Source organism: Ramlibacter sp. (assembly GCF_035655895.1).
Classification (GTDB): Bacteria; Pseudomonadota; Gammaproteobacteria; order Burkholderiales; family Burkholderiaceae_C; genus Ramlibacter.
Genome location: NZ_DASRTN010000006.1, coordinates 726,785 through 780,712, shown reverse-complemented (window position 1 = coordinate 780,712; position 53,928 = coordinate 726,785). Strand labels below are relative to the sequence as shown.

Sequence of the window (53,928 nt, the reverse complement as noted above, 5' to 3'; positions counted from 1 at the left end):
GTCGACACCACCGACGTCGGCAACGAGCGCAGGCAGGCGGCATCGACCGTTCCGCCAGGGCAGCTCACGCCGGCGGCCGCCAGCGCGTTGTCGACGATGGTCGTGCTGGCGGCCTCCAGCGCTGCCTGGGGCAGCTGGCGGTCGAACGCGTAGCCGCCGCTTTGCACGATCGCCTTGTGGAACAGGCCGGCCGACAGCGGAGAAGCCAGGTGCGTCATCACGCTGAAGCCACCGGCCGATTCGCCGAACAGGGTCACGTTGCGCGCGTCGCCCGCGAAGGCGGCGATGTTGGCCTTCACCCAGCGCAGCGCGGCCTGCTGGTCCAGGATGCCGTAGTTGCCCACGCTGCCCGGCGGCACGCCGCCAGCACCGGTGGCACGCAGCGCCGGATGGCCGAGAAAGCCCATCGCCCCGAGCCGGTAGGCGACGTTGACGACCACCACGCCCTTGGAGACGAGCGGCGAAGGGTCGGCATAGGTCGCCGTCCCGCCGGTGTTGAAGGCGCCGCCGTGGAACCAGACCATCACCGGGAAGGGACCGTGCCCCCCGGTCGGCGCGTGCACGTCGAGGTAGAGGCAGTCCTCCTGGCCGCCGGCGAGGCGGAACGGGCTGGCGCTGGTCTGCAGGCACGGTGCCGAGGAGGCCGTGTTGTCCAGCAGTCCGCGCCAGCGTGCCGGCTGGGCCGGCGGCGCCCAGCGCAGGTCACCCACGGGCGGTGCGGCGTAAGGAATGCCGAAGTAGCTGCGCATGCCCAGCCGGTCGACGCCGCGCACGGGCCCCTTGTCGGTCACCGCCACGACTGGCGCCCTCGCCCCGTGGCCGTTGCCCTGGTTGAGGTTGACGGCAGCGGGCAGGCTCTCGCCTTCGCTGCCGCCGCCACCGCCGCACGCCGCCACGACGGCCAGCGCCGCAGCGCCGGCCAGCACGCGCCCGAGGCGCGCGACCCATGCCGTTTGTGAACCCATGCTTTGTCTCCTGTTGGTGTGGATGCCCGAACGCATGATCGCCACGCGGGGCACCGCGTCTATCGCCATGGAGACAAGATGAGCTCGTGGCCGAGGGTGTGCGCAGACTCATCGGCGCGCGTTCGAACACGACAGCACGCGCCGGTCGGATGCGACAATTCCGCGACCATGACTGCCCCGCGCGACTCCTTTCCCGGCCTGGCCCTCCAGGGCTTCACGCCACCGCTGCACCTGCACGATTTCCGGCTCGTCGCCTTCGACATGGACTCCACGCTGATCAACATCGAGTGCGTGGACGAGATTGCCGACGCGGCCGGACGCAAGGAGGAGGTGGCGGCGATCACCGAGGCCGCGATGCGGGGCGAGATCACCGACTACAAGGAAAGCCTGCGCCGACGCGTGGCGCTGCTGCGCGGCGTGACGGTGGCCGACATGGAGCTGGTCTACACCACGCGCTTGCAGCTGAACCCGGGCGCAGAGCAGCTGGTCGCGGCCTGCAAGGCGGCCGGGCTGAAGACGCTGCTGGTCTCCGGTGGCTTCACCTTCTTCACCGACCGCATCCGCGACAAGCTGGGCATCGACTTCACCCGCTCCAACGTGCTGGAGATCGAGTCGGGCCCCAACTGCGGCCAGCTCACCGGTCGCATGGTCGACCAGCCCTGGGGCGACATCTGCGACGGTGCCGAGAAGCGCCGGATGCTGCTGGAGACCTGCGCATCGCTGGGCATCGACCCGAAGCAGGCCATTGCCGTGGGCGACGGCGCCAACGACCTGCCGATGATGGGCGTGGCCGGTCTCTCGGTGGCCTACCACGCCAAGCCGAAGGTGCGGGAGCAGGCGATGGTGGCGATCGACGAAGGCGGGCTCGACCGGCTGCTGGAAGTGGTGCGTCCCTAGGGCGCGGCGCCCGGCTCAGGCCGACACCTCGACCAGCGGCAGCCGCACCGTGAAGGTGGTGCCCTGCCCCAGCGCGCTGTCCACCGAGATGCGCCCGCCGTGGACCTGCACGGCGTTCTTCACGATGGCCAGCCCGAGCCCGGTGCCCTGGATGCTGCCGACGTTGCTGGCGCGATGGAACGACTCGAACAGGTGCGGGATCTCGTCGGGCGGAATCCCGATGCCCTGGTCGGCGACCTCGAACACCAGCTCGGCGTCCTCGGCCCGGACGTTGAAGCGGACCCGCCCGCCGCCGGGCGAGTACTTGATCGCGTTGAACAGCAGGTTGCCGAAGATGTGCCGCAGCAGCTTCTCGTCGCAGCGGCACGTGCCCACGCCGGGCGCGGCGCGCACGGCGATCTCGCAGTGCGTCTCCGGGTGCTGCGCCCAGACTTCCTCGACCAGCCGCCGGCACAGCACGGGCACGTTCACCTCGTGCGGCTCGAAGGCGAGCATCTGGGCGTCGGCCCGCCCCAGCAGCAGCACGCGGTCCATCATCCGCGTCATCCGCTGCACGCCCATGGCGATGCTGTCGAGCGTTTCGGCCCGGTCCTGCGGCGTGAGCCGGTCCCCGTGGTGGCGCAGCACCTCCTCGGCCGACAGGATGGCCGCCAGCGGGGTGCGGAACTCGTGGCTGGTCATGGCCACGAAACGGGCACGCAGCGCATTGAGCGCCTGCTGCTGCTCGAGGGCCTCGCGCATCTGCGCTTCCGACCGCTTGCGCTCGGTGATGTCCAGGAAGGTCCAGATCACGCCCGAGTCCGGGTCGTTGGCGCGCACGCAGCTGCCGCCCATCTCCACCCAGAACAGCTCGCCGTTGCGCCGCCGCAGCTGGCGCTCGCAGGTGTAGCCGTTGGTGGCGATCAGGGCCGCGCGGGCTTCCTCGCCGAAGCGCTCCCACTCCTGCTCGCTCGGATGGATGTAGATCGAGCTCTGGCCGATCAGGATCTGCTTGGGATAGCCCAGCATCTGCGCGAACTTCTCGTTCACCCACTCGTGGCGCCGGTACACCGACAGCACGATGCCGACCACCGCGTTGTTCAGGATCGCCTCACGCTCGGACATCGTCGCGCGCAGCTGCTGCTCCAGCTGCTTGCGGGGGCTGATGTTGCGCACCACCCAGACCGTGCCCTGGGCCAGGTCGTCGCCGCCCACCGCCTTGCCGGACAGCAGGATCCAGATCAGGGTCCCGTCGCGTCGGCGCACCTGCAGCTCGCGCTCGTACACCTCGCCGCGGCCGACCGTCCGGGCGACCTCGGCACCGACTTCCAGGTAGTGCTCCCGGGACAGGTAGAACGGCTCCAGCGTCGTGACCGGCTCGTCCACGCCCAGGATCTCCAGCATGGCCCGGTTCGCCCACTTCAGGCGGCCGGCGCCGGTGAGGAAGACGATGCCGACCAGCGAGTTCTCCAGGATGATCTCGCGCTCCTCGAGCACCTCCTTGAGCCGCTCCTGCGCCTGGCTGAGCGCGCCCACCATGGCGCGTTCGGCCGCGATGCGCGCCTGCGCCTGCTCCTTGAAGCGCCGCGCCACGTTGATGCGATCGCCCAGCGCGAACGACAGCAGCACCATCTCCAGCGCCGAGCCGATCAGCAACGCGTTCGCCGTCACGGCGTTGGACGGCAGGATGCCGATGTTGTGCAGCGACAGGATCGCCACGCCCAGCAGCAGCAGCGCCCAGGCGGTGAAGAAGTGGCTGGCGCCGGCGATCCCGCGGCGGATGCTCATCACGCCAACCACGGTCATGGTGATGACGCTGGCCGGCGCCAGGATGGTCACCATCCAGTTGGCGATCGTGTAGGGCAGCGCCAGCTCGGCGGCCAGCGCAAGCCCCCAGCCGGCCATCTGGGCGAGCAGGATCCGGTCGAGCGTGCGCATGCGCTGCGCGCTGGCCAGGAAGCTGCGCGCGAACAGCAGCCCGAAGATCGCCGTGACCGTCAGCCCCACGGGCGCCGACACGCCGTTCCACCAGGTCGACCGCGGCCAGAGGTACTGTGCCCCGAGCCCGCTGAGCGCCACTTGGCTCATCCCCATGGCCGCCACGAAAGCGACGTAGAAGACATAGCCCGGCTCGCGCAGCGACACGAACAGCAGCATGTTGTAGAGCATCAGCCCCAGCAGCAGGCCGAAGTAGAGGCTGAGCGCGGCATAGGCGGCCTGGTCGTGCCGCCACAGGGCGGTGGGCTGCCACAGGCGCGCCGGCACGGAAACCGTCCCCTCGGATTGCACCCGCAGGTAGAGCGTGGTGGTCTGTCCCGGTGCCAGCCGCAGGGGAAAGACATGGTTGCGGTGCGCGACCGCCCGGGAGGCGAACGAGCGGCTGTCGCCACCGGCGTGCTGCTGCCGGCGGCCGGTGGCATCGACGGCGATCACCTCGATGCGGTCGAGCGGCGGATAGGCAATCTCCAGCAGCCAGTCGGCCGGCGCGTCGCGCGCCGTGCGCAGGGTCACGCGCAACCAGTAGACCGAATGCGTCAGCCCGAAGTTGGGGCCCGGCCCGAGCGGACGCAGGGCATGGAAGCGCGCCTGGACTGCCGGGGCCAGCACGTCCTCGAAGGTGAGCCGGCCGTCCCGGTCCTCCAGCACGTCGAACGAGCGGCGCAGGTCCTGGCTGGCGTCGTGGCCGATCGCCAGGTCGCCGGCCAGGGTGCCGGCCGTGCCCAGGACCAGGAGCAGCCCCAGGAGCGCTTGCCAGAGACGGCGCATCACAGCCGCTCCAGCCGGCGGCGGCCGGCCTCGACGGCGAACTGCGCGAGGGTGGACACGCGGGCGTCCCGCCGCGTCGCGTCGTCCAGCACCCGCAGCGTCGCGGTGAGCCGCCCGGGGGTGTAGTCGGTCAGCCCGTAGCCGCGATGGGCGGCGTCCGCGAACAGGAAGTGCGGGTTCTCGGCCAGTCGCTGGGCCACGAACTCGACGCTGCGCGACTTCGAGGTGATGCTGGTGCCGCACAGCTCGACGCCGAGGCTCGCGCTGTCCGGCCGCGCGTAGTCGGCCTTGAGGTGCCCGACCCAGTTCTCGTGCACGTCGCCGGCAAGGAACACCGGGTTGGCGACCTGGTGCCGCTGCAGGGCATCCGTGATCCGGGTGCGGGCCGCGGGATAGCCATCCCAGCCGTCGTTCGACAGCAGTTCGCCGTTGCCGGGGCGCAGGTCGCGCCGGCCGAACAGCGTCTGCTGCCCGACGACGGTCCAGGTCGCGCCGCCCTGCTCCAGCCGGCGGTCCAGCCATTGCTCCTGGGCCGGGCCCAGCAGCGTGCGGCCCGGATCGTTCCAGGCCTGGCAGCGGGCCGGGTCGACCGGTCCGGACAGCTTGCGTCCCTGCACGCACGCCTGGGCGTCCCGGTACTGGCGGGTGTCCAGCAGCAGCACCTCGGCGAGCCGGCCGAACCGGTAGTGGGTGTACAGGCGCAGCTCGCCGCCCGGCTGGCGACCGGCCAGCGCCTGCGCGAAGGCGGCGGCCCGCACCGGCATGTGCTCGTAGAAGGCCTGGTAGGCCGCTGCGCGCCGGGCCGCGAAGTCGGCCACGCCGTTCATGCCCAGCGGGAAGGGATCGCCGGCGTGCGCACCCGCGTAGTCGTTCTGCACCTCGTGGTCGTCCCAGGTCACGAGCCAGGGGCAGCTGGCGTGCATCGCCTGCAGGTCCGGGTCGCTGCGGTGCAGCGCGTACCGCTCGCGGTATTCGGCCAGGTTGCGCACCCAGCCGAGCGTCGGGAAGCTGCGCACCGCCGCGGTCACGTTCGGGTACTCGTAGATGTAGTCGCCCAGGAAGGCGACGAAATCCGGCGCCTCCTCGCGCATGTGGCGCCAGGCTGCGTAGTGGCCGTGCTCCCAGCGCTGGCACGAGGCATGGGCCAGGCGCAGGCGCGCCGGTGCCGCATCCGGAGCCGGCAAGGTGCGCGTGCGTCCGGTGGCGCTCACGGCATCGCCGCTGGTGAACCGGTAGTGGTACCAGCGGTCCGGTGCCAGCCCCTCCACCTCGACGTGGACGCTGTGCGCCAGCGCAGGCAGCGCCTGCGTGTCGCCGCTTCGGATGATGTGTCGGAAGGCGTCGTCGTGCGCCAGTTCCCAGCGCACCGGGATCGGCGCGCCGCCGTCGTCGGGAAGCGCGCCGAGCAGGCGGGTCCAGAGCACCACCGACCCGGACGTCGGCGACCCGCTCGCCACGCCCAGTCCGAACGGCTGGGCGCGCCAACGCGGCTGGGCCGTCGCCCGCACGGGCAGCCCGGCAGCGCCGCCGGCCACGAGGGCCGCCAACGCGAGCAACTTTCTCCGGTCGGGGCGGGCGGGACCACTCATCGCGCGGCGACTATAGCAACTCATCCGCGTCGGGAGGTCGCCCCGCGGCACGCCACCCGCTTCGGCGCGAGCGCCCCTCGGGAACCGCGGAACCATGGTTCCAGGCAGCGCCGCCGTGGCAACCGTCGGAACCAGCCGACAGGCCGCGGTGCCCCCGGACGACCTGGCGCCGCTTGGCAACGGCTAAGGTGGAGGTTGACCAGGAACCACTCGCCATGCAACAAGCCGCCCCCCGCCACTTCTCCATGCTGCGCGGGTTCCACCTCGCGGACTTCTTCACCCTGGGCAATGCGGCCTGCGGCGTCGGCGCGGTGTTCCTGGCGATGATGTTCGTGGGCAGCGGCGACGTCGCCCACTTCTTCCTGTCGGCGGCGCTCGCGCCGGCGGCCTTCGCCTTCGACGTGCTGGACGGCCGCATCGCCCGCGCCCGCCACCAGCACTCGCCGCTGGGGCGCGAACTCGACTCGCTCTCGGACGTGATCTCCTTCGGCGTCGCACCGGCCGCCCTGGCATTCGCCGCCGGGCTGCAGGGCGGCTGGGATGCCGCCGCCCTGATCTACTTCGTCTGCTGCGGGGTGAGCCGGCTGGCCCGCTACAACGTCACTGCCGAATCGCTGGCCACCGATGCGGGCAAGGTGCGCTACTTCGAGGGCACGCCCATCCCGACCAGCGTGCTCCTCACCGGCGTGCTGGCCCTGGCGGCCTGGCAGGGTCGTCTGCACGACCAGCTCTGGGGCGGCGCGATGGAACTCGGCCCCTGGGAGTTCCACCCGCTGGCGCTGCTGTTCGTGCTGTCGGGCAGCCTGATGATCAGCAAGACCCTTCGCATCCCCAAGCTCTGAGCGCCGGGCGACCCTCCCGATGGACCGGCAGCCGGACAGCTGGCGCCTCTTCACCGCGTTCTGGCCGCCCGAGCCGGTGCGCCTGCGGCTGGTGGAGTCCGCCGCACGCTGGGCGTGGCCCGCCGGGGCGCGGCGCACGGCGCCGGAGCGCCTGCACGTGACGCTGCATTTCCTGGGCCATGTTCCGTCGGCCCGCGTCGACGACTTCCGAAGCGGCCTGGACGTGCCCTTCGAACCCTTCGTGCTCGACCTTGATGCCGGCCGTCCGCAGGTCTGGCCCGGCGGCATCGCGGTCCTCGAACTGGAAGCGCCGGCCGCACTGCAGCGCTTGCATGCGCGGCTGGCGCAGGCGCTGCAACGGCTGGGCCACCCGCTGGAGGCGCGCCGGTTCCGGCCGCACGTGACCTTCGCGCGCAAGGCCGGCGGCGCGCAGCCTCCTGCGCAGCCCGGGGGTGCGGGCGTGTGGGCCGTCGCGGGTGGCTGCGTCGAAGGTGGCTATGCCCTGGTACGCAGCATTCCGGGCGCCGGCTACGTGACCCTGCATCGCTGGAGCGCTGGCTGATCCATGGCGGCGCGATGCGCCATGTGCCTCTGCAGTTCCATGACGCGCCTGGCCCGTTGGAGCTATTGGGTGGCCCGAGGGGGCCATGCGGCTGGGAAAAAGTCGCACGGTGCCGCGCCTCCCGGGAACAATCGTCGAAGTACGAACAACACCCACCATGCAAGACCGTCTCTCCTGGGCCCAAGCCGCGTGTGCACGCGTGATGCGACCCTTGGTGCGGCTCGCTCTCGGCATGGGTCTCAAGCACCCCCATCTCGAAAGCATGCTGCGCGACCTCCTGCTGGAGGAGGCCACGCGGCTGTGGCAGCGGCAAGGTGTCGCCGCCCCGAACATCAGCCAGCTCGCCGTCACGACCGGCCTGAACCGCAAGGACGTCACCGCGCGCGTGCGGCGCCCGGCCGATCCGCTGCCCCACACCGAGCTGTCCGCGGCCGCCAAGACGTTCACCCGCTGGTTCCAGCTGGCCAGCCAGGATCCCGCCCTGCAACGCCTGCCGGTCGCCGCCAGCGAACAGGGCCTCTCGTTCGAGGACGTGGCCCGCGAGGCGAGCCGAGGCGACGTGCACCACCGGGCGGTGCTGGATGAACTGATGCGCCTGGGCATGGTGACCCGCGTCGACGCCGCCCAGGTCGAGCTCACGGCCGAGGGCTTCGTGCCCACCGCCGACCTGCAGACCACCCTCGCCTTCCTGGGCGACAACCTGCGCGACCATGCCGGCGCCGCCGTCTCGAACGCGCTGGGCGAAGGGCCGCTGATGCTGGAGCGCGCCGTGTTCGCCGAGGGTCTGTCCGAGGAGGATTGCGAAGCGCTCCACCGACTGATGCGCCAGCGCTGGACGGCGCTGCACCGCGAACTGGTGGGCGAGCTCACCGAATCCGTCACCCGCAGCGGCGGCCAGGGCCCCCGCCGGGTGCGGGTCGGGGTCTACGTGTTCCTGGGCGATCGCGAGGGAACGCAGGAGTGAAGCCGATCTCGCGGCGGCGCTGGCTGGCGCATGCATTGGGCACCGCCTTCGCGGTGCAGGGTTGCGGCGGTGGTGGCGGCACCGAGGTGGCCGGCGCCCCAGGCGTCGGCTCGGGCGGCACCGGCATCACCGGCGGCATCGGGTCCGGAGGCACCGGGATCGGCATGGGATCGATCAGCGGCTTCGGCAGCATCGTGGTGAGCGGCACGCGGTTCGACATCGAAGGCGCCGAGCTGCAGCTGGCGGATTCGCCGGTGCTGCGGCTGGGCATGACGGTGCGGGTGGACGGCGTCGTGCAGCCCGACCTGCTCGAAGGCACCGCGACCCGCGTGGTGTCCTCGGCCGACCTGCGCGGGCACGTCACCGGGCTCGACCGGGCCGCCGGCCGATTCCGCCTGTGGTCGGTGCAGGTGACGACGGACGCCTGGACCGCCTATGGTGGCGGCCTGGCGACACTCGCCGACCTGCACGACGGGGCCGAAGTGCTGGTGTACGGGTTGCCCGGGCCGCGCGCGCAACTGCACGCCACCCGCATCGAGCGGGTCGCCGGACAGGCGCCGGTGCTGACCGGCGCGATCGAATCGCTCGACCGCCGCAACCGCAGCTTCCGCATCGGCGCGCAGCAGGTCGGCTACCGCGGCGCCGCGCTCCTCGGCGGCCTGACCGAGGACGCTCTGGCCGAAGGACTGTCGGTCCGGGTGCGTGCCAGCGTGGCCGCCCCGGAACTGGCTGCCTTGTCGGTCGAGCCCGTGTCGACGCCGACGGCGCAGGAGGGCTCGCGCCTGAGCCTGGACGGGCTGATCAGCCTGCTCCCCTCCGCCGGCCTGGTACGCATCGACAACGTGCCCGCGGATCTGCGCAATGCGCGCCTCACGGGCGGTTCGCTGTCCGATCTGGTGGCCGGCAGCCGGGTCGAGGCCTCTGGCACCATCGCCGGCGGCGTCCTGGTGGTGTCCCGGCTGCGCCTGCGGCGCAACGACAGTGGCGGCACGCCAGGCACGCCAGGCACGCCAGGGACGCCAGGCACGACGCCGGACGAGGAGCCGGCCTACAGCGTGCGCGGCAACGTGGTGCGCTTCGTGTCGGTGGCCAGCTTCCGCGTGAACGGACAGGACATCGATGCCCGCGCGGCCAGCTTCGCCAACGGCGCTTCGGCCGACCTGAGGCAGGGACGTCGGGTGCTGGTGACCGGCGCCCGCGTCGACGACGACGTGCTGCGCGCCGACCGGGTGCAATTCCTGGATTGACGGACGGCGGGCGACGCGGGTCGGCTGCTCGCCGGCTCGGGCGGCTCAGGTGCCGGGGTCGTTCCGGCTCGGCACGAAGGCGGGCCGGGTGGGCTGGAATCCGGCATCCGCGTGGGGATTGCCGTCGCGGTTCAGGGCGGCGTCGCGGATGGCGAACAGGGCCTGCAGGTCCTTGGCGAGATCGTCCTCGACGGGTGGCAGGTCCGACACCGGACCTTCGTCGGGCACCGCACCGCTGGCAGCCATGGCGGCCTGCGCACGCGGGCGGCTCTCGTCCTGGCCGAAAGCCGGCAGCGAACCGCCGGTGCTGGCGGTGATGCCGGCGAACTGCCAGGAAATGCTGAGGAGCCAGTCCCAGGCGCGCGGCTCGAACTTCTCGATCTCGGCCATGAAGCTGCTCTGGAACGCCGGGATGTAGCCCAGCAGGTTGCCTTGCCCCTGCAGGACCACCAGCTGCACGTGCATGCCGCTGGTCCTCTTGCTCGTGATCACCGGCAGGATCCGGCAGTCGAGCCAGTCGGACGGCACGGCATGTCGGCGCATGGTCTCGCGCAGCACGACCTTCACCAGCTCGCGCCGGGTCGATTCGCGCTCCGCCTGCTCGAGGTCGGTGCTCTCCTCGAAGCGGGTGGCGGACAGCTCGGAATCCGTCCCGCCGCTGTCGGACGACCTGAAGATCTTGTTGAGCAGGCCCATGGGCGCATTATCACGCGCCGCCGGATGACGGGCCAGCTATTCCAGGAACGCGGTGCTCAGCCGGGCCGCCACCGTGAAACCGCCGGGGCAGGCAGCGCAGCGCACCACGGTCGCCTCGCAGCGCAGCGGGTAGTGGTGGCCATCCAGCAGGTATTCGACCGTCAGCTGGATGCGCTCGCCAGCCTCGTAGGAGCGCCGCGAGGTGAAGGACAGGCCGCTGACGCTGACGTCACGGGTCACGCCCGCGGCACCGTCCTCCAGCGACACGGGCATCTCCATCTCGAAGCGGTCGGCGCCGCGGCGCTCCTGCAGCCGCCCCAGCGGCACCACGACGCGTGGTTCATCGTCTGCCATCGTTCGCTCCCTGCGCCCCGTGGGACGCGGCTTTCAGCCCGTGCCGCCTTCCTGCGGCACCGACTCCTGGAAGAGCGGCTCGTCGAGCCGGACGGCGATGTTGAAGCGCTCGCCGTGGCGTTCGACCCGCACCACCTCCCCCGCGCATTCCAGCTGGAACGGCCGGCCCTCCGCTTCGTACTGCAAGCTCAAGGCCACGTGGCTGCCCAGCGGCGGCGCTTGCCCGGCCTCCAGCAGGACTCCCGTCGCACTGATGTCATGGCAGGCGCATTCCTCGCCTTCCATCGTGATCGGCAGCACCAGTCCGAACCGCTGGGCCGAACGTGGGTGTTGCTGCGTTTCCTGCATTCCTGTCTCCCGTCGCCGTACCCGGCGCTCGGAAGTCAGGTTACGGGTCCGTGCAAAGGAACGCTTGTAGGAACAGAGCGTAACAACCTGTCGGGATTCGCAACGTGCCGCGACAGGCAGCGTGGTTTGCGGCGTCAGCGCAACAAGTGGAAGTCCAGCAGCCGCGTGGCCATCACGGTTTCCATCAGGAAGCACAGCAGGGCCAGCAGGAAGCACAGCACGCCGAGCAGGAAGCAGCCCACCGCGACGACGTTGATCCGCACCGCCGTCGTCTGGCCCAGGAACAGCACGATGATGGTCAACCCGATCAGGAAGGCGCAGGTGGTGAGCAGCGCAATGCAGCCGTTGGCCAGCCGCCCGCGCTGCCGCAACTCGGCCAGTTCGCCGGTCGCGCGCGCCAGGAACGCGGGGTCGCTGCTCTCGCGCGCGCGGTCCTCCACCACCCGGGCCCGGTCGATGATGCGGGCAAGCCGGCCCGCCACGGCGCCGATCATCCCAGACACCGCCGTGAGCAGGAACACGGGCGCGACGGCCAGCTGGATCCCGTGCGTGATGGCACTGCTGTCGAGGGGAAGCGCCATGGTCAGGCGGGGCGGCGTGGAAGCAGCGGATAGGCCGGGTCGTTGTAGCCGGGCGTGGAGGGATGCCCCGGCGCCACCAGCGAATCGACCAGCGCCTCGTCCTGCGCATCGGGCGTGTAGGCCAGCGCAGGGGCATACGACTGCCACTGCTCCAGCGTCCTCGGCCCCGCGATGACGGCGCTCACGGCATGGTGGCCGAGCACCCAGGCGGTGGCGAACTGCGCCAGCGTCACGCCCCGCTGCTGCGCGTGCGCCTGCAGCTGCTGGGCGATGCGCAGCGACTCCTCGCGGAACTCGGTCTCGGCGATGCGCTTGTCCCCGCGCCCCGCGCGACTGTCCTGGGCGGGAGGCTGGCCGGGCGCGTACTTGCCGGTGAGCACGCCGCGCGCGACCGGGCTGTACGGCACGACGCCGATACCGTGGTGGACGCAGGCCGGCAGGATCTCGACCTCGGGCATGCGATTGAGCAGGTTGTAGTACGGCTGGCAGACCACCGGCGCGGCCACGCCGAGGCTGCGCGCCAGGTGCACCACTTCCGCGATGCGCCAGCCGCGGAAGTTGGACAGCCCCCAGGCGCGGATCTTGCCGTCGCGCATCAGGGCGTCGACTGCGCGGATCGGCTCTTCCAGGTCCATGCCGGGGTAGTCACGGTGCAGGTAGAGGATGTCGACGCGGTCGGTGCGCAGGCGGCGCAGGCTGGCCTCGACCTCCCGCAGCATCCAGCTGCGTGAATAGTGCGCCTCGTTGACGCCTTCGCCCATGCGATTGCCCAGCTTGGTGGCGAGGACCCAATGGTCGCGCTGGCCCTGCAGCAGGTCGCCCAGCATCGCCTCGGACGCCCCGCGGGTGTACACGTCGGCGGTGTCGATGAAGTTCACGCCCTGCTCGCGGGCATCGGCCAGGATGGCAGCGGCCTCGGGCGCCGCGGTCTGGTCGCCGAACATCATCGTGCCCAGGCAGAGGGCCGACACCTGGAGGTTGCTGCGGCCGAGTCGTCGGTAATGCATGGGCGCAGAGCTTACCCGCCTCGCCGGCGCGTCCGTGCGTCACCGCACCTGCGCCAGCATCTCCTGGAGCGCCGACTGCCCCGCCTCCAGTCGCCGGTCGGCGTCCTGCTGCAGCTCGCCCTGAGGCGACAGGTGGTCGACCATCTCGGGCAGGATCTCGGCGAAGCCATCGGCGACCTCGTCCTGGCCCACGCCCAGCTGGCCCGACAGGTGGGCGAGCTCGTCCGGCCCCAGCAGCTCGTGCACCGCCTGCGGAGGCAGCGGCTGGTTGGCACCGGTGCCCAGCCAGGATTGCGCCTGGGTGCCGTAGCCGCGCTGTCCAACGCGCTGCAGCACGCTGCCGACCCCACCATTGCGCTGCACCCATTGCAGAGCGAGCGGCAGCAGCAGCGCCAGCATCGCGCTGCGGCCGCCCAGCCCGCCCGGTCCGCCGCGCGGCACGCCAGTGGGATGGCCGGCCGGGGCACCACCACCGCCCAGCACGCCGCCGAGCAGCCCGCCCAATCCGCCCGCCTGGCCCCCGGCCCCACCGAGGCCACCGAGGCCACCGAGGCCACCGAGGCCACCGAGCCCGCCCAGGCCGCCGGCGCCGGGCATGCCGCCGCCGCCCGCGCCCCCGAGCACGCTGCCGAGAATCTGCCCCAGGATGGGATTGGCCATGGAAGTCTCCTTTGCAGTGAAACGTCCAAGGTAGCCCGCCCGCACGCTGCCGGACGTAGGCCGCGGGCGACGGCACCCGGCAGGCCAGGATGGCCAGCCGTTCAGGGCAGGTGGCCGCGCGCCCAGCGGACGATGTCGTCGGTCCGGGTCAGGGCGCCCGGCTGGCGTGCGATCTCGCGGCCACCCACGAACAGGGCCAGGGTCGGGATGCTGCGGATCTGCAGCCGGCCCGCGATCGCCTGCGCCTGTTCGGTGTCGAGCTTGGCCACCCGCAGGTGCGGCTCGAGGAGGCGAGCGGCCTGCTCGTAGGCCGGCGCCATCATCCGGCAGGGGGCCGCACCAGGGCGCCCAGAAATCCACCAGCAGCGGCAGTTCGCTGCGCGCGAGCTGCCGCCCGAACGACGCTTCGTCGAGCGCCGCGGGCCGCCCCTGGAACAGTGGCTGGTGGCAGCGCCCGCAGTCCGGTGCGCTGGCGAGCTGGTCCCCTCGCACGCGGTTGGTGGCTTGGCAGGAGGGGCAGACGACGTGGAGGGTGTCAGGCATGTCCGCAGTTGCGGGACCCGTGCCGTGAAATCAAGCCGCGTTGACGACCGCGGCGACGCGATCCACGGGCATCGCACGCCGGCTCGGCCGCAGTGACATTGGTTGCCAATGCTCACATGTTGCAGAGCCTCAGCTTTCCGTCAATGGCTCCCTCGGAGCAGGGCTGGACACATCTTGAAAACGGCAGAGTTTTCGGCGAGCCGTTTTCCTACATCGACATGCTCCAAACCGGCAAGCGGTTCAGGTTGGGACAACCGACCATCCGTTTCGACGTGTGACGACCCGCGTCATTCAACGCAACCTGGAGGCACCTGATGTTGAAGCAAATGAAGAAAACTGGAGTCCATCTCGCCGCGGCCCTCGTGGTCGCAGCTGGACTCGCTGCGTGCGGTGGTGGGGGCGGCGGCGATCCCATTGTCAGCACTCCCGGGCCGACGGCGCCGAGCGGCGGTGGCGGCGGTGGCGGTGGCGTCACGACGCCCGTGGGTCAGGTGTTCGAGGCACGCCTCGCACCGGCCGTGTGGCATTCGCTCTCCTCGAGCGACAACGGCCAGACGCTGGTGGCCGGCGAAGCGGCCACGGGCACCAGCACCGCGACCAGCTTCCTGCGCGTGTCCAAGGACGGCGGCGCGACCTGGACGGCCGGCACTGTCGGCGGCATCTGGATCGCGTCGGACGTGTCGGCGGACGGCAACCACATCGCAGCGGTGCGCTACGACGAAGGCGGCGGCATCTACGTTTCCCACGATGGCGGCACCACCTTCACGCCAGCGACCGGCACCCTGGGCGGCTTCAACCTTGGAGACGCACCTTTCGAAGGCATCACCATTTCCGCCGATGGCCAACGGATCGCAGCAACCATCCAAGGCGGCCCGATCGTTGTGAGCCAGAACGGCGGCACCACCTGGGCGCTGGGCGCTGGCGCACCGACGACCGCCGGCTGGCGCACCATCGACGCGTCCTCCGACGGTTCGGTGATGGTCGCGGTGGCGCAAGATCCCGACGCGTACATTTCCACCGACGGTGGAGCCACATGGGCTCCCCTGTCCGTGAATGTTGGCGGCGCAGCGGTTGGATCCCAAAATTGGTACCGCGTGAAGGTGTCCGGCGACGGCAACACGATCGCGATGGCGGGCAACCAGTTCGGTGGCGCGTCCGGCAACGGCCTGTACGTGTCCCGCGACCGCGGCGCGAGCTTCACCCAGGCGACGACCATCGCCGGCGACTACTCGGGCATCGGCATGTCCAACGACGGCTCGGTCATCGGCGTGACGATCTCCAACAGCAATGCCGCCCCGACCACCCCGGTCGGCCAGGTCCTGCTGTCCACCAACGGCGGCACGAGCTTCGCGCCCCTGGCGGTCAACACCACGGCCGGTGCCGCGACCGACACCGACTGGCGTGCCATCACTATCTCTGGCGATGCCACCAAGATCGTCGTCGCCGCGGGCCGCTTCCTGACCAACCTGGCCGGCCAGCTGTACGTCTCGACCGGCGCCCGTCCGTAACGAGCGACGCTGTCACATCCCTCAGGGGGGATCGAAGCCGGGCCGCAAGGCCCGGCTTTTTTTCGTTCGTGCGCCAGGGAATGCGGGCGGCAGATCGGCCGTTCGCGCCGCGGTCCGCTAGCCCTTTCGGGCTCGGCAGCGAACCGACACGGCAGCGCCCGGTGGGCTTACGCGCAAAGCAATGGATGACCCACGCGCGGCTCTGCAGGCGACTTCCAGAATGACCGCCGAACGTCACGTCAACGACACGGAGGTCACGGATGCTCAGGATGGACAAGGCCGGCGCCAGGCGCAGGCAGATCGCGGCAGCAGCGGCCATGGCGCTGCTGCTGGGCGCCTGCGGGGGCGGCGGCGGTGGGGGAACGGCAGCCGGTGCCGGGCCGGCAGCGGACCAGCGCGCGTCCGCCGATGCCGCGCCGCCCGGCGGCGGCGCGTCGGTCCCGGCCGGCAGCGCGCAGCAGGCGCTGCCCAACGGCACCTACACGGTCACTTCCGATGCCGCCGACACGGTGGTCATCACCCTGCCCCGCAACGAGGACCTGCGCGTGGGCGACCGGGTGCGCATCATCGGCCAGGGCGCCGCACCCTGGCAGCTGGCGCAGAACGAGCAGCAGCACGTGCGCACGGCCGGCATGCCGGGCAACGTGGTCCCGGGTGCGACCTGGACCGCGCGCACGCCCGACCCGCAGCAACCCGAGCAGCGCTGGTCCGGCACGGCGTCGTCGGCCAGCGGCAACCGGGTCGCCGCGATTGCCAACCCGGGCGGGCTCCATCTCTCCGACGATGGCGGCGCGACCTGGACGCGCACCAGCGCTCCCACGACCAGCTGGACCCAGGTGGTGATGTCGGCGGACGGCAGCCGGCTGGCCGCGGTGGGCGGCGGCGTGCTGCACCTGTCCTCGGACGGCGGGCAGACCTGGACGGTGCGCGGCGCCGGCCGCACCTGGCATGCAGTGCACATGTCCGACGATGGCCGCCGCCTGGTGGGCGTGGCCGTCGGCGCCGGACTGCAGGTCTCCACCGACGGCGGCGCGAGCTTCACGGCCGTGCCCGGCACCGCCGACGGCGACTGGCGCACCGTGGCCGGCTCCAGCGACGGCATGCGCCTGGTCGCGGTGGCGTCGTTCTACGGCGCCGATCCGGATGCACAAGGCGTGTACGTCTCCGACAACGGTGGCACCACCTGGACGCGCCGGCTGGTGGCAGGCAACTGGTCCTTTGCCGCTGCCAGCGCCGATGGCCTGCGCATGGCGGTGCTGGACAACGGCGCCTACCCGTTCGTCAGCGACGATGGCGGCGCCACCTGGACCCAGCGGTTCACCTACAGCGCCTGGAGCGGTGTTGCGGTCTCGCGCGACGGCAGCGTCGTCGCCCTGCAGGAGCCGCGCAACGATGTGTACAGCTACCGGGGCTACATCTTCCTCAGCACCACCGGGGGCCACGATCCCTGGGCCTGGACGGCCGCCGACCTCAACCTGACCTGGCGCGGCATCAGCCTGTCGGCCGACGGCAACCGGCTGGTGGCGGCCGACCACGGCACGCCCACCAGCAACGGCGGCCGCATCTACACGTCCGGCGGCAACCGCACGACGGTGGGTCCGCAAGGCTCGATCGGCGGCGGCGCCGGCCAGGCGATCGAAGTGACCTACCAGGGCGACGGCCGCTTCACCGTCAGCGACCACGCGGGCGGCGCCTTCCGCATCCGCTAGGCGCGGCGTCCGGCCCGGCCATCGGCCGGGCGGCGCTCACTGGAAGATCTTCAGGATCCGCCCGAGCACGTCGTTGACGATCTGCTCGATCGGGTCGGCTTCCCGGCGCGGCTTGGGTCGCGGCCGGGGAATGTCGAACTCGGCCTTCTCCTCGATCCAGCGGTTGCGCAGCGACTGCTGGAAGAAGTCGCCCACCATCGGCAGCGCGCTGCGGGCACCGGGCCCCCAGGCGTCGGGCATGGTGGTGCGCGGGTCGTTGAAGCCGACCCACGCACCGGCGACCAGCTGGGGATGCGCCAGGATGAACCAGCCGTCGGTGTTGTCCTGGGTGGTGCCGGTCTTGCCGGCGACGTCGGCCGTGATCCCGTAGCGGGTGCGGATGGCGGTCGCCGTGCCTTCGTCGACCACCCCCCGCATCACGTTCACCAGGGCCAGGGCCGCCGGCTTCGGCATGGCCTGCTCCGACCGTCCGGGCACGAACGCATCGAGCACCTTGCCGCTGCGGTCTTCGATGCGCAGCACCAGCAGCGGCTCCAGCCAGCGGCCGTTGTTGGCGATCGCGCCATAGGCGCCGACCATCTCCCGCAGGGTGACCGGGCTGGTGCCCAGCGCCAGCGAGGGCACCACGTCCAGCCGGCTGTCGCGCACGCCCATGGCCTGCGCCAGCTTGGCCACGCTGGCCGGACCCACCCGGTCCATCACCTGCGCCGTGATCGAGTTGCGCGACTGCACCAGGCCGTCTCGCAAGGTCATCGGGCGCCCGGTGGGCGGCGTGACGTCCTTGGGGCTCCAGACCTCGCCGCCCTTGCCCTGCAGGGTCACCGGCTGGTCGACGAAGGTGTCGGTCGGCCGCATGCCGGCCATGAACGCGGCGCCGTAGACGAACGGCTTGAAGGTCGAGCCCGGCTGCCGCCGGGCCTGGTTGACATGGTCGAACTGGTCCTTCTCGAAGTCGCTGCTGCCGACCCAGGCCAGCACGTGGCCGTTGCGCGGGTCGGTCGCCAGGAAGCCGGCCTGCACCAGCTGCCGCTCCTCGCCCGCCTTGCGGCGGCGATCGGCCAGCGGCTGCAGCTGGGCGAGTTGCCGTCCGACCGCCTGCACGGCCGCGCGCTGCAGGCGCGTGTTCAAGGTGCTGCGGACCACCAGCCCGTCGGCGTGGACGTCGTAGCCGTTGCGGTCGGCCCAGGCGATCAGCCACTTGCGCACGTGCTGCGCCACGTGGGGCGCCGGCCCGAGCGGCTCCTCCTGCCGCTCGAAGTCCACCCGCAGCGGCCGCTGGGCCAGCGCCTGCGCCCGCTCGGCGGGCAGCACGCCGCGCCGCGCCATCTGCGTGAGCACCACGTTGCGCCGCGCCCGCGCGCGCTCGGGATTGAGCACCGGGTTGTAGTAGCTGGTGCCCTTGAGCATGCCGATGAGCGTCGCGCTCTCGAGCACGTCGAGCTGGCTGGCGGACTTGTCGAAGTAGGTGCGCGCGGCCATCTCGATGCCGAACGCGTTGTAGAGGAACGGCACCGTGTTGAGATAGGTCTCGAGGATCTCGTCCTTGCTGTAGACGGCCTCGATCTTCAGCGCGGTGATCGCCTCCTTCACCTTGCGGTGCACGGTGGCCGAACGGCCGATCTCCTCGGGGTACAGGTTGCGTGCCAGCTGCTGGGTGAGCGTGGAGCCGCCCTGCCGCTGGCCACGCAGGGTGTGCCACACCGACGCGGCGGTGCGGTACAGGTCGATGCCGTGGTGCTGGTAGAAGCGGTGGTCCTCGGTGGCGATCAGCGCCTGGACCACCGCAGGCGACACCTTCGCCAGCGGCACCCATTGCCGGTGGACGCGCTGGTAGGTGGCCAGCACCACCCCGTCGGCCGACATCAGCACCGCCGGTGCCTCGACCTTGGCCTTGCGCAGGTTGGCGGTGCTCGGCGTGAAGGGCACCAGCACCAGCACATAGGCCAGCACCAGGCCGGGCGGCAGCAGCGCAGCCCGCCACGGATGGCGCCGGATGGCGTCGCGCACGCGGCGCCACTGGGTGGCGGCGGCCGACGCCGCCCTCTCGAAGAACGGATTCATGGACCCGGAACTGTAGGGCCGGGCGAGCCGCCCGTGGGGCAGTCGGCCCGCGCCTCGAACGCATCCGTGGGCCCGAGCGCGACGGCAAGCTTGTCAATACCGTCCGACACGGCCTCAGGCGTGCGAACTCCAGAATCGCCGCAGATCACAGGACGAACCCTCCATGCCCTTCCAAGACCCCCGCACCCGCCGCAGCGGCCCGAGCATCCTTTCCGCGGACAGCATCCCGGCTGGCCCGCTGCGCGACAGCTTCGAGTTCCTGCGCGGGTTCCTGCGGAACCCGGCCCAGGTCGGCTCCGTCGTCCCGAGCTCGCGCCGGCTCGAGCAGCGGCTGGTGCGCAGCGCGGGGATCGCGCAGGCCAGGACGGTGGTCGAACTCGGCCCCGGCACGGGTGGCACGACCGCCGCGTTCCTGCAGGCCATGCAGCCGAGCGCCCGCCTGCTGGCCATCGAGCTCGATCCGACGTTCCACCAGCACCTGGCGCAATCGCTGCGTGATCCGCGCCTGCTGCTGGAGCTGGGCAGTGCCGAACGCCTCGCCGACTACCTGGCGGCGCGGCGCCTGCCCGCGCCGGACGCGATCGTCTCGGGGATCCCGTTCTCGACCATGCCCCCCGAGGTGTCGGACCGCATCGCCGCGACCGTGGCGCAGGTGCTGCGGCCGGGCGGCCGCTTCGTCGCCTACCAGGTGCGCGCGCACGTGGCCGGTTTCGCCTCACCGTATCTCGGCCGTGCCGAGAAGCACTGGGAATGGATCAACGTGCCGCCGGTGCGCGTGTTCACGTGGACGAAGGCGGAGGATCCTTCGGCGCCGCGCGCCTGAGCGGCTGCCAGCCGGCGAACTGGGGATAGTGCCGCGCGGTGACCGCGCCATCGAAGTCCCAGGCGATGCAGCGGCCCAGGTGGTAGGGCGGCTCGGTGCTCTGCGCCGGCTGGACGCCGGCCAGGCGCCGCTCGCGCTCGCGCCAGGGAAACACCGTCTGGTAGGCGGCCGTCGCCATGTTGAACAGCAGCTCGCGCAGGTGCGTGCAGCCGCGCACCCCGCCGAGCGCCTTCTCGATGACCTGCCGCCAGCCGGGGCCCAGCCGCGCCCCGACCATCTGCTGCATCGGATCGCGGCCCTGCTGGCATTCGCCGAAGGGCGTGTGGTCCATCGCGGCGGCGATGGCGCGGATCGTCATGCCCTCGTCGACCGTCAAGCGGATCGACAGGCCGTGGATGGGCCGACCGGGCGGCATGTCGCTGCCGTCCGAGCGCTCGAACCCGTAGGTCTTGACGTCGGACATCTCGCCTTCGATGTCCCAGAGGCCGTCGTCGCGCAGGTAGCCGCGGTAGGTGACGGCGCGGGTGTGCAGGTGCCGCCGCGCGGCCGGCTCGGGCAGCGGCATCGTCAGGCGGCCAGGCGGGCCATGGCCTCGCGCTTGCCCATCCGGCGCAGCGAGGCGATCGCCTCGATCTGCCTGGCGCGCGGCCGCGTCTTGCCGCTTTCCCACTTGTAGACCGACAGGGCCGAGACGCCCAGGATTTTGGCGACGGCGGCCGCGGACAGGCCCAGGCGCTTGCGCTGTGCGGCCAGGCCCTTCGCGGAGAACCGCAGCGAGGGGCTGTCGTCGTCTTCCTCGGGTGCTTCGGCGCGAGGTGCCGGGCTACCCTTGCGCGACTGGCGCCGCAGCTGCTGCTGCAGGGACTGCAGCTCTCGCCTGAGCTGCGCGATCTGGCCGCGGTACTGGGCGACGGTCTTTTTCAGCTGCTGCGTTTCCGCGCGCACTTCCTTGCGTGCGATGCGCGAGATTTCACTCTTGAGAACGGTGCCGATGTTGGGCATGGATTGGATCGCTGGTGACGGCCGTCCCGTTGGTTGGCGGGCTTCGGTGCCGGGCAGGGGTCGCCTCCTTGGTCCGCATCTTAGCCGCAGCCCAGCCATGCTCCCCGCGCGGGCGCCCTCTCTGACGCCGACCTGACCACTCGGTCACACGCTCAACGCGACCGTTGTGTTGTCGGCGCCGGGCCCGCCACGGGCAAGCTCCAGGCCGACAGCATGTAGGAAGCCATGTCGGCAGCCTGCGGGACCATGTCACCACGTTCACTCGACCAGGCCCTGCTCGCCGCGATCCGCAACGCGGCGCAATTCGAAAGCCGCCCCGGAGAGGGCTGGACCATCCGCATCCTGAGCGCGTACGCCGACCGCAACGTGCGGCTCGGCAGCCAGGCCCAGGTGGCGCGGCTCGCGCTCGAACTGGAGCGGCTGGGGTTCGTGCTCCAGGTGGACGGCGCCGATGATGCCGACTTCGTGTTTCAGCAGTGCGACATGACGGCGGCCACCGGCTGACGCTCAGGTTCCCGCCATCCGCCGCGCGGGCCATTGACGGTGCGCGCCGACGTCGATGGCCGCGCTGGGCAGCTGGTAGGCGCGATCGTCCAACAGATCGATGCCCGCCTGCAGGTGCTCGACCCAGTCGAAGAAGTCGGCGATCGCCTGCCGCCCCTGGATGGGTGCGCCGTGCTGCGGCACCAGCATCGCGATCGGCAGGCGACGCGCCATGCGCACCCACAGGCGCAGGACCTTGTTCGACACCATGTAGCGCCGGTGGAAGCCTTGCATCGTCGCGATGTGCGGCTTGAGGTCGGTGACCGGCCGCGCCGCCTGCGCCCCGCTGACCATGGACACGCCCAGGTCGCCGGTGAAGAGGATGCGGCTGACCGGATCCCAGAAATGGAAGTTGCCCTCCGCGTGCAGGAAGTGCGCCGGGAGCAGCGCGAGCTCGCAGCGCCCCAGCGGCAGCAGCCCGCCGGCGTCCGGCACGCCCAGCACCCGCCCTTCGCTCTTGCCGGCCTTGGTGAAGTGCGGCGCGAAGCGCTCCCACACGCGCGAGATCACCAGCGTCGCCTGGGTCGAGGTCAGCCACCGGTCGAGCGACGCGATGATGTCCGGGTCGGCATGCGACGCCAGCAGGTAGCTCAACTGCTGCGGCGGGAAGAAGCGCGACAGGCTGAGGAACAGCTCGTTGAACGCGAGGTTGCCGCCCGGGTCGAGCACCGCGCCCTGCCCGTGGTCGACGATGAGGAACTGGTTGGATTGGACGGCCTGGCCGTCCTCCTCGACCAGGTCGGTGAACATCAGGCAGGCGTGGTTCTCGTCGCGGTAGAGCTCGATCGGCATCGTGGTGCAGGTGAAACCGGCCACTGTAGGCAGCCCGGCGCCCGTCCCGGTTGAGGCAGATCAAGGCCGGCGCGCCCGGTGCCAGCCGCCGACGTCAGGCCGACGGGCGGCCACGGCGCCGCGCGCGCCAGGCGATCCAGCCGGCGACCAACAGCACGGCGAGCAGGGGCCACAGCACCGCCTGCCACCGCTGCAGGGCGGCCAGGATGTCCTGCCAGCGACCGCCGACGTAGCGCACCGCGTACACCAGCAGCGGGATCTCGATCAGCGCCGCGGCACCGTCGAACACGAACAGGTGGCGGTAGCGCATCTTCAGCGACCCGGCCGCGAACAGCAGCGCGGTGCGCAGGCCGGGCAGGAACCGCACGGCGAACAGGCAGGCCGGCCCCCAGCGGCGCATCGCCGCCTGCATCGCTTCCAGGCGCGGGGGCGGCAGTGCCCGCGCGGCGATCCGGTGCCGCAGCAGCGGCGCGCCGAACCGATGGCCCCAGTGGAAGATCAGCGCGTCGGCGCAGACGATGCCGCACCAGGCCACCGCCACCAGCGGCACCGGCTCCATCACGCCGCGCAGCGTGAGCGCCGCGGCCGCGAGCAGCAGCAGGTCCTCGTTCACCGGCAGGCCAAAGCCGCTGCCCACCAGGACGGCGAACAGCAGCGCGTAGGCGGCCGGTCCCTGCAGCGACTGCAGGAACGCCATGACGCTCTCCATCACACCCATCGCACCGCCCGACAGGGACGCCCCAGGACCACGGACGGGGAGGCGAGCGGCTGCCGGGGCCCAGCCGGTGCCCGGCGATCGGATGCCGGGCCGCGGGTGCCGGGTCGCACGTCCGCAGCGCGCGGCCGCGCCGGCTGGCCGCCACTGGCGGCGTCGGGGTCGACGGACAAGGAGGGTTGCAGCGCGAAGCGGGCCATCGTGTCGGCTGGCGGGACAATCCGTCCCGATTCTCCGTCTTTCGCCGCCGCCCCGGCCGACCTACATTGGCGGGAAAGGAACCGCCATGTCCCGCCTGCCTTCGCTGTTCATCTCCCACGGTGCCCCGACCTTCGCGGTCGAACCGGGCCGGGCCGGCCCGCTGCTGCGGCAGCTCGGCCAGGCGCTGCCGCGCCCGCGCGCGGTGCTGGTGCTGTCGCCGCACTGGATGACGCCTGGGGTCCGGGTCGCGACCACGTCCGCCCCCGCGACCATCCACGACTTCGGGGGCTTCCCGCGCGCGCTGTACGAGATCCGCTATCCGGCGCCCGGCGCGCCCGAGGTCGCGGCGCGCGCGCTGGCGCTGCTCGCTGGCGACGGCTGGCAGCCGGCCGCCGACCCGGAGCAGGGGCTCGACCACGGCGCCTGGGTGCCGGTGCGCCATCTCTATCCGGAGGCGGACGTGCCGGTGCTGCAGGTGTCCATGCCGCGGCAGCTCGACCCCGCCGGGGCGGTGCGGCTGGGCCGCGCGCTCGCCCCGCTGGCGGACGAAGGCGTGCTGCTGGTCGGCTCGGGCAGCATCACGCACAACCTCCACGAACTGCGGCACGGCGACGGCGCCGGCAGCGCCGGCTTCGCGGACGAGTTCGTGGCGTGGGCGCGCGGCGCGGTCACCCGCCACGACGAGCACGCCCTCGTCGACGTCCTGCGCAGCGCGCCCCATGCCCGGCGTGCGCATCCGACCACCGAGCACTACCTGCCGCTGCCGTTCGCGTTCGGGGCGGCCACGCCGCAGGCACCGGTGCGCGTGATCGACGGCGGCATGACCTACGGCACGCTGGCCATGGACGCGTACGTGTTCGGCGAGCCGGCCCGCCACTGACCGGGCGCCCGCGCGGCGTCACGCCGGTGACGCATGGCCTCCGCCGCCGCCGCACTGGCGCCAGAATGACGGCCCATGTCCGTTCCTGCCGCCCCCCTTGTCCTGCAGCCCAGCGCCGACCTCGACGAGAGCCTGCAACCCTTCCTCCAGACCGGCGTGCTCGCCGGCGTGTCCTATGCCGTCCTGCGCGGGCGCGACGTGGTCGCGACCAACTGCCTGGGCTGGGCCGACCAGGAGGCCCAGGTGCCGCTGCGGCCGGACCACCTGTTCCGGGTCTTCTCCAACACCAAGCTGGTGACGGCCTGCGCGGTGCTGCGCCTGGTGGAAGACGGGCGCCTGGGGCTGGACGACCCCGTCGAGCGGCACCTGCCGCGGCTGGCGGACCGGCGCGTGCTGCGGCCGGGCGCGACCTCGCTCGACGACACCGAGCCCGCCCGCCGTCCCCTGCAGGTGCGCGACCTGCTCACGCATGCCTCGGGCATCGCCGCCACCTTCATCCGTCCGGACTCGCTGCTGGCCCGGGCCTACACCGAGCGGCGGGTGCAGCATCCGCGCACCACCCTGGCCCAGACCGTCGATCTGCTGGCGGACCTGCCGCTGCAGTTCCATCCCGGCGAGGCCTGGTCCTATTCCACGGCCACCGACGTGGCCGGCCGCATCGTCGAGGTGGTCAGCGGCCGGCCGTTCGATGCCTTCCTGCGCGAGCAGGTCTTCGGGCCGCTGGCGATGGTGGACACCGGTTTCGTGGTTCCGCCGGGCGAGGCGCACCGCCTGGTCGCGCACTACCGCGGATCGAGCGAGGACCCGGCCTCGCCGGTGCGTCGCGCCGACGAGCTTCCCTACCCCAGGGCGTACCTGCAGCCGGTGCCCCGGCTGTCGGCGGCCGGCGGTCTGGTGTCCACGCTGGGCGACATGGTCGCGCTGGTGCGGTCGCTGGTGCCGGGCGGCCCGACCCTGCTGCAGCCGCAGACGCTGGCCCTGCTGCCGCGCAACCAGCTGGCGCCCGGCGTGTTCGTCGAGTTCCCGGACACCGGCCCGTTGCCGCATCTCGGACACGGACTGGCGGGCGCGGTGACGCTGGCGGTGCCGGAAGGCGGCTGCGGCGCCGTCGGCGACTACCAGTGGGGCGGCGCCTCCGCGACGCACTGGCTGGTGTCGCCGGGCACCGGCCTCGCCATGGTGCTGATGACCCAGCGTTTCGACGGCTTCTGGGACCCGTTCTGGAACGACTTCCGCCAGGCCGCCTTCGGCGCCTGGGCCTGAGGCCCCAGGGCCGGCGGCGTTCCGGACCGTGCGCCGGAACGTTGTCGGCGACATGCTGCACCTGGCGCCCTGGTTCCCGGGTGCCGACCGATCCCCGTTCAGGGCTGCACGGTCCCGACCACCTCCAGCCGGCCATCCGGGCGCGGCCGCACCACCACGCCTTCCGCCGAGCCCATGCCGGCGCCGGTGAGCGCCGTGATGTTCACCTGGTGCGTGACGGCGACGAGGACACCGGGCCCGCGCCAGCGCGCGAGCAGTTCGCGGGCCTGGCGCGTCTGGGCGTCGCGTTGCACCGCGTCGGCGCCGAAGAACGAGTTGAACACCGGCTGGTCCTGCACGGCATCGCCGAATGCGAGCCGGGCCGTCTCGCGGGTGCGGCACCACTGGGACGTCCAGACCGCCCCCACCTGGATGCCGCGGCGGCGGAAGAGGTCGCCCAGGCGGCGCGCCTCGTCGCGGCCTTCGTCGTCGAGGTTGCGTTGCGTGCTGCAGTCGCCGAGTCGGAACCCTGGCGGATCGCCGACCCCCGGCGCGGTGGCGTGGCGCAGCAGCAGCACCGCGCCCGGCCTGGCCAGCGCCGCCCAGGCATCGGCGGCGCTGGCGGCGCCGGCCAGGAAGAAGGAGACGCAGGCCAGGAGGACGCGGAACAGCGTGTGCATGGACCGAGCCTAGCAAGCCGGTGGCCATCGCGTCCGCCCGTCGGCCATTCGCCCACCGCACCTTCCCCTTCCCGTCGCGTTGCGACGGCCGGCCCTTTCGGGCCAGTCCTGGCATGGCGCGCGGTGGCCGCGCCTAAGCTCGGCCGATCTCTGCGTCGCACGCCATGCACACCGACCTCTGGATCCTGCTGCTTGCCGCCACCGCCTTGCTGCTGGGGCTGGTGCTGTGGTCCGCCCGCCGGCATCGCAGCCCGACCTTGCAGGTCGAGTGCGACGCGCCCATCGAGAGGCTGCTTCCCTCCCTGGCCGGGCTCACGCTCGGCACGGCGCTGCCGGGCAATCGCCTGACCCTGCTGGAGAACGGGCACTTCTTCGACGTGCTCGTGGCGCGCATCGCGCAGGCGCGGCACACCGTCCACTTCGAGACCTTCCTGTGGAAGGAAGGCGCGCTGGGCCGGCGGGTGGCGCAGGCCCTGGCCGAGCGGGCCCGCGCCGGCCTCAAGGTGCGCGTGATGCTCGACGCCACCGGCAGCCGCAAGATCGGCCGCCAGGAGCGGCGCGTCATGGAGGAAGCCGGCTGCCGACTGGTCTTCTTCCACAAGCCCTCGCTGATCACGCTCGGGGTGCTGACCGACCGGACGCACCGCAAGCTGGTGGTGCTGGACGGCCGCGAAGCCTTCGTCGGCGGGCACTGCATCACCGACGACTGGCTGGGCGACGCCGAGGACCACCGCCACACCGCCGACCTCAGCCTCCACGTGCGCGGTCCGGTGGTGCACAGCCTGCAGTCGGCCTTCAGCGAGAACTGGGCCGGCGAGACGGGCGAGCTGTTCGTCGGCGACGGCGTGTTCCCTGCCCTGGAGCAGGCGGGGCCGTCGCTGGTGCACGCGGCGTTCGTGAAACCGGAGAACTCCGCGCCCGCCGTGAAGATCCTGCACCACGCCGCGCTGTGCATGGCGCGCGAGCGGCTGTGGATCCAGAATCCCTACTTCATCCCCGAGCCGGAGGCCATCGACGCGATGGGCGCGGCGGTGCGGCGCGGCGTCGACGTGCGGGTGCTGATGCCGTCGACCAGCGGCTCCGACAACCCGCTGGTGCAGCATGCCGGCCACCGCAACTTCGAGAAGCTGCTCGAATGCGGCGTGCGACTGTTCGAGTACCCGCACACGCTGCTGCACCAGAAGGTGATGACCATCGACGGCCGCTGGTGCGCGCTCGGCTCGACCAATTTCGACGACCGCTCGTTCGACACCAACGACGAGATCACGCTGTCGATCCTGGACGACGCGCTGGCACGGCAGCTGGACGCGGTGTTCGAGCGGCACGCGCGGCGCGCCAACGAGATCCACCTCGACGCGTGGCGCCGCCGTGGCGCCTGGCACAAGCTCCAGGACCAGGCCTGCTACCTGCTCAACGAACTGCTGTGAAGGCCGGCGCTCAGGCCGCCGGCACGCCGCCGCCGGGCACGGCGAACGCCTCGGCCAGGGCCTGCAGCCGTGGCTGCAGCGCAGCCGGCGCCACCCGCTCCAGGCGCACGAGCAGCGCCTGGCCCTCCTTGCGCCGTTGCAGCTGCAGCAAGGCATCCAGCAGCTGCACGCCGGCCTGCGCCTCGTGCCGCAGCGGGTCGTACACGGGGCCCAGCAGTTCCACCAGCGCGCCCGCCTGGCGGTGGCGCGCGAGATCCTGCGCGATGGTGGCAACCGCCAGAGGTTGCTGGTGCGCGCTGCCCAGCACCCGGCGGTAGAGCGCCACCGCCTCGTCCAGCTCCTGCGCCTGCAGGTGGCCGCGCGCGAGCCACAGCGGGGCCAGCCAGCTGCGCGGCAGGCCGGCCGCCTGCCGCAGGGCCTGGCGGGCGCCCTCCTCGCCCGAGCGGCGGCGGGCGCCCTCCACCCACCACGCGAGGCCGGCCTCGAGGTTGGGATCGCCCTGCAGCCCTTCCCACAGCAGCGCCTCGGCCTTCGCGCCATCGTCGCGTTCGGCGTGCACCTTCGCCAGGTTGACCAGCAGCGCCGCACGCCGCCCGACCAGGCGGATGCCCTCCTCCAGCACCGACTGCGCCTGCGACAGCCGCCGGTTCTCGCGCAGCACGATGCCGCGCAGCAGGTAGCCGCGTTCGGGCTTGCGGTGCCGGTCGAGCTCCAGCACGCGCCGCGATGCCTCGAGCAGGTTGGTGGCGAAACCGTCGTCGACGCCGCCGACGACCAGGTCGGCCAGCGCGTCGGCGTCGTCCCAGTGCCGGCGCAGGTTGGGCAGCAGCACGTCGAGCAGCCAGGTGCGGCGGTCGATGTAGATCTCGCGGCCCTGCGCGTCCCATGCCGTGATGAAGGCCCCCTCGGTCCTCAGGGACGCATACGGCGCCGCCGCACCGCGCTCGCGCCGGGCGGTGCCGGCGAGCAGGCCGGCGATCGTTCTGAGCATGGAACCCTCCGCGGTCGAGGATAGCGGCGCCCCCGGACGGCCCCAACGCCGCACAGCCAGCGGAACCGACCGCTCGGGCGGCCGGTCGCGTTCCGTGCTGGGTTCTCCCTAGGTCCGCGGGCCCGCCGGCCGGCGTAGATTGGCCGCAGTCGCGCCGCACGAGCTGCGACACGAAGGAGACAACCGGATGACGCTTCGCACCCGCCGCGCCTGGGTCGCCACCGCCATGGGCGCGCTGGCACTCGCTTGCGCCCTGCCCGCCGCCGCCCAGGCCAACTACCCGAGCCGGCCGGTCACGCTGATCGTGCCCTGGGGCGCGGGCGGCGGCACCGACGCCACCGCGCGCATCGTCGGCAGCCTGCTGGAAAAGGAGCTCGGGCAGCCGGTCAACGTGGTGAACCGCACCGGCGGCAGCGGCGTGGTGGGCCACGCGGCCATCGCGGCCGCGCCGCCCGACGGCTACACCATCGGGCTGGCCACGGTGGAGATCGGCATGATGCACTGGCAGGGGCTCACCGAGCTCACCGGCGCCTCGTACACGCCGATCGGGCTGGTCAACGCCGATCCAGCCGGCATCCAGGTGCGCGCCGACGCCCCCTACAAGTCCGTGCAGGACCTGCTGGCCGCGGTCAAGGCCAGCCCCGGCAAGTTCAAGGCCTCGGGCACCGGCCAGGGCGGCATCTGGCACCTGGCGCTCGCAGGCCTGCTGCGCGACCAGAAGATCGATCCCGCGGCGGTGCCCTGGGTGCCCAGCAACGGCGCAGCGCCGGGCCTGCAGGACATGGTGGCGGGCGGCGTCGAGATCGCGCCGGTGTCGCTGCCCGAAGCCCGCTCGCTCATCGATGCCGGCAAGGTCAGGAGCCTGGCGATCATGAACGACAAGCCGTCGTCGCTGTACCCCAACGTGCCGACCATCAAGTCGGTCCTCGGCAGCGACTGGACCATGGCCGCCTGGCGCGGCATCGTCGCGCCCAAGGGCCTGCCCAACGACATCCGCGACAAGCTCGCGGCTGCGGTGCGCAAGGTCGCCAACAGCAAGGAGTACACCGACTTCATGGCCCAGCGCGGCTTCGGCGTGGTCTATGCGCCGCCCGAGGAGTTCGGCCGCTTCATGGCCAAGTCCGATGCCGAGCTGGGCGCGACCATGAAGGCCGTCGGCATCGTGAAGTAGCGCGCCGCACGGGTCCCTGCGATGAAACTCAACGACGCAGTGTTCGGCGGGTTGCTGGTCGCCCTTGGCGCGCTGGTGCTCGGGGCCGTGCAAGGCTATCCCAGGATCCCGGGCCAGCCGGTCGGGCCGGCCCTGTTCCCGGGCCTGATCGCCGCCGGCCTGTGCCTGTGCGGGCTGATCCTGGTGGTGCGTGGCTGGCGCCAGCGGCACGAGCAGCGCTGGTTCGCCTGGGATGACTGGGTCCGCTCGCCCCGCCACGTGCTCGCGTTCGCCCTGGCGGTGGGCTCAGTCCTGTTCTACATCCTGGTGTCCGAGCGCCTGGGCTTCCTGCCTTCGGCCACGCTGATCCTGCTCGCGCTGTTCCTGGTGCTGCGGGTGCCGCCCGGGCGCGCGGTGCTGGTGGCCGTGCTGGCGGCGCTGCTGGTGCACCTGGCCTTCTACAAGCTGCTGCGCGTGCCGCTGCCCTGGGGCGTTCTCAAGGGGATCGCATGGTGACCTCCTCCGCCGTGCTGCAGGCGTTCGCCATGGTGTTCGAGCCGACGACGCTGCTGGCCATGCTCGGCGCCGGCCTGTTCGGGTTGTTCGTGGGCGCCGTTCCCGGCCTGACCGCGACCATGGCCACTGCGCTGCTGGTGCCGGTCACGTTCTTCATGGCGCCGATCCCGGCCATCGCCACCATGGTCACCGCCACCGCGATGGCCATCTTCTCGGGCGACGTGCCCGGCTGCCTGCTGCGCATCCCCGGCACGCCGGCATCGGCCGCCTACACCGACGAAGCCTACGCACTCACCCGCAAGGGCCAGGCCGAGATGGCGCTGGGCGCGGGGCTGGTGTTCTCCGCCGTCGGCGGCCTGTTCGGCACGGTGGTGCTGATCCTGGCGGCACCGGCGCTGGCAGAGGTCGCGCTGCACTTCAGCTCGTTCGAGTACTTCTGGCTCGTGCTGCTGGGCCTCACGTGCGCGGTCTTCATCACCAGCGACCAGCCGCTCAAGGGCGTGGTGACGCTGCTGCTGGGCCTGCTGGTGGCGTGCGTCGGGCTGGGCAACCCGGCCGGCTACCCCCGGTTCACCTTCGGCAACGCCGAGATGACGGGTGGCATCGGAATGATCGCGATGATGATCGGCATGTTCGCCATCTCCGAGGTCATCCGCTACATGGTGGACACCAGCCCGCCCGCCGAACTGGTGGTGGAGAAGGTGGGCAACGTGCTGAAGGGGCAGTGGGAGCTGGCCCGGCGCTACCCCGTGCAGATCCTGCGCGGCAGCACGCTCGGCACCGCGGTCGGCGCGTTGCCCGGGGCCGGGGCCGACATCGCCGCCTGGATGTCCTACGCGATGAGCAAGAAGTTCTCCAAGGAGCCGCAGAAGTTCGGCACCGGCCACATCGAAGGCATCGTCGAGTCCGGCTCGGCCAACAACAGCGCCCTGGCCGGCGCCTGGATCCCGGCCCTGGTGTTCGGCATTCCCGGCGACAGCATCACGGCCATCGTGATCGGCGTGCTCTACATGAAGAACATGAACCCCGGGCCGACGCTGTTCACCACCAACCCGCAGAACATCTACGCGGTGTTCCTGCTGTTCATCCTGGCCAACCTGCTGATGATCCCGCTCGGCCTGCTGTGCATCAAGGCAGCCCGGCGCATCCTGAAGGTGCCGCGCAACATCCTCATGCCGCTGATCCTGCTGTTCTGCATCGTCGGCACCTTCGCGATCAACAACTCGCTGTTCGAGGTCAGCGTGATGCTGGTGGCCGGTCTGGTCGCCTACCTGCTCGAGGCCAACCGGTTCCCGATCGCGCCGGCGATCCTGGGCGTGGTGCTGGGCGGCATGCTGGAGGAGAACTTCATCACCTCGATGATCAAGAGCGACGGCAACCTGCTGGCGTTCCTGACGCGGCCGCTGGCCGCAGGACTGGCCGTGGTGACGGCGGTCGTGTGGTTCGCGCCCCTGGTGATGAAGCTGGTGCGGGGCCACCGCGCAGTCCCGGCCTGAGGGCGGCCGGGCAAGCCGCCAGGCCGGTCCTGGCCGGTCCTGGCGCCGGGGTCCGCCCCCCTCACGCCGGCAACGCAACCCCGTAGCGGTCGGCCCAGGGCTGCAGTGCCGGCAGGATCGCGTCGTGCAAGGCCACGCCCTGCAGCCGCTGCTCCTGCGCCAGGCGATGGGCGCGCTCGCCGGGCAGCCGCACCGGCCGGGCCGGATCGGCCGGTCGCGAAGCCCGGCACTGGGCGGCGACCGCGCCCATCTGCCGCTCGAACGCCTCGAGCCCGGCGAACGCCTGCGGATCGATCACCTGGACGAACACCGTTGCCCCCCAGCCCTCGCGCGGATCGGCACGGCCGTGGCCGGCCAGTCCGCCGGTCAGCGCCTCCACCAGCAGCGACAACCCGAAGCCCTTGTGGCCCGAGTCCAGTCCGCCCAGGGGGAGGATCGTGCCCTGGGGCTGCGCGAACAGCACGCTCGGATCGTCCGATGGGCGTCCGTGGCCGTCGATCAGCCAGGGCGCCGGCAACCGGCCCCCCTGCTGGTGCAGCCGGTTGGTCAGGCCGTTGGTGGTGGTCGAGGTGGAGATGTCCACCGACACCGGGACACCGCCGGTGGGGAACGCCGCCGACACCGGGTTGGGCGTGAACACCGGCGTCAGCCCGCCGAACGGCGCGACGCTGCACGTGTTCGGGTCCGAGCACGCCAGCAGCAAGAGCGTGCCCTGCTCGGCGGCGCGGCGGTGGTAGCTGGCCAGGCTGGCGATGTGGTGGCTGCGTCGGATCACCACGGTGCCGGTGCCGGCCTGGCGGGCCCGCTGCGTGGCCGCGTCCAGCGCACGCAGCACCAGCCAGGGACCGGGCAGCCGGCAGCCGTCCCACAACTGGGCGGCCGGCTGGTCGCTGACCACGAGCGGATCGCCCTCCACACGCATCGCCCCCTTCTCGATCTCCGCCAGGTAGGGCGCGAGCAGCTGCAGGCCATGCGTCGTGTGGCCCGTCAGGTCGCCTTCGACCAGCACGGTGGCGACCGCCTGCGCCCGCTCGTCGGGCATGCCGGCGGCCAGCAGCAGTTGCAGGGCAAAGGCCTCGAGCCGGGCCGCGGGAATGGTGGGTGGGGGCATGGTGGTCGGAGGGGGTGCCGCGCCAGTCTAGGCGCGCGAGCGCCGGTCCGCATCCGCGTCTGCCCCAGGCGTTGCGGCCCAACGGCCCACGCCCGACATGCAGCGGTTGATGGCTTGGCCCCACCGATCGACGGCCAGCCGCTCCACCGCCCGGGCGCCGCGCCTCGTCCAGCGCCTGGGGTTTGCCGGGAGGCGGGTCGCGCAAGCCGCCACCCGGGCCGGCCAGCGCCGACCGCGGTGCAGGCAGGCCGGCACGCGCTAGAGGCCGTCGGGCTCCGCCGGCACGGCCGCGGCCGGGGCGCTGCGCTCGCCCAGCAGATCCTCGTAGTAGCGGAATTCGTGGCAGCTCCTGGCCCAGTGCCGGTTGGTGGCCTGGCGGGTGCCGACACCGACCAGCCGGCGACCGGCCGCCCGGAGCTTCTGGGCCACCGGCATGAAGTCGCTGTCGCCGCCAACGATGACCACGGTGCCGATGTGCGGGAAGCGCCCCACGTCCTCCAGCGCATCCAGGCACAGCCGGATGTCGGCGCTGTTCTTGGTGCCGCCGCCCGGCGGAAACAGCTGGATCAGCTCCACCGCCGCCTGCAGCAGCTGATCGCGGTAGCGCCCGAAGAACTGCCAGTTGCAGTAGGCCCGGTGGATCGCGACCGGGCCGTACGACGCCGCCAGCTCGAGCACGGCCGGGACATCGACCAGCGGCTCCTGCGGCTTGAAGCGGTTGTCCGGGCGCGCATAGGCCCCCGGGTCCTTCTCCTCGCACAGGCTCGCGTGGACGTTCTCGAAGTCCCAGTAGAGGGCAACCGCCCCGCCTGCACCGTTCTGATGGCTCATCGCGTCTCCTGGCGCTGCATGGTACGCGTGCCCGGCCAGGGCGGCGGCCGGGCGGACGCGTTCTGTTGCCACTGCGCCCTTGCAGCCACCGGACGCGGGCCCACCTGCGACGATTGCCCAGAAGGACCTCATGCACCCAGACCTCCAGCGCCTCATGCAGGAAGCGACCCGCCTCACCCGCGAGGGACGCCTCCAGGCCGCCACCGCCACCCTCCAGGATGCGCTCGGCGGCGCCATCCGGCCGCCGGCCGCCGACGAGGACGTGATCGACGTCGAGGCACGGGTGGTCGCGACCGAGCCGCAGCCGCCGGGCCTGCCGCACGGAGCGGCCACCTCCCCAGGCGCGCGGCCGGCAGCAAGACCGGCGGCGGAGCCCGGCGGGGCGGGCGGGACGGTGGGTGCAGGCGGGACGCAAGGGGCCGGGGCCGCCAGGCCGCGGGATGCCGCCGGGGGCGAGCCGCCCTGGCCGCAGCGACGGCAGGAGGCGTTCTTCGCCGCCCGGTTCGGGGGTCCGGACACGGCGGGGCGCGACTACAAGCTCTACGTGCCCTCCGGTGCGCAGGGGCGTGCGCTGCCGCTGGTGGTGATGCTGCACGGCTGCACGCAGGATGCCGACGATTTCGCCGCCGGCACGCGCATGAACGCGCTGGCCCGGGAGCAGGGCTTCTGCGTGCTGTACCCCGTGCAGTCGCAGCGGGCCAATCCGCAGCGCTGCTGGAACTGGTTCAAGCATTCGCACCAGCAGCGCGGCCGCGGCGAGGCCGCGCTGCTGGCCGGCATGGTGCAGGACGTGGTGGCGCGCCACGGCCTCGACCCGAACCGGGTGTACGTCGCGGGCCTGTCGGCCGGGGGCGCCATGGCCGCCGTCCTGGGCCACGCCTACCCGGATGTGTTCGCGGCGGTCGGCGTGCACTCAGGGCTGCCGGCCGGCGCGGCGCGCGACCTGCCTTCCGCGCTGCAGGCCATGCAGGGCACGGGCACGCCGGTCGAGACCCGCCCGCTGGCCGTGCCCACCATCGTGTTCCACGGCAGCGCCGACAAGACGGTGCACCCCGGCAACGGCGGGCGGGTCTTCGGGACGGCACTGCCCGACCTGCCCGCGCAGGCCCCCGACGTGGTGGAAGCCCCCGGCGTTCGCCGCAGCACCCGGCGCGTGCGGTGCGATGCGCAAGGCCGCGTGGTGGCGGAGCACTGGTCGATCGACGGCGCCCCGCACGCCTGGAGCGGCGGCAGCCCGCAGGGCAGCTACACCGACCCGCAAGGCCCCGACGCCAGCCGCGAGATGCTGCGGTTCTTCCTGTCGCACGCGCGGCGCCAGGGACCGGCGCGCGCGGCCGCGTGACGGGGCCTCAGCCCGGGATCTCGGGCTCGACGAGCTGCGCCAGGAGCAGCAGCGACTCCTGCCAGCCAAGGTAGCACGCCTCGGCGGGAATGACGCCGGGGATGCCTTCCTGCACGACGTTCAGCTCGGTGCCGCAGGTCACCGCCGCCAGGCTGACGCTGGTCTGCATCTCGCCGGGCAGGTTGGGATCGTCGAAGACGCTGGTGTAGCGGATGCGCTGCTGCGGCACCAGCTCGAGGTACTGGCCGCCGAACGAGTGGGTCTGCCCGGTGCCGAAGTTGGTGAACGACATCCGCCACCGCCCGCCGACCTCGGCCGTCATCTCGTGCACGCGGGCCGTGAAGCCGTGCGGCGGCAGCCACTTGGCGATCGCCTCCGCTTCGAGGAAGGCGCGGTAGATGCGCTGGGGCGGCGCGCGCAGGACGCGGTGGAGCCGGACGGTGCTGGTGGGCATGGTGCTGGTCGTGGGCATGGTGGTCGGCGGATCGGGGCAGAGGACATCCCTCTGCCCTGACGACGCACGACCATGGCCCCGATCGACACTTGCGCCCTCCGGGAAAACCCTTGGCCGGCGTTGCCGTCGCAGCAGGCAACTGCCGGCGGCGCTACAGCTTGGCGATGGACACCTCCGTGGACTTCACCAGCGCCACCACGTCCGAGCCCGGCTTGAGCTGCAGCTCGTCGATGGAACGCGTGGTGATGACGGAGGTGACGATGCCCCACGGGGTCTGCACGTCGACTTCGGAGAGCACGTCGCCGCGCAGGATCTCCTTGACCTGTCCCTTGAACTGGTTGCGCACGTTGATGGCCTGGATCGGCATGGGATGTCCTTTCGGTTGCTTGGGATGGAAACTCAGATGGCCCAGCGCACGGCATGGGCGATGGGTTGCGGCCAGCCGCCCTCGGCGGCCGGTTCGGTGCCGGGCCGGCGCAGCACGCGGGCCAGGATGCGCTGCTCGATCTGCCCGAACAGCGGATCGGCATGCGAGCGTGGCCGCGGCAGCGGCACCCGCTCGTCGTGCGCGATCCGGCCATCCTCGACCAGGACCACGCGGTCGGCCAGCGCCACCGCCTCCTGCACGTCGTGGGTGACCAGCAGCGCGGTGAAGCCGTGGGCCTGCCACAGCCGCTCGATCAGCGCCTGCATCTCGATGCGGGTCAGCGCGTCGAGGGCGCCCAGCGGCTCGTCCAGCAGCAGCAGGCGCGGCTGGTGCACCAGGGCGCGGGCCAGCGACACGCGCTGGCGCTGCCCGCCCGACAGCCGCGCCGGCCATTCGCTTCCGCGGTCGGCCAGGCCGACCTGCGCCAGCACCTCGGCGGCGCGTGCGGACTGGCTGCGCGGCAGGCCCAGCATCACGTTGTCGTGCACCCGCCGCCAGGGCAGCAGGCGCGCGTCCTGGAACATCACGCGGGTGTCGGCGTCCAGTCCCTGCAGCGGCCGGCCGTCCAGGGCGACGCCGCCGCCGGTGGGCTCGTCCAGCCCCGCCACCAGCCGCAGCAGGGTGCTCTTGCCGCAGCCGCTGCGGCCCACGATGGCGACGAACTCGCCCGGCTCGATCACCAGGTCGGTGCCACGCAGGACCCGCCGCTCGCCGAAACGCTTGGACACCCCGCGCAGCTCGATGCGCACGCCGCCGTCAGCCATGGCGACCTCCGGCGTAGCCGGGGTGCCAGCGCAGCCACCAGCGCTCCAGCCCGCGGGCCAGGACGTCCGCCAGCTTGCCCAGCAGCGCGTAGAGCAGGATGCCCACCAGCACCACGTCGGTCTGCAGGAACTCGCGGGCGTTCATCGTCATGTAGCCGATCCCCGCCTGCGCGGAGATGGTCTCGGCCACGATCAGGATCACCCACACCAGGCCCAGCGAGAAGCGCAGGCCCACCAGGATGGACGACAGCGCGCCCGGCAGGATCACCTGCCGGTACAGCTGCCCGCGCGACAGGCCGTAGGTGCGCGCCATCTCCACCAGCGCCGGGTCGACGTTGCGGATCCCGTGGAAGGTGTTCAGGTAGATCGGGAAGAACACCGACACCGCGATCAGGAACAGCTTGGCCGTCTCGTCGATGCCGAACCACAGGATCACCAGCGGGATCAGCGCCAGCGCCGGGATGTTGCGCAGCATCTGCAGGCTGGAGTCCAGCAGGGCCTCGGCCAGCCGCAGCGAGCCGGTGAGCAGGCCCAGCGCCAGCCCCAGGCCGCCGCCGATCGCCAGCCCGAGCAGGGCCCGGCCCGCGCTCACCTTCACGTGGGCCCACAGCTCGCCCGACACCGTGAGCTGCGCCGCCGACCGCAGCACGTCGACAGGAGCCGGCAGCACGCGGCTGGACAGCCAGCCCTGCGACGACGCGAGTTGCCAGCCGGCCACGAGCGCCAGCGGCACGATCCAGGGAACCAGCCGGCGGCCGCAGCCGCGCAGCGCCGCGGCCAGGTGCCGGCGCCACGCGGCGATCGCCGGGCCGGCCCGGGCCGCCGACGGCGCGCCGTCGAACCAGGGCTCGCCGGGGTAGCCCGGCACCGCCTGCACTTCGGGAACCTGTGCGCTCATGGCCGTCCCTTCAGCTTTGCGACACGCGCGGCAGGCTGTCGTTGGCCACCACCTCGCCGAACGGTCCGCTGGCGGCAGGTCCCGACAGCCGCTCCCGCACGCCCAGGGGCAGCAGCGGGAACACCAGTTCGGCGAAGCGGTAGGCCTCCTCCAGGTGCGGGTAGCCGGAGAGCACGAAGGTGTCCAGCCCGAGTTCGGCGTACTCCTGCAGGCGTGCCGCCACCGTCTTGGGATCGCCTACCAGCGCGGTGCCGGCGCCGCCGCGCACCAGGCCCACGCCGGCCCACAGGTTGGGGCTGATCTCCAGCTCGGCCCGCGTGCGCCGGCTGCCGCCCGCGTGCAGCGCCGCCATCCGCCGCTGCCCCTCCGAATCCATCTTCGCGAAAGCGGCCTGGGCCCGCGCCACCGTGGCGTCGTCCAGGCGGCTGATCAGCTCCTCGGCGGCGCGCCACGCCGCGTCCTCGGTGTCGCGCACGATCACGTGCAGGCGGATGCCGAACCGCACCGTGCGGCCGTGGGCGGCGGCGCGCCGCCGCACGTCGGCCACCTTCCTGGCCACCTCGGCCGGGGGCTCGCCCCAGGTGAGGTAGGCGTCGACCTGTTCGGCCGCCAGCGCGTGCGCCGCCTCGCTCGAGCCGCCGAAGTACACCGGCGGGTGCGGCCGCTGCAGCGGCGGGTACAGCAGCTTGGCGCCGCGCACCGAGAGGTGCCGGCCTTCGAAGTCGAAGGTCTCGCCGGCGTGGCTGCGCGCCAGCACCTCGCGCCAGATGCGGATGAACTCGGCCGATTGCTCGTAGCGGGCCGCGTGGTCAAGGAACACGCCGTCGCCCTCCAGCTCGGCGCGGTCGCCGCCGGTGACCAGGTTGATCAGCAGCCGGCCGCCGGAGAGCCGGTCGAAGGTGGCCGCCATGCGCGCGGCCAGGCTGGGCTGGTGCAGGCCGGGCCGCACCGCCACCAGGAACTTCAGGCGGCGCGTCACCGGCAGCAGCGACGCCGCCACCACCCACGGGTCCTCGCAGGAGCGGCCGGTGGGGATGAGCACGCCTTCGTACCCCAGGTTGTCGGCGGCCTGCGCCACCTGCGCCAGGTAGGCATGGTCGACCTGGCGGGCGCCTTCGCCCGTGCCGAGGTAGCGGCTGTCGCCATGGGTGGGGATGAACCAGAACACTTGCATCGCGTCTTCTCCTTGGTCTGTCGTTCGGCGGTCAGGGCAGCGCGACGCCGAAGCGCCGCGCGTGGCCGGTGGGGGGCGGCTCAGCGCACCTCCGGCGCGGCCTCGCGCACGGACACCGGCCTGGGAATCAGCTTCAGCTCGAAGAACACGTCGGCCAGCTTCTGCTGCTCGGCGATCACCGCGGGCGTCACCGGCTTGACGCCCAGTGCATAGCGGCGCAGGCTGGACTCGACGATGTCGGCATCCAGGCCCTGGATCGGGCCGATCAGCGCGGCGGCGCGCCGGGGATCCGCCTGGATCCAGTCGCTCCGCTCGCGCAGGTCGTCGAACAGCGCGGCCAGCACCTGCGGATGCCGTTCGGCCCAGGTCCGCTCGGCCAGGTAGAACTGGTGGTTGTTCACCACGCCCCGGCCGTCCGCCAGGATGCGGGCGCCCACCTGCTTCTCGGCCGCCGAGAGGAACGGGTCCCAGATCACCCACGCATCGACCACACCCTTCTCGAAGGCGGCGCGGGCGTCGGCCGGCGGCAGGAACACCGGCTGGATGTCCGAGTAGCGCAGCCCGTGCTTCTCCAGCAGCCGCACCAGCAGGTAGTGCACGTTGCTGCCCTTGTTCAGCGCCACCTTGCGGCCCTTCAGGTCGGCCACGCTTCGCAGCGCCGAGCCCTTGGGGACCACGATGGCCTCGGCCAGCGGCGACGCCGGGTCGTAGCCCACGTACACGAACTTCGCGCCGGCCGCCTGCGCGAACACCGGCGGCGCCTCGCCGACGTAGCCGACGTCCACCGCGCCGACGTTCAGGCCTTCGAGCAGCTGCGGGCCGGCCGGGAACTCGACCCACTTCACGGCCACGCCCTGCGGCGCGAGCCTGCGCTCCAGCGTGCCCTGCGCCTTCTGCAGCACGAACAAGCTGGCCGCCTTCTGGTAACCGATGCGCAGCGTCTTGTCCTGGGCACCGGCCGGGCCGAAGGCGACGGCCAGCAGCAGCGGCGCGAGCCAGCGCAGGAAGGATGGATGGGTCATGGTCGGGTCCTTGTGTGGGGGCGGGCAAGGCGTCGCCCTGCCCTGCGGGATGGCAGGGTTGGAAGGGGAACGGAACGCGGCAGTTGCCGCTCAGACGCTACATCGCACCTGCGAGAACGGCACGGTCTCGAAGGCCGGCGAGGCCGGCGGGCGCGTCGCCTCGGCCAGCAACTGCGCCACCGCGTCGTCCAGGCGGCCGGCCAGGTCCTCGGCGATGTGGTGGCCGCCTTCGGGCAGCAGCGTCACCTGTGAATCGGTGGCATAGACGCCTGGCAGGATGTGCCGCGCCGACAGCGACTGCAGCACCGGCCGGAGCGCGTAGTCCAGCGCCAGCATGTGGTGCGGACTGCCACCCGTGGCCAGCGGCAGCACCGCCTTGCCGCGCAGCGCGGTCTGCGGCAGCAGGTCCAGGAAGACCTTCAGCACGCCGCTGTAGGCCGCCTTGTAGACGGGCGTGGCGATCACCAGGGCGGATGCCTGGGCGACCTGGTCGAGCGCGGCCGCGACGCTGCGGTGCGACGTGTCGGCCAGCAGCAGCGCCTGGGGCGACAGGTCGCGGATCTGCAGGCGCTCGACCACCGGCCCGTGCCCGCGCAGGCGCCGGGCCACGGTGTCGAGGAGCGCCGCCGAGCGCGAACGCTCGGAAGGACTGCCGGCCAGCAGGAGGATGGACATGGATGCGGCTTCTTGGCTCGTGCGAATGGAAGCCGCACTGTAGGAACGGGGCGCGCCGCTGGGAACGACAGAGTTCTCACTTGGTTATCCCCATAAGCACATCCCCGCGCCGGGCCGGCAGATCGATATGGGGATTTGCTCATTCCCGCGGCCGGCGCGGTGCGCAGGGTCCGGCGAAGGTCGCGCCGGGGCCATCGGGCGGTCGGGCCGTGCGGCGTGCGCGCCGCGGGCGCCGTGCCGCCGGCGTCAGCGGCGGGTGCGTGCGCCCGGGGGGGTGGCGGGCCCCGGCTCCTCGGCGGGCTCGGCGCGCCGCGCGGGCAACGGCACGGAGGGCTGGCTCCACGAGGGTTGCATCAGGGCGCCCGGCGTGTTGGCCATGCTGGACGTGCCGCCCCAGAGGCTGCCGCCATCGGCACCGCCGATCATGGTGCCGCCGACGGTGAGCCCGGACGGACGGGCCGGCGCGACCGGCACCGTGGTGGCACTCGCGGCGGTGGACGACCCCGGTGCGTCGACCGCGCCCGCCGCCATGCCGGACGACGGGCCGGACGGACGACTCGTGCCGAGACGGCCGGGCGCGGGATCGGCCGGCGGCTGCGTCGGCAAGGACGACTGCGCGAAGGCGACGGCCATCGCACCGGACAGCAGGGTGGCGACGAAGAAGGACCTGGTCATGAGAGCTCCTGGCGCCTGTGGCGCGCAATGCGGCGGGCCGCCCGGCCGCGCGCGGGGGCGGCGCGGCCTTTCAGCCATTGTGGATGGGCCAGGCGAGCGGACCGTGTGGGACGGGGAGCACACCGCTGTCGGAACGCAGCCCGGTCGCGAGAGCAGCTCGTCCGCTCGCGCGGACCTGCCAGAGCAGTGCCCCGCAGCGGTCCTTTCACTCTGTTGCGCCCGCCGCGCCGAGACCTTGGGCAGCATGTCAGGCCGGGCGCGCTGCGCGCCTTCCAACCCGGCGCGCCACGCGCGTCTCCACCACCTCAACCACTTCCGACAAGGCCCCATGGAGAACCGAAACCTCACCACCTATGCCGCCCTCGCCGGCGGCCTCCTGCTCGCCAACCGGATGCGCAAGCGCCGCCAGCAGGGCCTGCTCGATGCCGTCGAGGACACGGCCGGCACGCGCCGCGCCTCGGGCCCGGGCCTCCTCTCGCTCGCCGCACTGGTCGGTGGCGGGCTCTACCTGTCCCGCAAGCTGCGGCAGGGGCCGGGCGCCGGTTCGGCTTCGAACGTGCAGGAGTCGATCGAACTCGACGTGCCCGTGAGCACCGCCTACAACCAGTGGACCCAGTTCGAGGAGTTCCCGAAGTTCATGGCCACGGTCGAGGAGGTGCGGCAGCTCGACGACACCCACCTGCACTGGCGCGCCATCGTGGCCGGCAAGTCCAAGGAATGGGACGCGGAGATCACCGAGCAGATCCCCGACGAGCGCATCGCGTGGCGCAGCACGGACGGCGTGACCAACGCCGGCGTGGTGACCTTCCACCGCATCGGCGACAGCCGCACGCGCGTGATGCTGCAGATGGACTACGAGCCCGAGACGCTGACCGAGCAGGTCGGCGACGCGGTCGGCGGCGTCAAGCTCACGGCCAAGGGCAACCTCAAGCGCTTCAAGGAGCTGGTCGAGGCCCGCGGCACCGAAACCGGTGCCTGGCGCGGCGAGGTGGCGGCGCACTGACCGCGATGCAGCAGCGTTCGCTCGGCCGGCACGGACCGGCCGTGTCCATGCTCGGCCTGGGCTGCATGGGCATGTCCGGCATGTACGGGCCGGCCGACCGCGCCGAGAGCATCGCCACCGTGCAGGCGGCGCTCGACGCCGGGGTGACGCTGCTGGACACCGGCGACTTCTACGGCATGGGGCACAACGAGCTCCTGATCGGCGACGCCGTGGCTGGCCGCCCGCGCGACAGCTACCAGGTGAGCGTGAAGTTCGGCGCGCTGCGGGACCCCGGCAACGGCTGGAACGGCTACGACGCGCGGCCGGTGGCGGTGAGGAACTTCCTGGCCTACACGCTGCAGCGGCTGCGGCTGGACCACATCGACATCTACCGCCCGGCGCGGCTGGACCCGCAGGTGCCGATCGAGGACACGGTGGGCGCCATCGCCGACCTGGTGAAGGCCGGCTGGGTGCGGTTCATCGGCCTGTCCGAGGTTGGCGCCGACACCATCCGCCGCGCGGCCGCCGTGCACCCGATCGCCGACCTGCAGATCGAGTACTCGCTGATCTCGCGCGGCATCGAGGAGCGCATCCTGCCCACCTGCCGCGAACTGGGCATCGGCATCACCGCCTACGGGGTGCTCTCGCGCGGCCTGATCAGCGGCCACTGGGACGCCGCGCGGCAGCGGGCCGGCGATTTCCGCTCGGCCAGCCCCCGGTTCCAGCCCGGCAACGTCGAGGCCAACCTGGCGCTGGTGGACGCGCTGCGGCGCATCGCCACGACAAGGGGCGCCACGGTGGCGCAGGTGGCGATCGGCTGGGTGCTGGCGCAGGGTCAGGACATCGTCCCGCTGGTCGGGGCGCGGCGGCGCGACCGGCTCCAGGAGGCGCTGGGCGCGCTGCCGCTGGCGCTGGACGGCGAGGACCTGGCGGCCATCGAACAGGCCGTGCCCAGGGGCGCCGCCCGCGGCGAGCGCTATCCGCAGGCGCAGCTGGCGCACCTGGACAGCGAACGCTGACCCGCCGCCCGCCCGCTGCGGAGCGGGGGGCGGCGCGACCGGCGGCAGCGGCCTTCAGTCCGGCTCCGCCCACCAGGCCGGCCCGAACCGCCCCCCCAGCCAGTCGACGAAGCGGCTCACCTTGGCCGGCACCAGGCTGGGCGACGGATAGACCGCGTGGATCTCCTGCGAGGGCAGCGCCCAGTCGGCCAGCAGCGGCAGGACGGCGCCGGCCTGGATCGACGTTTGCGCCACGTACCGCGGCAGCACCGCGATGCCCATGCCCATGCGCACGCCGGCCAGCAGCGTCGAGAGGTTGTTGGATCGCAGGAAGCCCTTCACCGGCACCACGGCGACCTCGCCGCCGGGCCCCGTGAAATGCCAGCGGGCATCGCCCTGCACCGTCGTGTAGACCAGGGCCTCGTGGTCCGACAGGTCGGGCGGCACGACCGGCGTGCCCCGCCGCTGCAGGTACTCCGGCGCCGCGACCGCCACCCATGGATTGGTCCCCAGCCAGCGCGCGCCCAGCGTGGAATCGGCCAGCGGTCCCATGCGGATCGCCACGTCGACGCCCTGTTCGACCAGGTTGACGTAGCGGTCCTCCACGGTCAGCTCCACCTGCAGCTTCGGGTGCAGCTGCATGAACCGCATCACCAGCGGCGCCAGCACCCGCCGCCCGAAGGCCACCGAGGTGCTGATGCGAAGGCCGCCCTGCACCTGCGACTGCTGCAGCGCCGCCAGGCTGTCGGCCTCCTCGACGTGGTGCACGATCAGCTTGCACTTCTCGTAGTACAGGGCCCCGATCTCGGTGGGCGTCACGCCGTGCGTGGACCGGTGCAGCAGCCGCGCGCCGAGCTGTTCCTCCATCTGCGCAACCTGCTTGGTCGCCGACGGCTGGCCGATGCCCAGGTCGGCCGCCGCCTTGCTGAACGAGCCGAGATCCACCACGCGAACGAAGAGCCGGATGGCTTGCAGACGGTCCATGACGCTCCTGGGGCCCGGGGGGCCGGCGACGCCCATTCCAACGCGGAATAAGGCAAATGCGCAGGCGGAGTCTTCCACGAACCGTCCGTCTTCTCAATCATCGGGCCCTGTTGCAAGAACCGAAGGAGACAACGATGGCAAGGATGAAGGCCTGCATGGCGGCCGTGCTCGTGATGGAGAAGGAAGGCGTGAGCCAGGCCTTCGGGGTGCCGGGCGCGGCGATCAACCCGCTGTACGCGGCGCTGCGCGAGCGGCACGGGATCGCGCACATCCTCGCGCGCCACGTCGAGGCCGCCTCGCACATGGCCGAGGGCTACACCCGCGCGCGGGCCGGCAACATCGGCGTGTGCATCGGCACCTCCGGGCCGGCCGGCACCGACATGATCACCGGCCTGTACTCCGCCGGCGCCGACAGCATCCCGATCCTGTGCATCACCGGCCAGGCGCCGCGCGCGCGGCTGTACAAGGAGGACTTCCAGGCCGTCGACATCGAGGCGATCGCGCGCCCCGTCACCAAGTGGGCGGTCACCGTCCGCGAACCGGCCCAGGTTCCCGGCGCCTTCCAGCAGGCCTTCCACCTGATGCGGTCGGCGCGGCCCGGCCCGGTGCTGATCGACCTGCCGTTCGACGTGCAGATGGCCGAGATCGAGTTCGACATCGACACCTACGAGCCGCTGCCCGCGTACAAGCCGGCCGCGACCCGCAGGCAGGTCGAGAAGGCGCTCGACATGCTGGCCGCCGCCGAGAAGCCGCTGATCGTGGCCGGCGGCGGCATCATCAACGCCGACGCCAGCGCGCTGCTGGTCGAATTCGCCGAGATCACCGGTGTGCCGGTCATCCCCACGCTCATGGGCTGGGGCAGCATCGCCGACGACCACCCGCTGATGGCGGGCATGTGCGGGTTGCAGACCAGCCATCGCTACGGCAACGCGACGCTGCTGGCCAGCGACTTCGTGCTGGGCATCGGCAACCGCTGGGCCAACCGGCACACCGGCTCGCCGGAGGTCTACTGCCGCGGCCGGCGCTTCGTGCACGTGGACATCGAGCCGACCCAGATCGGCCGCGTGTTCATGCCCGACTTCGGCATCGTCAGCGACGCCAAGGCCGCGCTCACCCTGTTCGTCCAGGTGGCCCGCGAGCGCCGCGCCGCGGGCCGGCTGCGCGATGTCGGCGAGTGGGCGCAGCGGTGCGCAGAGCGCAAGCGGCTGATGCTGCGGCAGACCCATTTCGAGCAGGCGCCGATCAAGCCGATGCGCGTCTACCAGGAGATGAACGAGGTGTTCGGCCGCGACACCACCTACGTCTCGAGCATCGGCCTGTCGCAGATCGCGGGCGCGCAGTTCCTCCACGTGTACGGGCCACGGCGCTGGATCAACTGCGGCCAGGCCGGCCCCCTGGGCTGGACCATCCCGGCGGCGCTGGGCGTGGTGGCCGCCGATCCGACGCAGCTGGTGGTCGGCCTGTCGGGCGACTACGACTTCCAGTTCCTGATCGAGGAACTGGCCGTCGGCGCCCAGTTCCGCCTGCCGTACGTGCACGTCCTGCTGAACAACAGCTACCTCGGCCTGATCCGGCAGGCCCAGCGCAACTTCGAGATGGACTACTGCGTGCAGCTGGCCTTCGACAACCAGAACATGTCCGAGGCGGACGGCGACGTGCGCGGCTACGGCGTGGACCACCAGGCCGTGGTGCAGGGGCTGGGCTGCAAGTCGCTGCGCGTGACCGACCCGGACCAGATCCGCCCGGCGCTGCTCGACGCCCAGGCGATGGCGCGCAGGTTCGGCGTGCCGGTGGTGGTGGAGGTCATCCTAGAACGCGTGACCAACATCGCGATGGGCACCGAGATCGACAAGGTGGTCGAGTTCGAGCCGGTCGACTGCCGGCATCCGCAGGGGCGCGCCGGGCTGGAGGTGGCCGGCCTGCTCGGCTGAGGCTGCTTTGCTCGGTGTCGGGGCCCCGCGTCTGTCCGGCCGGAACCGTCAGGGCGTCGCCCGCGCCACCGCCATGGCGCCGACGAACGAAGCCATCGCCTGGGCGTACCGGCGGTCCTGCTCGACCGGCCCCATGTGCGCCGCGGGGCTCACCCTCACCTGCCGCGCCGACGGGATCTCCTGCGCCATCCGGTCGCTCGCCGACGGCAGGGTCGTGACGTCCTGCTCGCCCGAGATGATCAGCGTCGCGACGTTGACGCGCTGGAGCACGTCGCTGGCATCCCAGTTCAGCATCGCCAGCACACCGCGTGCGGCCACCCGGGGAGACGAGCGATAGGCGTAGCGGGCCGTCTGGTCCAGCTGCTCCCAGCTCTGCATGCCGGCGAAGGACTGGGAGGCCAGCTGCAGGTGGGCCAGGCCGCTCTGGTACGCGAGGAAACCCAGCGCCCGAAAGGCCGGCGAGGCCGCATCGACCACCCGCAGCGCCGGCTCGTACACGGGCTTCTGGAGCTTGCGCGAGCGCTCCGGGTTCTGCTTGGTGTCCACCGGGTTGGTGTACGTCGTGTTCGCCTGCACGATGCCCCGGACTTCCTTGCCGAGCCGGTCGGGGTAGCGCTTCGCATATTCCAGGTTGAGCATGCCGCCGATGCTGTGGCCGACCAGGATGACGGGGCCGCCCTTGACGCTCGCGACGACGGCGTCGAGGTCCGCTGCCATGGCCGACATCGTGTAGTCGCCGGGGAGCGGCGTCGAGGCACCGAGCCCCGGAAGGTCCCAGGTCACCACACGCGTCCCCTGCGGCAGCGACTGCATCAGCCACCTCCACTCCCCCTGGTCGGCGCCCCAGCCGTGCGTGAGCAGCAGCGTGGGGCCTTCCGGCGGGCCATAGCGGTTCACGGCCAGCTGGGCGCCGCTGGCGCCGCGCACCACGCCCGATTGCGCCTGCGGCATCGGGGCGGGATCCGCGCCCCTCGGGAAGAAGGGCGCGACCAGGAACTTGCCCAGGAACACCCACAGCAGCATCAGCAGCGGCAGCAGCACCGCGAGTGCCCGCCGGCGTCCGGCCGGCGCGTGCAGGGGCGATCGGTGCGACGCGAGGTGGGTCCGCCCGTCGGCGCCGCGGGCCAGGACGGCGCGCGGGCGGCGACTGCGAAGCAGCAGGTAGAGCGCCACGGCCGCGACACAGGCCGCGGACAGTCCGAGCACGTAGAGGGTGAGAAGCTGGGCGGGATTGGCTGCCATGGGTGGAACACTCGCGCAACGCGCGGGCCGGGACGTGTTGGAAGCGCGATCGTCGGCGCCGGATGTCCCGCCGGCTGTGGGCGCGTTGCGAAAGCCCGGGTCGTCCACGCGCGGTCCGTCGATGGGCCCGGTCTGGCGCCGAGCTGCCGGTCCGCTGCCGCGCCATCGGCACAACGGGTGCACGCGCCAGCCGAACTCCTGCATCATCCGCATCGATGCACCCCGGCCTTGCGCACCACCCCGTCCCGTCGACCTGGCGCCGGCGCCAGTGGCTCGCGGCCGCGGTGGCCGCGTGGCCCGGCGCCGCCCTGCTCGCGCAGGACGAGCCGCGGCCGCAACTGAAGATTTCGGCGGCGCAGCTGTACCACAAGCTCTCGGACCGCTTCCCGGCGCGGTTCGGCCTGGGCGGCCTGCTGCGGCTGGAGCTGCGGGCGCCACGGCTGCACCTGCTGCCGGCGCGCAACCAGCTCGGTGCCACGCTGCAGGCGCAGCTCGGCGGCCCGGCGGTGCAGCCGGTCGAGCCTGGCGAACTGGACGTCGCCTTCGGGTTGCGCTACGAAGCGGCCGACCGGACGCTGCGGGCCCTGCAGCCCGACATCCTGGACGTGCGCCTGCCGGGCCTCGTGCCGGAGATGGTCGCCTGGGTCAAGGGCGTGCTGCCGGGCGTGGCGCGCGAGGTGGTGGGCGAACTCGTCGTGCACGCCTTCACCCCGCAGGAGCTGGCGCTGCCCGACACCATGGGCCTGGAGCCGTCGAGGCTGACCGTGGTCGAGGACGGGCTGCTGGTGGTGTTCGCCGACAAGCCGCGGCGCTGAGCGCCGCCCGCCAGGCGCGTCAGCCCCGCAGCGACTGGCCCAGCCGCTGCACGCCTTCGCGGATCCTGGCCACGTCCGCGGTCGCGAACGACAGCCGCAGCGAGCTGCGATCCGGGTCCTTGGCATAGAACGGCGCCCCGGGCACGAAGGCGACGCCCTGTTCGATGGCGCGGCGCGCGAACTCGCCGGCGTCCCGGATCGCGCCGCCCGCCCCGGTCAGGCGGGCCCAGAAGAACAGGCCGCCCTGCGGCTGGGTGAAGGCGATGGCGTCGCCGAGCTCGCGCTGCAGCGCGTCGCCCATGGCCTGGGCGCGTTCCGCGTAGACGCGGCGCACGTTCTCCAGGGTGGCCGGCATCCGGCCGCTGCGCAGGTACTGCGCGGCCGTGGCCTGGGCGAAGGTGCTGGTGTGGGCGTCGCTGAACTGCTTGCACATGGTGGCCCGCGCCAGCAGGTCCGGCTGGGCGATCAGCCAGCCCACCCGCAGGCCGGGCGACAGCACCTTGCTCATGCTGCCGCAATGCGCGATCCATTCGCGCGAGCCGGGCACCTGGTCGGACAGCGCCAGCAGCGACGGCGGCGGCGCGGCGCCGAAGTACAGGTCGCCGTAGGGGTCGTCCTCGACGATCAGCACCTGGTACTGCACGGCCAGCGCCAGGATGCGGCGGCGCCGCTCCAGCGACAGCAGGGCGCCGCTGGGATTGCCGAACGTGGGGATCAGGTAGACGAACTTGGGCCGGTGCTCGCGGATCAGCGCCTCCAGGCGGTCGACCTGCACCCCGTCGGCATCGATCGGGGCCGACACGAGGTCGGCGCCATAGAGCCGGAAGCACTGGATGGTGGCCAGGAAGGTCGGGCCCTCCACGATCACCTTGTCACCCGGGCTGACCAGCGTCTTGCCCAGCAGGTCGAGGGCCTGCTGGCTGCCGGTGGTGACGATCAGGTGGTGCGGCTCGACGCCGGCCACGCCCTTGTGCCGCTCGAAGGCGGCCAGCTGCGTGCGCAGCGGCTCGTAGCCTTCGGTGGCGCCGTACTGCAGCGCCCCGCCCGGCTCCTCGGCCAGCGCGCCGGCACTGGCCTCGCGCAGGCCGTCGACGTCGAACATGGCGCTGTCCGGAAAGCCGCCGGCGAACGAGATGATGCCGGGCTTGCCCAGCAGCTTGAACAGCTCGCGGATGGCGGAGGTTTCGACGTTGTCGAGGCGGGAAGCGAATTGGAGCGGCATGGCGGGCAGTCCGGGAAACGAAGGGAAGGCAGGTGCCGGAAGTCGAGGCCCCATTGTCGCGCGAACGCGCCGCCACCCGGCCGCCCGCGCGCGCCCGGTCTTCCGGCGCTCCCGGCGCCGTGCTGGCCGCTCCTCCCTGGCGGGCGGTGCGTGCCGCCCGCTCCGCTCAATCGTCCCGGCGCGTGCGGCCCAGCCCGTCCCGGTTGACGGCAGGCTTCTCGCTGCGCTGGTCGGCGTAGCGCAGGCCCACCGGCTCCTCGCGCGGATCGTCGGCCTGCGGCGCGGCCCGCGTCTCCTCGGCGGCCATGGCCCGCCCGCTGCGCTCCTCGGTGCTGTCCTCCCAGCTGGCCGAGCGGCCCACTGCACCGTTGCGAACGGCGTCGGCGTCGGCCGCGGCGACGCGGCCGCCACGGACGATCTCGCGCAGCGGGCGGTGCTGCGGACGGTGCACCAGGTTCAGATGGCCGGGCTGCGCGCCCTCGAGCACGGCCCGCGCGCGCTGGGCCCCGGCTTCGTCGTGCGTGTCGACGACCAGCACGGTGCGGCCATCGCGCGCCGCCCCGCTGTAGGTGGCGTGGTGCGGATGGTCGTCCCCGAACAGATCGGTGAAGAACGCGCCGATGCGCTCGACCGTGCGGTGGTCGACGGCGACTTCGCGTTCCAGTCCGCCCCAGTTGCCGCGCACCGCGTGCTCGCCCGCGTCGGATGCGCCGTGGCCGTGCTGCAGGTGCACGTCGTCCCGGGCGAATCCGGCCTGCAGCAGGCGGTCGCGGGCCTGCTCGGCGGCATTCCGGTCATCGAAGGTGCAAAGGGCGGTGTGCATGGCGATCTCCTGTTCACTGCGATGCCGCCATTGGACGGCCGGGTTCGCCGGCCGTGGGTCGGCTCGGCGAACCGCGGGCTGTAGGTGGGGGACTACTGGTGTGGCGGTCGCGTCAGAGGTTCTTGCGCGGCTTGCGGGTGCCCGCCGGGGTGCTGCCGGCGTCGGGATCGCGCTCGGTCAGCGGCGCATCGGTCCGGTCGGAGGCGACGGCGCGCTCCCGCTCGCGGGCGCCGCCCACGCGCTCGACATCGACGTCCTTGCGGCGCACGGTGTCCTCGATCGTTTCCTCGCGCTCATGCACCTGCTTGCCCACGCGGACTTCCTCGACCACGCGGGCCGTCTTGGCGACCACCGGCTCCTCGGCCGTCTCGCGCACTTCCAGCGTGCCTTCGCGGAAGGTGTCGAGCGCGCCAGCCTCGACCTCCCGGTTCACCGGCCGCCGCTCGACCACCGCCTCTTCCTCGCGCAGCCGCACGACCTCGCGCACCGGGCGCTCGGAGATGCGCTGGATCACGCGCACGCCACCACGCTCGACGCTGCGCTTGCCCACCTGCAGCTGCTCTTCCACGACGTCGATCACGCCTTCCTTGCCGACCTGCAGGTCGTCCCGGCTGCTCTGCGCATCGGACGCCAGGTCCATCGTGCCGGCGGTGGCCGGCTGCGGCGCCAGCACGCCCTGGGCCGGCGGCTGCGGATCCAGCGTGCCCTGCGCAGGTTGCTGCAGCCCCACGAGCGGGTGCGCCGGCTGGTCGTCCCAGCCCTCGCTCTTCCATTGCTGCACGCGCTCGTCGACGTCGTACGCCCCCGCCTCCTGCAGCAGGGTCGCCGCGCGGTCGGCCTGCTGCTCGTCGCGGGCGTCGACCACCAGCACGCAGCTGCCGCGGCGCACGGCCTCGTCGTAGCTGTGCGCGTGCCGCAGGTCCTCGTCGTTGTCGCCGAACAGCCGGGCGAAGAAGCCACCCACGCCGCCCTGGCGGCCCCCGCTGTCGGTGGCCTGCATCGCGGACGGCTGGGCCGTGCCCTGCTGCTGCTCGATGTGCAGGTCGTCCCGGTCGAAGCCGTTGCTGGTGAGTCTTTCGAGCGCGGCTTGCGCGTGCGCCTGGGTGTCGAATGCGCCGATGACGGTTTGCATGGAGTGTCCTTGGTTCAGGGTTGTGTTCGGCCGCCCTCATCGGGCAGCCATTGACCGGTGTCGGGATCGAGGCGCTCCACGCGCACGTGCTCGCGCCGCAGGGTGACCTCCAGCCGGTCCTCGCGCACCTCGCGGCGGCGGACCAGGCGGATTTCCTCCACCAGCACCAGCTCCTTGCGCGTGACGAGGCGTTCCTCGACCACCGGCACCACCATCTCGTCGCCCTCCTGCCGCACCGCCGGGGCCTCGGCGACGACGCGGCCCACGGGCATGCGCCGCACCTCGACCACCTCGGACGACAGCTGGGCCTTCACCTCGGCCGGCACCTCGTCCACCTGCTTGCGCAGCCGGACACGGCCCGTGTCCACCACCTCGCGTCCGATCTCCAGCCGTTCCTCGGTGACCGGGATGGCGAGATCGGCAGGCGCGTCGGTCGCTCGGTTCATTGGCGGGATCTCTCTCTGGACGACGAAAGCGGCCATTCTTCGCATCGAGGGTCCCCTGGCTGTCGTCCCCCCGTGCCAGCGTCGGTAGGCGAGGGACTACCCGGCGCATTCGCCTGCAACCTTGCGATGGGGACGCCGGGCGTGCGCGGCGGCCGGGCTCGAGCTCGAACGGTGTGCGGCGAGATGCGCACGGCCACTCGCGCATCTGCTGCGTGCCGCTGGACCTTCCCCTCGCACGAACGACATCGTCGCCGGCCTGCGCGCGGGGCGCGGGGCGCGGCCCGGCGCGTCAGCCGTCGCCGTGGGGCAGCGGCACGGCGGGCGCCGCGTGCGCCACCGGGGCCGGCGTCGCGGGCAGCGGGGGCAAACCGGCCAGGGCGGGCAGCGCCGCTGCCGCCTGCGTGCACAGCACGCCGGCGTCCAGGATGCCGGCGCCGAACGGCGTGGGCTGCCAGCCCGGTGGCTTGCGGCACGTGGCCTGCGCGGCCACCTGGAAGGCTTCCACGCGGCGCGCGGTGCGGCCGTACATCGCGTCGATCTGCGGCTTCCACCGCAGCAGCCACAGCGCGGCGCAGCCGCTGGCGATGGCCGCGGCATACGAGGTGCCGTCGCCACCCCAGGCGTAGTCGGCGCCGAGGCCCTTGCGCTGCGCGACCGGCCGGAACAGGTTGGCCGCCGGCGCGCTGAACGCCACCTCGGCGCCGAAGCTGCTGCCGCTCCAGGGCAGGCTTCGCCAGGTCGTGCCGGCCACGGCGATCGCGGTGTCGAGCCGTGCCGGCGCGACCACCGGGTCCACGTGGTTGCCGGCGGCGCACACCACGATCACGCCGCGCGAGCGCGCCAGCTGCATGGCCTGCACCATGGCGGGCGATGCGATCGGCGGAAACACGCCCAGGCTGACGTTGACCACGTCGACCTGGGCCTGCTGGACCAGGTAGCGCAGTGCCTGCGCGAACTCCTCCTGGCGGTCGTTGATGACGACGACGTCGGCGATGCGGACCACCACGTGCGGCACCCTGGGCGCCACGCCGTAGAACTTGCTGCCATCGGGCAGCGTGGCGCAGCCGGAGAGGGTGGCGCCGATGCGGGTGCCGTGGCCTTTCGAGATCGCCCCGAACGGCATCGGGTCGACGCCGTCGTCGTTCGGCGCAGGCACCTGCAGCCCGAACTCCTGGGGCGTGGCCGATGGCATGAAGGTGCGGCACTCGTCGACCCGCAACCAGCTGCCACCCGGCTGGCCGAACCCCAGCGCCCGGTGCCGGGTGTAGCCGGTGTCGATCTGACCGACGCGGATGCCGCTGCCGGCCCAGTCGAGCGTCTCGGGCCCGCCGAGCGCGGCCCAGGCGGCGTCCACCCGGATAGCCTCGAGGTGCCACCGCAGCCCGCCAGCGGCTCCGGGCACCGCCTCCGGTGCGCGAGGCTCGAGGTCCTCCTCGATGCGCTGGCGGGCCAGCGCCTGGGCGTCGGCCTCGTCGATGAACTCCACCCGGTGGGCGCCGATGTGCGTCAGCAGCTTCTCCGCCGACGTCCCGGGGTGTCGCTGCACCAGGTGGCGCAGCACGTGCGGCCGCACCAGGCCTTCGTGCACGCCCACCTGCAGCAGGTCGATGTCGAGCCCGGGATCGCCCAGCGCCGCCAGGCTCTGGCGGTAGGTCGCGAAGCTCGGGCCATCGTCCCGGATGACCACCTTCGCATAGCGCTTTTCAGTCATGCTTGTCTCCACGTCGAACAGGGGGCGGTCAGCGTACGGACGCGTTCCACTCCCGGCCAGTGCCACTCGTCGGCCGGCTGGCCGAACGCGACCGGGTCCGCCGATTGCCCCTGCCCGACCGTTGCCACTGTCGAGAAGAACACCATGCTCAGTCCACGCAAGCTCTTCCAACTCGCCGTCCGGGCGGTCAAGTCCTGGTCCGACGACTACGCGCCCAGCATGGGCGCCGCGATCTCCTACTACACCGTGTTCTCGCTGGCCCCGCTGCTGGTGATCGTGATCGCCATCGCGGGCGCAGTGTTCGGCCGCGAAGCCGTCCAGGGGCTGATCTCCGACCAGTTGTCGGGCCTGGTGGGCGCGCAGGGGGCCGAGATGGTCGAAGGCCTGATCGCCGGGGCCAGCGACACCGACCGCGGGCTGGTTGCAGGGCTCATCAGCATCGGGGTGCTGGTGGTCGGCGCCACCACCGTGTTCGCGGAACTGCAGAGCGCGCTCGACCGGATCTGGAAAGTGCCGGCCACGGCCAAGCCGTC

The 53,928-nt window shown here is 72.3% G+C and carries 55 protein-coding genes and 1 pseudogene (2 of these 56 only partly in view); 22 read left to right on the top strand and 34 right to left on the bottom strand.

The genetic code is table 11. The features are described 5' to 3' along the window. Positions 1 to 965: the 5' portion of a carboxylesterase/lipase family protein gene (locus VFE82_RS06765; RefSeq protein WP_324999494.1), read on the bottom strand. The gene continues 817 nt to the left of window position 1, outside the view; only the first 965 of its 1,782 coding nucleotides appear in the window; the start codon lies at positions 963 to 965; the stop codon falls past the left edge of the window. A 168-nt stretch (positions 966 to 1,133) separates the two neighbouring features. Between VFE82_RS06765 and serB the strand changes: the two genes are divergently transcribed. After that, the gene (gene serB, locus VFE82_RS06760) at positions 1,134 to 1,862 is read left to right on the top strand and encodes a phosphoserine phosphatase SerB (RefSeq protein ID WP_324999493.1); all 729 of its coding nucleotides are present in this window, start codon (positions 1,134 to 1,136) and stop codon (positions 1,860 to 1,862) included. A 15-nt stretch (positions 1,863 to 1,877) separates the two neighbouring features. Here the strand turns inward: serB and VFE82_RS06755 are convergent, their stop codons facing one another. Together VFE82_RS06755 and VFE82_RS06750 are read right to left on the bottom strand one after the other, a co-directional pair. Beyond that, a complete protein-coding gene (locus VFE82_RS06755; RefSeq protein ID WP_324999492.1) occupies positions 1,878 to 4,607 on the bottom strand; it encodes a 7TM diverse intracellular signaling domain-containing protein in 2,730 nt (909 codons plus the stop codon). After that, positions 4,607 to 6,163 (bottom strand): alkaline phosphatase D family protein, encoded by a 1,557-nt coding sequence (locus VFE82_RS06750; RefSeq protein WP_324999491.1) that lies wholly within the window; start codon positions 6,161 to 6,163, stop codon positions 4,607 to 4,609. The genes VFE82_RS06755 and VFE82_RS06750 overlap by 1 nt, the downstream gene beginning before the upstream one ends. A 248-nt stretch (positions 6,164 to 6,411) precedes the next feature. Here VFE82_RS06750 and VFE82_RS06745 point away from each other — a divergent pair, with 248 nt between their 5' ends. The 4 genes from VFE82_RS06745 to VFE82_RS06730 all read left to right on the top strand — a co-directional run bounded on the left by VFE82_RS06745 (position 6,412) and on the right by VFE82_RS06730 (position 9,811). Next, positions 6,412 to 7,038, top strand: a complete 627-nt coding sequence (locus VFE82_RS06745) for a CDP-alcohol phosphatidyltransferase family protein (protein ID WP_324999490.1) — start codon at positions 6,412 to 6,414, stop codon at positions 7,036 to 7,038. Between the two features lie 19 nt (positions 7,039 to 7,057). After that, a complete protein-coding gene (thpR, locus tag VFE82_RS06740; protein WP_324999489.1) occupies positions 7,058 to 7,600 on the top strand; it encodes an RNA 2',3'-cyclic phosphodiesterase in 543 nt (180 codons plus the stop codon). A gap of 157 nt (positions 7,601 to 7,757) precedes the next feature. After that, positions 7,758 to 8,564: a DUF6502 family protein gene (locus VFE82_RS06735; protein WP_324999488.1), complete on the top strand. Its 807-nt coding sequence runs from the start codon at positions 7,758 to 7,760 to the stop codon at positions 8,562 to 8,564. Beyond that, on the top strand, positions 8,561 to 9,811 hold the full coding sequence (locus VFE82_RS06730) for a DUF5666 domain-containing protein (protein ID WP_324999487.1): 1,251 nt from the start codon (positions 8,561 to 8,563) through the stop codon (positions 9,809 to 9,811). The genes VFE82_RS06735 and VFE82_RS06730 overlap by 4 nt, the downstream gene beginning before the upstream one ends. A gap of 45 nt (positions 9,812 to 9,856) precedes the next feature. On the opposite strand, the gene VFE82_RS06725 is transcribed toward VFE82_RS06730, so the two are convergent. From VFE82_RS06725 to trxC, 7 genes and pseudogenes are all read right to left on the bottom strand, one after another. Further along, positions 9,857 to 10,507 carry a hypothetical protein gene (locus tag VFE82_RS06725; protein ID WP_324999486.1) on the bottom strand — a complete coding sequence of 217 codons (651 nt, stop codon included), beginning with the start codon at positions 10,505 to 10,507 and terminating at the stop codon, positions 9,857 to 9,859. Positions 10,508 to 10,543: 36 nt separating this feature from the next. Then, positions 10,544 to 10,861 (bottom strand): PilZ domain-containing protein, encoded by a 318-nt coding sequence (locus VFE82_RS06720; RefSeq protein WP_324999485.1) that lies wholly within the window; start codon positions 10,859 to 10,861, stop codon positions 10,544 to 10,546. A gap of 33 nt (positions 10,862 to 10,894) precedes the next feature. Next, positions 10,895 to 11,209: a PilZ domain-containing protein gene (locus VFE82_RS06715; protein WP_324999484.1), complete on the bottom strand. Its 315-nt coding sequence runs from the start codon at positions 11,207 to 11,209 to the stop codon at positions 10,895 to 10,897. Between the two features lie 134 nt (positions 11,210 to 11,343). Next, positions 11,344 to 11,790 (bottom strand): DUF2721 domain-containing protein, encoded by a 447-nt coding sequence (locus VFE82_RS06710; protein WP_324999483.1) that lies wholly within the window; start codon positions 11,788 to 11,790, stop codon positions 11,344 to 11,346. Between the two features lie 2 nt (positions 11,791 to 11,792). After that, positions 11,793 to 12,797, bottom strand: coding sequence for an aldo/keto reductase (locus VFE82_RS06705; protein ID WP_324999481.1), 1,005 nt, complete (start codon positions 12,795 to 12,797; stop codon positions 11,793 to 11,795). A gap of 39 nt (positions 12,798 to 12,836) precedes the next feature. Beyond that, positions 12,837 to 13,457, bottom strand: coding sequence for a YidB family protein (locus tag VFE82_RS06700; protein WP_324999480.1), 621 nt, complete (start codon positions 13,455 to 13,457; stop codon positions 12,837 to 12,839). Between the two features lie 101 nt (positions 13,458 to 13,558). After that, positions 13,559 to 14,000: pseudogene (trxC, locus tag VFE82_RS06695) on the bottom strand (thioredoxin TrxC). A gap of 116 nt (positions 14,001 to 14,116) precedes the next feature. Between trxC and VFE82_RS06690 the strand changes: the two are divergent. The 3 genes from VFE82_RS06690 to VFE82_RS06680 all read left to right on the top strand — a co-directional run bounded on the left by VFE82_RS06690 (position 14,117) and on the right by VFE82_RS06680 (position 17,217). After that, complete coding sequence (locus tag VFE82_RS06690; RefSeq protein ID WP_324999478.1) at positions 14,117 to 14,278, top strand: hypothetical protein; 162 nt, start codon at positions 14,117 to 14,119, stop codon at positions 14,276 to 14,278. Positions 14,279 to 14,326: 48 nt separating this feature from the next. Continuing rightward, positions 14,327 to 15,508: a sialidase family protein gene (locus VFE82_RS06685; RefSeq protein WP_324999922.1), complete on the top strand. Its 1,182-nt coding sequence runs from the start codon at positions 14,327 to 14,329 to the stop codon at positions 15,506 to 15,508. A gap of 260 nt (positions 15,509 to 15,768) precedes the next feature. Next, entirely contained in the window at positions 15,769 to 17,217 is a 1,449-nt protein-coding gene (locus tag VFE82_RS06680; protein WP_324999477.1) for a hypothetical protein, read from the top strand. A 36-nt stretch (positions 17,218 to 17,253) separates the two neighbouring features. Here the strand turns inward: VFE82_RS06680 and VFE82_RS06675 are convergent, their stop codons facing one another. Beyond that, positions 17,254 to 19,278: a penicillin-binding protein 1A gene (locus VFE82_RS06675; RefSeq protein ID WP_324999476.1), complete on the bottom strand. Its 2,025-nt coding sequence runs from the start codon at positions 19,276 to 19,278 to the stop codon at positions 17,254 to 17,256. A gap of 163 nt (positions 19,279 to 19,441) precedes the next feature. Here VFE82_RS06675 and VFE82_RS06670 point away from each other — a divergent pair, with 163 nt between their 5' ends. Then, entirely contained in the window at positions 19,442 to 20,101 is a 660-nt protein-coding gene (locus tag VFE82_RS06670; RefSeq protein ID WP_324999475.1) for a class I SAM-dependent methyltransferase, read from the top strand. On the opposite strand, the gene VFE82_RS06665 is transcribed toward VFE82_RS06670, so the two are convergent. Together VFE82_RS06665 and VFE82_RS06660 are read right to left on the bottom strand one after the other, a co-directional pair. Continuing rightward, on the bottom strand, positions 20,058 to 20,666 hold the full coding sequence (locus VFE82_RS06665) for a DUF2889 domain-containing protein (protein WP_324999474.1): 609 nt from the start codon (positions 20,664 to 20,666) through the stop codon (positions 20,058 to 20,060). The two genes, VFE82_RS06670 and VFE82_RS06665, sit on opposite strands and share 44 nt — an antisense overlap. A gap of 2 nt (positions 20,667 to 20,668) precedes the next feature. Further along, the gene (locus VFE82_RS06660; protein ID WP_324999473.1) at positions 20,669 to 21,103 is read right to left on the bottom strand and encodes a helix-turn-helix transcriptional regulator; all 435 of its coding nucleotides are present in this window, start codon (positions 21,101 to 21,103) and stop codon (positions 20,669 to 20,671) included. A gap of 246 nt (positions 21,104 to 21,349) precedes the next feature. Between VFE82_RS06660 and VFE82_RS06655 the strand changes: the two genes are divergently transcribed. After that, positions 21,350 to 21,607, top strand: coding sequence for a hypothetical protein (locus VFE82_RS06655; protein WP_324999472.1), 258 nt, complete (start codon positions 21,350 to 21,352; stop codon positions 21,605 to 21,607). A 3-nt stretch (positions 21,608 to 21,610) separates the two neighbouring features. On the opposite strand, the gene VFE82_RS06650 is transcribed toward VFE82_RS06655, so the two are convergent. Together VFE82_RS06650 and VFE82_RS06645 are read right to left on the bottom strand one after the other, a co-directional pair. Then, positions 21,611 to 22,438 carry an MBL fold metallo-hydrolase gene (locus VFE82_RS06650; RefSeq protein WP_324999471.1) on the bottom strand — a complete coding sequence of 276 codons (828 nt, stop codon included), beginning with the start codon at positions 22,436 to 22,438 and terminating at the stop codon, positions 21,611 to 21,613. A gap of 94 nt (positions 22,439 to 22,532) precedes the next feature. Then, positions 22,533 to 23,135 (bottom strand): DedA family protein, encoded by a 603-nt coding sequence (locus VFE82_RS06645; RefSeq protein ID WP_324999470.1) that lies wholly within the window; start codon positions 23,133 to 23,135, stop codon positions 22,533 to 22,535. A 304-nt stretch (positions 23,136 to 23,439) separates the two neighbouring features. Between VFE82_RS06645 and VFE82_RS06640 the strand changes: the two genes are divergently transcribed. Beyond that, positions 23,440 to 24,234 (top strand): class III extradiol ring-cleavage dioxygenase, encoded by a 795-nt coding sequence (locus VFE82_RS06640; protein ID WP_324999469.1) that lies wholly within the window; start codon positions 23,440 to 23,442, stop codon positions 24,232 to 24,234. Positions 24,235 to 24,309: 75 nt separating this feature from the next. Beyond that, positions 24,310 to 25,497 carry a serine hydrolase domain-containing protein gene (locus VFE82_RS06635; protein ID WP_324999468.1) on the top strand — a complete coding sequence of 396 codons (1,188 nt, stop codon included), beginning with the start codon at positions 24,310 to 24,312 and terminating at the stop codon, positions 25,495 to 25,497. Between the two features lie 98 nt (positions 25,498 to 25,595). Here VFE82_RS06635 and VFE82_RS06630 read toward each other — a convergent pair whose 3' ends face one another. Beyond that, positions 25,596 to 26,156 (bottom strand): histidine phosphatase family protein, encoded by a 561-nt coding sequence (locus VFE82_RS06630; protein ID WP_324999467.1) that lies wholly within the window; start codon positions 26,154 to 26,156, stop codon positions 25,596 to 25,598. 164 nt (positions 26,157 to 26,320) lie between these two features. On the opposite strand from VFE82_RS06630, the gene VFE82_RS06625 reads away from it, so the two are divergent. After that, positions 26,321 to 27,583, top strand: coding sequence for a phospholipase D-like domain-containing protein (locus VFE82_RS06625; RefSeq protein WP_324999466.1), 1,263 nt, complete (start codon positions 26,321 to 26,323; stop codon positions 27,581 to 27,583). 10 nt (positions 27,584 to 27,593) lie between these two features. Here VFE82_RS06625 and VFE82_RS06620 read toward each other — a convergent pair whose 3' ends face one another. Further along, positions 27,594 to 28,574: a hypothetical protein gene (locus VFE82_RS06620; protein WP_324999465.1), complete on the bottom strand. Its 981-nt coding sequence runs from the start codon at positions 28,572 to 28,574 to the stop codon at positions 27,594 to 27,596. Between the two features lie 187 nt (positions 28,575 to 28,761). Here VFE82_RS06620 and VFE82_RS06615 point away from each other — a divergent pair, with 187 nt between their 5' ends. From VFE82_RS06615 to VFE82_RS06605, 3 genes are read left to right on the top strand one after another with little or no spacing between them, the layout of a single operon-like run. Continuing rightward, the gene (locus VFE82_RS06615; protein ID WP_324999464.1) at positions 28,762 to 29,745 is read left to right on the top strand and encodes a tripartite tricarboxylate transporter substrate binding protein; all 984 of its coding nucleotides are present in this window, start codon (positions 28,762 to 28,764) and stop codon (positions 29,743 to 29,745) included. A 21-nt stretch (positions 29,746 to 29,766) separates the two neighbouring features. Then, the gene (locus VFE82_RS06610; protein ID WP_324999463.1) at positions 29,767 to 30,240 is read left to right on the top strand and encodes a tripartite tricarboxylate transporter TctB family protein; all 474 of its coding nucleotides are present in this window, start codon (positions 29,767 to 29,769) and stop codon (positions 30,238 to 30,240) included. Beyond that, positions 30,234 to 31,736: a tripartite tricarboxylate transporter permease gene (locus VFE82_RS06605; protein WP_324999462.1), complete on the top strand. Its 1,503-nt coding sequence runs from the start codon at positions 30,234 to 30,236 to the stop codon at positions 31,734 to 31,736. The genes VFE82_RS06610 and VFE82_RS06605 overlap by 7 nt, the downstream gene beginning before the upstream one ends. Positions 31,737 to 31,797: 61 nt before the next feature. Here VFE82_RS06605 and VFE82_RS06600 read toward each other — a convergent pair whose 3' ends face one another. After that, positions 31,798 to 32,847 carry an Ldh family oxidoreductase gene (locus tag VFE82_RS06600; RefSeq protein ID WP_324999461.1) on the bottom strand — a complete coding sequence of 350 codons (1,050 nt, stop codon included), beginning with the start codon at positions 32,845 to 32,847 and terminating at the stop codon, positions 31,798 to 31,800. Between the two features lie 258 nt (positions 32,848 to 33,105). After that, complete coding sequence (locus VFE82_RS06595) at positions 33,106 to 33,678, bottom strand: NYN domain-containing protein (RefSeq protein ID WP_324999460.1); 573 nt, start codon at positions 33,676 to 33,678, stop codon at positions 33,106 to 33,108. Between the two features lie 130 nt (positions 33,679 to 33,808). Between VFE82_RS06595 and VFE82_RS06590 the strand changes: the two genes are divergently transcribed. After that, entirely contained in the window at positions 33,809 to 35,020 is a 1,212-nt protein-coding gene (locus tag VFE82_RS06590) for a PHB depolymerase family esterase (RefSeq protein WP_324999459.1), read from the top strand. Between the two features lie 7 nt (positions 35,021 to 35,027). Here the strand turns inward: VFE82_RS06590 and VFE82_RS06585 are convergent, their stop codons facing one another. The 8 genes from VFE82_RS06585 to VFE82_RS06550 all read right to left on the bottom strand — a co-directional run bounded on the left by VFE82_RS06585 (position 35,028) and on the right by VFE82_RS06550 (position 41,109). Next, the gene (locus tag VFE82_RS06585) at positions 35,028 to 35,474 is read right to left on the bottom strand and encodes an SRPBCC family protein (protein ID WP_324999921.1); all 447 of its coding nucleotides are present in this window, start codon (positions 35,472 to 35,474) and stop codon (positions 35,028 to 35,030) included. A gap of 151 nt (positions 35,475 to 35,625) precedes the next feature. Beyond that, a complete protein-coding gene (locus tag VFE82_RS06580) occupies positions 35,626 to 35,841 on the bottom strand; it encodes a molybdopterin-binding protein (protein ID WP_324999458.1) in 216 nt (71 codons plus the stop codon). A gap of 32 nt (positions 35,842 to 35,873) precedes the next feature. Next, the gene (locus tag VFE82_RS06575; RefSeq protein WP_324999457.1) at positions 35,874 to 36,665 is read right to left on the bottom strand and encodes an ATP-binding cassette domain-containing protein; all 792 of its coding nucleotides are present in this window, start codon (positions 36,663 to 36,665) and stop codon (positions 35,874 to 35,876) included. Beyond that, entirely contained in the window at positions 36,658 to 37,563 is a 906-nt protein-coding gene (ssuC, locus tag VFE82_RS06570; protein ID WP_324999456.1) for an aliphatic sulfonate ABC transporter permease SsuC, read from the bottom strand. The genes VFE82_RS06575 and ssuC overlap by 8 nt, the downstream gene beginning before the upstream one ends. A gap of 10 nt (positions 37,564 to 37,573) precedes the next feature. Next, positions 37,574 to 38,737 carry an FMNH2-dependent alkanesulfonate monooxygenase gene (gene ssuD / locus VFE82_RS06565; RefSeq protein ID WP_324999455.1) on the bottom strand — a complete coding sequence of 388 codons (1,164 nt, stop codon included), beginning with the start codon at positions 38,735 to 38,737 and terminating at the stop codon, positions 37,574 to 37,576. An 80-nt stretch (positions 38,738 to 38,817) separates the two neighbouring features. Further along, entirely contained in the window at positions 38,818 to 39,759 is a 942-nt protein-coding gene (locus tag VFE82_RS06560; protein ID WP_324999454.1) for a sulfonate ABC transporter substrate-binding protein, read from the bottom strand. Between the two features lie 90 nt (positions 39,760 to 39,849). Then, on the bottom strand, positions 39,850 to 40,434 hold the full coding sequence (ssuE, locus tag VFE82_RS06555) for an NADPH-dependent FMN reductase (protein ID WP_324999453.1): 585 nt from the start codon (positions 40,432 to 40,434) through the stop codon (positions 39,850 to 39,852). A gap of 246 nt (positions 40,435 to 40,680) precedes the next feature. Beyond that, positions 40,681 to 41,109: a hypothetical protein gene (locus VFE82_RS06550; RefSeq protein WP_324999452.1), complete on the bottom strand. Its 429-nt coding sequence runs from the start codon at positions 41,107 to 41,109 to the stop codon at positions 40,681 to 40,683. Positions 41,110 to 41,437: 328 nt separating this feature from the next. On the opposite strand from VFE82_RS06550, the gene VFE82_RS06545 reads away from it, so the two are divergent. Further along, entirely contained in the window at positions 41,438 to 42,112 is a 675-nt protein-coding gene (locus VFE82_RS06545) for an SRPBCC family protein (protein ID WP_324999449.1), read from the top strand. 5 nt (positions 42,113 to 42,117) lie between these two features. Then, positions 42,118 to 43,110: an aldo/keto reductase gene (locus VFE82_RS06540; RefSeq protein WP_324999448.1), complete on the top strand. Its 993-nt coding sequence runs from the start codon at positions 42,118 to 42,120 to the stop codon at positions 43,108 to 43,110. A 54-nt stretch (positions 43,111 to 43,164) separates the two neighbouring features. On the opposite strand, the gene VFE82_RS06535 is transcribed toward VFE82_RS06540, so the two are convergent. Then, positions 43,165 to 44,073, bottom strand: coding sequence for a LysR family transcriptional regulator (locus VFE82_RS06535; RefSeq protein ID WP_324999447.1), 909 nt, complete (start codon positions 44,071 to 44,073; stop codon positions 43,165 to 43,167). 134 nt (positions 44,074 to 44,207) lie between these two features. On the opposite strand from VFE82_RS06535, the gene gcl reads away from it, so the two are divergent. Next, positions 44,208 to 46,004 (top strand): glyoxylate carboligase, encoded by a 1,797-nt coding sequence (gene gcl, locus VFE82_RS06530; RefSeq protein ID WP_324999445.1) that lies wholly within the window; start codon positions 44,208 to 44,210, stop codon positions 46,002 to 46,004. Between the two features lie 48 nt (positions 46,005 to 46,052). On the opposite strand, the gene VFE82_RS06525 is transcribed toward gcl, so the two are convergent. After that, complete coding sequence (locus VFE82_RS06525; protein WP_324999444.1) at positions 46,053 to 47,246, bottom strand: alpha/beta hydrolase; 1,194 nt, start codon at positions 47,244 to 47,246, stop codon at positions 46,053 to 46,055. A gap of 215 nt (positions 47,247 to 47,461) precedes the next feature. On the opposite strand from VFE82_RS06525, the gene VFE82_RS06520 reads away from it, so the two are divergent. Continuing rightward, complete coding sequence (locus VFE82_RS06520; RefSeq protein ID WP_324999443.1) at positions 47,462 to 48,061, top strand: DUF1439 domain-containing protein; 600 nt, start codon at positions 47,462 to 47,464, stop codon at positions 48,059 to 48,061. Between the two features lie 19 nt (positions 48,062 to 48,080). On the opposite strand, the gene VFE82_RS06515 is transcribed toward VFE82_RS06520, so the two are convergent. From VFE82_RS06515 to VFE82_RS06495, 5 genes are all read right to left on the bottom strand, one after another. Further along, positions 48,081 to 49,283, bottom strand: coding sequence for a PLP-dependent aminotransferase family protein (locus tag VFE82_RS06515; RefSeq protein WP_324999442.1), 1,203 nt, complete (start codon positions 49,281 to 49,283; stop codon positions 48,081 to 48,083). A gap of 166 nt (positions 49,284 to 49,449) precedes the next feature. Continuing rightward, entirely contained in the window at positions 49,450 to 50,106 is a 657-nt protein-coding gene (locus tag VFE82_RS06510) for a hypothetical protein (RefSeq protein WP_324999441.1), read from the bottom strand. Positions 50,107 to 50,218: 112 nt separating this feature from the next. After that, positions 50,219 to 51,238, bottom strand: a complete 1,020-nt coding sequence (locus tag VFE82_RS06505; RefSeq protein ID WP_324999440.1) for a YsnF/AvaK domain-containing protein — start codon at positions 51,236 to 51,238, stop codon at positions 50,219 to 50,221. Positions 51,239 to 51,252: 14 nt separating this feature from the next. After that, entirely contained in the window at positions 51,253 to 51,684 is a 432-nt protein-coding gene (locus VFE82_RS06500) for a YsnF/AvaK domain-containing protein (RefSeq protein ID WP_324999439.1), read from the bottom strand. Between the two features lie 289 nt (positions 51,685 to 51,973). Next, positions 51,974 to 53,395 (bottom strand): S8/S53 family peptidase, encoded by a 1,422-nt coding sequence (locus VFE82_RS06495; protein WP_324999438.1) that lies wholly within the window; start codon positions 53,393 to 53,395, stop codon positions 51,974 to 51,976. Between the two features lie 144 nt (positions 53,396 to 53,539). On the opposite strand from VFE82_RS06495, the gene VFE82_RS06490 reads away from it, so the two are divergent. Next, on the top strand, positions 53,540 to 53,928 hold the 5' portion of the coding sequence (locus tag VFE82_RS06490) for a YihY/virulence factor BrkB family protein (RefSeq protein ID WP_324999437.1). Its footprint extends 502 nt past the window's final position; the window shows 389 of its 891 coding nt (coding positions 1-389); its start codon is at positions 53,540 to 53,542; its stop codon lies off the right edge, out of view.

Bases quoted from the DNA above. Each gene is read 5' to 3' on its own strand.
- serB (WP_324999493.1), top strand. From the start codon at position 1,134: ATGACTGCCCCGCGCGACTCCTTTCCCGGCCTGGCCCTCCAGGGCTTC.
- VFE82_RS06755 (WP_324999492.1), bottom strand. From the start codon at position 4,607: ATGCGCCGTCTCTGGCAAGCGCTCCTGGGGCTGCTCCTGGTCCTGGGC.
- VFE82_RS06745 (WP_324999490.1), top strand. From the start codon at position 6,412: ATGCAACAAGCCGCCCCCCGCCACTTCTCCATGCTGCGCGGGTTCCAC.
- thpR (WP_324999489.1), top strand. From the start codon at position 7,058: ATGGACCGGCAGCCGGACAGCTGGCGCCTCTTCACCGCGTTCTGGCCG.
- VFE82_RS06735 (WP_324999488.1), top strand. From the start codon at position 7,758: ATGCAAGACCGTCTCTCCTGGGCCCAAGCCGCGTGTGCACGCGTGATG.
- VFE82_RS06725 (WP_324999486.1), bottom strand. From the start codon at position 10,507: ATGGGCCTGCTCAACAAGATCTTCAGGTCGTCCGACAGCGGCGGGACG.
- VFE82_RS06720 (WP_324999485.1), bottom strand. From the start codon at position 10,861: ATGGCAGACGATGAACCACGCGTCGTGGTGCCGCTGGGGCGGCTGCAG.
- VFE82_RS06715 (WP_324999484.1), bottom strand. From the start codon at position 11,209: ATGCAGGAAACGCAGCAACACCCACGTTCGGCCCAGCGGTTCGGACTG.
- VFE82_RS06710 (WP_324999483.1), bottom strand. From the start codon at position 11,790: ATGGCGCTTCCCCTCGACAGCAGTGCCATCACGCACGGGATCCAGCTG.
- VFE82_RS06705 (WP_324999481.1), bottom strand. From the start codon at position 12,797: ATGCATTACCGACGACTCGGCCGCAGCAACCTCCAGGTGTCGGCCCTC.
- VFE82_RS06700 (WP_324999480.1), bottom strand. From the start codon at position 13,457: ATGGCCAATCCCATCCTGGGGCAGATTCTCGGCAGCGTGCTCGGGGGC.
- VFE82_RS06690 (WP_324999478.1), top strand. From the start codon at position 14,117: ATGTTGCAGAGCCTCAGCTTTCCGTCAATGGCTCCCTCGGAGCAGGGC.
- VFE82_RS06685 (WP_324999922.1), top strand. From the start codon at position 14,327: ATGAAGAAAACTGGAGTCCATCTCGCCGCGGCCCTCGTGGTCGCAGCT.
- VFE82_RS06680 (WP_324999477.1), top strand. From the start codon at position 15,769: ATGCTCAGGATGGACAAGGCCGGCGCCAGGCGCAGGCAGATCGCGGCA.
- VFE82_RS06675 (WP_324999476.1), bottom strand. From the start codon at position 19,278: ATGAATCCGTTCTTCGAGAGGGCGGCGTCGGCCGCCGCCACCCAGTGG.
- VFE82_RS06670 (WP_324999475.1), top strand. From the start codon at position 19,442: ATGCCCTTCCAAGACCCCCGCACCCGCCGCAGCGGCCCGAGCATCCTT.
- VFE82_RS06665 (WP_324999474.1), bottom strand. From the start codon at position 20,666: ATGCCGCTGCCCGAGCCGGCCGCGCGGCGGCACCTGCACACCCGCGCC.
- VFE82_RS06660 (WP_324999473.1), bottom strand. From the start codon at position 21,103: ATGCCCAACATCGGCACCGTTCTCAAGAGTGAAATCTCGCGCATCGCA.
- VFE82_RS06655 (WP_324999472.1), top strand. From the start codon at position 21,350: ATGTCACCACGTTCACTCGACCAGGCCCTGCTCGCCGCGATCCGCAAC.
- VFE82_RS06650 (WP_324999471.1), bottom strand. From the start codon at position 22,438: ATGCCGATCGAGCTCTACCGCGACGAGAACCACGCCTGCCTGATGTTC.
- VFE82_RS06645 (WP_324999470.1), bottom strand. From the start codon at position 23,135: ATGGCGTTCCTGCAGTCGCTGCAGGGACCGGCCGCCTACGCGCTGCTG.
- VFE82_RS06640 (WP_324999469.1), top strand. From the start codon at position 23,440: ATGTCCCGCCTGCCTTCGCTGTTCATCTCCCACGGTGCCCCGACCTTC.
- VFE82_RS06635 (WP_324999468.1), top strand. From the start codon at position 24,310: ATGTCCGTTCCTGCCGCCCCCCTTGTCCTGCAGCCCAGCGCCGACCTC.
- VFE82_RS06630 (WP_324999467.1), bottom strand. From the start codon at position 26,156: ATGCACACGCTGTTCCGCGTCCTCCTGGCCTGCGTCTCCTTCTTCCTG.
- VFE82_RS06625 (WP_324999466.1), top strand. From the start codon at position 26,321: ATGCACACCGACCTCTGGATCCTGCTGCTTGCCGCCACCGCCTTGCTG.
- VFE82_RS06620 (WP_324999465.1), bottom strand. From the start codon at position 28,574: ATGCTCAGAACGATCGCCGGCCTGCTCGCCGGCACCGCCCGGCGCGAG.
- VFE82_RS06615 (WP_324999464.1), top strand. From the start codon at position 28,762: ATGACGCTTCGCACCCGCCGCGCCTGGGTCGCCACCGCCATGGGCGCG.
- VFE82_RS06610 (WP_324999463.1), top strand. From the start codon at position 29,767: ATGAAACTCAACGACGCAGTGTTCGGCGGGTTGCTGGTCGCCCTTGGC.
- VFE82_RS06605 (WP_324999462.1), top strand. From the start codon at position 30,234: ATGGTGACCTCCTCCGCCGTGCTGCAGGCGTTCGCCATGGTGTTCGAG.
- VFE82_RS06600 (WP_324999461.1), bottom strand. From the start codon at position 32,847: ATGCCCCCACCCACCATTCCCGCGGCCCGGCTCGAGGCCTTTGCCCTG.
- VFE82_RS06595 (WP_324999460.1), bottom strand. From the start codon at position 33,678: ATGAGCCATCAGAACGGTGCAGGCGGGGCGGTTGCCCTCTACTGGGAC.
- VFE82_RS06590 (WP_324999459.1), top strand. From the start codon at position 33,809: ATGCACCCAGACCTCCAGCGCCTCATGCAGGAAGCGACCCGCCTCACC.
- VFE82_RS06585 (WP_324999921.1), bottom strand. From the start codon at position 35,474: ATGCCCACCAGCACCGTCCGGCTCCACCGCGTCCTGCGCGCGCCGCCC.
- VFE82_RS06580 (WP_324999458.1), bottom strand. From the start codon at position 35,841: ATGCCGATCCAGGCCATCAACGTGCGCAACCAGTTCAAGGGACAGGTC.
- VFE82_RS06575 (WP_324999457.1), bottom strand. From the start codon at position 36,665: ATGGCTGACGGCGGCGTGCGCATCGAGCTGCGCGGGGTGTCCAAGCGT.
- ssuC (WP_324999456.1), bottom strand. From the start codon at position 37,563: ATGAGCGCACAGGTTCCCGAAGTGCAGGCGGTGCCGGGCTACCCCGGC.
- ssuD (WP_324999455.1), bottom strand. From the start codon at position 38,737: ATGCAAGTGTTCTGGTTCATCCCCACCCATGGCGACAGCCGCTACCTC.
- VFE82_RS06560 (WP_324999454.1), bottom strand. From the start codon at position 39,759: ATGACCCATCCATCCTTCCTGCGCTGGCTCGCGCCGCTGCTGCTGGCC.
- ssuE (WP_324999453.1), bottom strand. From the start codon at position 40,434: ATGTCCATCCTCCTGCTGGCCGGCAGTCCTTCCGAGCGTTCGCGCTCG.
- VFE82_RS06550 (WP_324999452.1), bottom strand. From the start codon at position 41,109: ATGACCAGGTCCTTCTTCGTCGCCACCCTGCTGTCCGGTGCGATGGCC.
- VFE82_RS06545 (WP_324999449.1), top strand. From the start codon at position 41,438: ATGGAGAACCGAAACCTCACCACCTATGCCGCCCTCGCCGGCGGCCTC.
- VFE82_RS06540 (WP_324999448.1), top strand. From the start codon at position 42,118: ATGCAGCAGCGTTCGCTCGGCCGGCACGGACCGGCCGTGTCCATGCTC.
- VFE82_RS06535 (WP_324999447.1), bottom strand. From the start codon at position 44,073: ATGGACCGTCTGCAAGCCATCCGGCTCTTCGTTCGCGTGGTGGATCTC.
- gcl (WP_324999445.1), top strand. From the start codon at position 44,208: ATGGCAAGGATGAAGGCCTGCATGGCGGCCGTGCTCGTGATGGAGAAG.
- VFE82_RS06525 (WP_324999444.1), bottom strand. From the start codon at position 47,246: ATGGCAGCCAATCCCGCCCAGCTTCTCACCCTCTACGTGCTCGGACTG.
- VFE82_RS06520 (WP_324999443.1), top strand. From the start codon at position 47,462: ATGCACCCCGGCCTTGCGCACCACCCCGTCCCGTCGACCTGGCGCCGG.
- VFE82_RS06515 (WP_324999442.1), bottom strand. From the start codon at position 49,283: ATGCCGCTCCAATTCGCTTCCCGCCTCGACAACGTCGAAACCTCCGCC.
- VFE82_RS06510 (WP_324999441.1), bottom strand. From the start codon at position 50,106: ATGCACACCGCCCTTTGCACCTTCGATGACCGGAATGCCGCCGAGCAG.
- VFE82_RS06505 (WP_324999440.1), bottom strand. From the start codon at position 51,238: ATGCAAACCGTCATCGGCGCATTCGACACCCAGGCGCACGCGCAAGCC.
- VFE82_RS06500 (WP_324999439.1), bottom strand. From the start codon at position 51,684: ATGAACCGAGCGACCGACGCGCCTGCCGATCTCGCCATCCCGGTCACC.
- VFE82_RS06495 (WP_324999438.1), bottom strand. From the start codon at position 53,395: ATGACTGAAAAGCGCTATGCGAAGGTGGTCATCCGGGACGATGGCCCG.